General features: G+C 66.5%; 48 protein-coding genes, 3 tRNA genes, 1 pseudogene and 1 riboswitch (1 of these 53 running past the window's edge). Of the genes and pseudogenes, 24 read left to right on the forward strand and 28 right to left on the reverse strand.

The features are described from left to right. From AC1D02_RS07660 to AC1D02_RS07675, 4 genes are all read right to left on the reverse strand, one after another. On the reverse strand, positions 1 to 675 hold a 675-nt coding region (locus AC1D02_RS07660; RefSeq protein ID WP_477315376.1), incomplete at its 3' end, for a GTP-binding protein. Positions 676 to 764: 89 nt separating this feature from the next. Continuing rightward, positions 765 to 839, reverse strand: a tRNA-Thr gene (locus AC1D02_RS07665). A 38-nt stretch (positions 840 to 877) separates the two neighbouring features. Next, positions 878 to 951 (reverse strand) — tRNA-Gly (locus AC1D02_RS07670). Between the two features lie 54 nt (positions 952 to 1005). Further along, positions 1006 to 1090 (reverse strand) — tRNA-Tyr (locus AC1D02_RS07675). 237 nt (positions 1091 to 1327) lie between these two features. On the opposite strand from AC1D02_RS07675, the gene AC1D02_RS07680 reads away from it, so the two are divergent. Then, positions 1328 to 4579: a bifunctional diguanylate cyclase/phosphodiesterase gene (locus AC1D02_RS07680; protein WP_477315378.1), complete on the forward strand. Its 3252-nt coding sequence runs from the start codon at positions 1328 to 1330 to the stop codon at positions 4577 to 4579. Between the two features lie 80 nt (positions 4580 to 4659). Here the strand turns inward: AC1D02_RS07680 and AC1D02_RS07685 are convergent, their stop codons facing one another. From AC1D02_RS07685 to AC1D02_RS07705, 5 genes are all read right to left on the reverse strand, one after another. Continuing rightward, positions 4660 to 6204 (reverse strand): HDOD domain-containing protein, encoded by a 1545-nt coding sequence (locus AC1D02_RS07685; protein ID WP_477315380.1) that lies wholly within the window; start codon positions 6202 to 6204, stop codon positions 4660 to 4662. Between the two features lie 30 nt (positions 6205 to 6234). Beyond that, positions 6235 to 7863: a tetratricopeptide repeat protein gene (locus AC1D02_RS07690; RefSeq protein WP_477315382.1), complete on the reverse strand. Its 1629-nt coding sequence runs from the start codon at positions 7861 to 7863 to the stop codon at positions 6235 to 6237. Between the two features lie 91 nt (positions 7864 to 7954). After that, on the reverse strand, positions 7955 to 9517 hold the full coding sequence (locus AC1D02_RS07695) for a DUF3369 domain-containing protein (protein ID WP_477315384.1): 1563 nt from the start codon (positions 9515 to 9517) through the stop codon (positions 7955 to 7957). Positions 9518 to 9599: 82 nt separating this feature from the next. Then, complete coding sequence (locus tag AC1D02_RS07700) at positions 9600 to 10472, reverse strand: J domain-containing protein (protein WP_477315386.1); 873 nt, start codon at positions 10470 to 10472, stop codon at positions 9600 to 9602. 6 nt (positions 10473 to 10478) lie between these two features. Then, a complete protein-coding gene (locus tag AC1D02_RS07705; protein ID WP_477315388.1) occupies positions 10479 to 11621 on the reverse strand; it encodes a class I SAM-dependent methyltransferase in 1143 nt (380 codons plus the stop codon). Positions 11622 to 11708: 87 nt separating this feature from the next. Here AC1D02_RS07705 and AC1D02_RS07710 point away from each other — a divergent pair, with 87 nt between their 5' ends. The 5 genes from AC1D02_RS07710 to AC1D02_RS07730 all read left to right on the forward strand — a co-directional run bounded on the left by AC1D02_RS07710 (position 11709) and on the right by AC1D02_RS07730 (position 16524). Further along, a complete protein-coding gene (locus AC1D02_RS07710; protein WP_477315390.1) occupies positions 11709 to 12488 on the forward strand; it encodes an SDR family oxidoreductase in 780 nt (259 codons plus the stop codon). Between the two features lie 8 nt (positions 12489 to 12496). Further along, positions 12497 to 12895: a dihydroneopterin aldolase gene (locus tag AC1D02_RS07715; RefSeq protein ID WP_477315392.1), complete on the forward strand. Its 399-nt coding sequence runs from the start codon at positions 12497 to 12499 to the stop codon at positions 12893 to 12895. Then, positions 12892 to 13806 carry a tRNA 2-thiocytidine(32) synthetase TtcA gene (ttcA, locus tag AC1D02_RS07720; protein WP_477315394.1) on the forward strand — a complete coding sequence of 305 codons (915 nt, stop codon included), beginning with the start codon at positions 12892 to 12894 and terminating at the stop codon, positions 13804 to 13806. Before AC1D02_RS07715 ends, ttcA begins: the two co-directional genes overlap by 4 nt. 142 nt (positions 13807 to 13948) lie before the next feature. Continuing rightward, positions 13949 to 15937 carry a TIR domain-containing protein gene (locus AC1D02_RS07725; RefSeq protein WP_477315396.1) on the forward strand — a complete coding sequence of 663 codons (1989 nt, stop codon included), beginning with the start codon at positions 13949 to 13951 and terminating at the stop codon, positions 15935 to 15937. Between the two features lie 56 nt (positions 15938 to 15993). Then, a complete protein-coding gene (locus tag AC1D02_RS07730) occupies positions 15994 to 16524 on the forward strand; it encodes a phosphoglycerate mutase family protein (RefSeq protein WP_477315398.1) in 531 nt (176 codons plus the stop codon). 56 nt (positions 16525 to 16580) lie between these two features. On the opposite strand, the gene AC1D02_RS07735 is transcribed toward AC1D02_RS07730, so the two are convergent. Next, a complete protein-coding gene (locus tag AC1D02_RS07735) occupies positions 16581 to 18338 on the reverse strand; it encodes a M14 family metallopeptidase (protein ID WP_477315400.1) in 1758 nt (585 codons plus the stop codon). Positions 18339 to 18433: 95 nt separating this feature from the next. On the opposite strand from AC1D02_RS07735, the gene AC1D02_RS07740 reads away from it, so the two are divergent. Further along, positions 18434 to 18829 carry an MAPEG family protein gene (locus tag AC1D02_RS07740; protein WP_477315402.1) on the forward strand — a complete coding sequence of 132 codons (396 nt, stop codon included), beginning with the start codon at positions 18434 to 18436 and terminating at the stop codon, positions 18827 to 18829. Positions 18830 to 18910: 81 nt separating this feature from the next. After that, positions 18911 to 19354, forward strand: coding sequence for a nuclear transport factor 2 family protein (locus AC1D02_RS07745; RefSeq protein WP_477315404.1), 444 nt, complete (start codon positions 18911 to 18913; stop codon positions 19352 to 19354). Positions 19355 to 19508: 154 nt separating this feature from the next. Here AC1D02_RS07745 and AC1D02_RS07750 read toward each other — a convergent pair whose 3' ends face one another. Both AC1D02_RS07750 and hppD read right to left on the reverse strand, forming a co-directional pair. Next, positions 19509 to 23057 (reverse strand): indolepyruvate ferredoxin oxidoreductase family protein, encoded by a 3549-nt coding sequence (locus AC1D02_RS07750; RefSeq protein WP_477315406.1) that lies wholly within the window; start codon positions 23055 to 23057, stop codon positions 19509 to 19511. A 33-nt stretch (positions 23058 to 23090) separates the two neighbouring features. Next, positions 23091 to 24215, reverse strand: a complete 1125-nt coding sequence (gene hppD, locus AC1D02_RS07755) for a 4-hydroxyphenylpyruvate dioxygenase (RefSeq protein WP_477315408.1) — start codon at positions 24213 to 24215, stop codon at positions 23091 to 23093. A 127-nt stretch (positions 24216 to 24342) separates the two neighbouring features. On the opposite strand from hppD, the gene AC1D02_RS07760 reads away from it, so the two are divergent. Beyond that, on the forward strand, positions 24343 to 24849 hold the full coding sequence (locus tag AC1D02_RS07760) for an Lrp/AsnC family transcriptional regulator (protein ID WP_477315410.1): 507 nt from the start codon (positions 24343 to 24345) through the stop codon (positions 24847 to 24849). Positions 24850 to 24984: 135 nt separating this feature from the next. On the opposite strand, the gene AC1D02_RS07765 is transcribed toward AC1D02_RS07760, so the two are convergent. The 6 genes from AC1D02_RS07765 to AC1D02_RS07790 form a co-directional block, all read right to left on the reverse strand. After that, entirely contained in the window at positions 24985 to 25653 is a 669-nt protein-coding gene (locus AC1D02_RS07765) for an N-acetyltransferase family protein (RefSeq protein WP_477315412.1), read from the reverse strand. 65 nt (positions 25654 to 25718) lie between these two features. Next, entirely contained in the window at positions 25719 to 27230 is a 1512-nt protein-coding gene (locus AC1D02_RS07770; RefSeq protein ID WP_477315414.1) for a DAHL domain-containing protein, read from the reverse strand. Positions 27231 to 27375: 145 nt separating this feature from the next. Continuing rightward, positions 27376 to 28638, reverse strand: a complete 1263-nt coding sequence (locus AC1D02_RS07775) for a multifunctional CCA addition/repair protein (protein ID WP_477315416.1) — start codon at positions 28636 to 28638, stop codon at positions 27376 to 27378. Next, on the reverse strand, positions 28639 to 29355 hold the full coding sequence (locus AC1D02_RS07780; RefSeq protein WP_477315418.1) for a glutathione S-transferase family protein: 717 nt from the start codon (positions 29353 to 29355) through the stop codon (positions 28639 to 28641). Between the two features lie 16 nt (positions 29356 to 29371). After that, a complete protein-coding gene (locus AC1D02_RS07785; RefSeq protein ID WP_477315420.1) occupies positions 29372 to 30331 on the reverse strand; it encodes a complex I NDUFA9 subunit family protein in 960 nt (319 codons plus the stop codon). A gap of 25 nt (positions 30332 to 30356) precedes the next feature. Further along, the gene (locus tag AC1D02_RS07790; RefSeq protein ID WP_477315422.1) at positions 30357 to 32318 is read right to left on the reverse strand and encodes a lytic transglycosylase domain-containing protein; all 1962 of its coding nucleotides are present in this window, start codon (positions 32316 to 32318) and stop codon (positions 30357 to 30359) included. A gap of 37 nt (positions 32319 to 32355) precedes the next feature. Between AC1D02_RS07790 and AC1D02_RS07795 the strand changes: the two genes are divergently transcribed. Beyond that, positions 32356 to 32961, forward strand: coding sequence for a 5-formyltetrahydrofolate cyclo-ligase (locus AC1D02_RS07795; protein ID WP_477315424.1), 606 nt, complete (start codon positions 32356 to 32358; stop codon positions 32959 to 32961). A gap of 55 nt (positions 32962 to 33016) precedes the next feature. On the opposite strand, the gene metF is transcribed toward AC1D02_RS07795, so the two are convergent. From metF to metK, 4 genes are all read right to left on the reverse strand, one after another. Next, the gene (gene metF, locus AC1D02_RS07800) at positions 33017 to 33847 is read right to left on the reverse strand and encodes a methylenetetrahydrofolate reductase [NAD(P)H] (RefSeq protein ID WP_477315426.1); all 831 of its coding nucleotides are present in this window, start codon (positions 33845 to 33847) and stop codon (positions 33017 to 33019) included. Next, the gene (locus tag AC1D02_RS07805; protein ID WP_477315428.1) at positions 33837 to 34187 is read right to left on the reverse strand and encodes a phage holin family protein; all 351 of its coding nucleotides are present in this window, start codon (positions 34185 to 34187) and stop codon (positions 33837 to 33839) included. The genes metF and AC1D02_RS07805 overlap by 11 nt, the downstream gene beginning before the upstream one ends. A gap of 77 nt (positions 34188 to 34264) precedes the next feature. Beyond that, positions 34265 to 35680 (reverse strand): adenosylhomocysteinase, encoded by a 1416-nt coding sequence (ahcY, locus tag AC1D02_RS07810; RefSeq protein ID WP_477315430.1) that lies wholly within the window; start codon positions 35678 to 35680, stop codon positions 34265 to 34267. Positions 35681 to 35706: 26 nt separating this feature from the next. Continuing rightward, positions 35707 to 35775, reverse strand: a riboswitch (S-adenosyl-L-homocysteine riboswitch). Positions 35776 to 35841: 66 nt separating this feature from the next. After that, complete coding sequence (gene metK / locus AC1D02_RS07815; RefSeq protein WP_477315432.1) at positions 35842 to 37008, reverse strand: methionine adenosyltransferase; 1167 nt, start codon at positions 37006 to 37008, stop codon at positions 35842 to 35844. 183 nt (positions 37009 to 37191) lie between these two features. On the opposite strand from metK, the gene AC1D02_RS07820 reads away from it, so the two are divergent. From AC1D02_RS07820 to AC1D02_RS07880, 13 genes are all read left to right on the forward strand, one after another. Then, on the forward strand, positions 37192 to 38043 hold the full coding sequence (locus AC1D02_RS07820) for a lysophospholipid acyltransferase family protein (RefSeq protein ID WP_477315434.1): 852 nt from the start codon (positions 37192 to 37194) through the stop codon (positions 38041 to 38043). Continuing rightward, positions 38040 to 38909 (forward strand): LpxL/LpxP family acyltransferase, encoded by an 870-nt coding sequence (locus AC1D02_RS07825; RefSeq protein WP_477315436.1) that lies wholly within the window; start codon positions 38040 to 38042, stop codon positions 38907 to 38909. Before AC1D02_RS07820 ends, AC1D02_RS07825 begins: the two co-directional genes overlap by 4 nt. An 18-nt stretch (positions 38910 to 38927) precedes the next feature. Further along, positions 38928 to 39779 carry a diaminopimelate epimerase gene (dapF, locus tag AC1D02_RS07830; protein WP_477315438.1) on the forward strand — a complete coding sequence of 284 codons (852 nt, stop codon included), beginning with the start codon at positions 38928 to 38930 and terminating at the stop codon, positions 39777 to 39779. Positions 39780 to 40126: 347 nt separating this feature from the next. Then, a complete protein-coding gene (locus AC1D02_RS07835; RefSeq protein WP_477315440.1) occupies positions 40127 to 41164 on the forward strand; it encodes a porin in 1038 nt (345 codons plus the stop codon). A gap of 233 nt (positions 41165 to 41397) precedes the next feature. After that, positions 41398 to 42738, forward strand: coding sequence for a porin (locus AC1D02_RS07840; protein WP_477315442.1), 1341 nt, complete (start codon positions 41398 to 41400; stop codon positions 42736 to 42738). A gap of 109 nt (positions 42739 to 42847) precedes the next feature. Next, positions 42848 to 43510, forward strand: a complete 663-nt coding sequence (locus tag AC1D02_RS07845) for a DUF484 family protein (RefSeq protein ID WP_477315444.1) — start codon at positions 42848 to 42850, stop codon at positions 43508 to 43510. A 2-nt stretch (positions 43511 to 43512) separates the two neighbouring features. Then, the gene (locus tag AC1D02_RS07850) at positions 43513 to 44442 is read left to right on the forward strand and encodes a tyrosine recombinase XerC (RefSeq protein WP_477315446.1); all 930 of its coding nucleotides are present in this window, start codon (positions 43513 to 43515) and stop codon (positions 44440 to 44442) included. 121 nt (positions 44443 to 44563) lie between these two features. Then, positions 44564 to 45601, forward strand: a complete 1038-nt coding sequence (locus AC1D02_RS07855; RefSeq protein ID WP_477315448.1) for a CobW family GTP-binding protein — start codon at positions 44564 to 44566, stop codon at positions 45599 to 45601. 84 nt (positions 45602 to 45685) lie between these two features. Next, on the forward strand, positions 45686 to 46339 hold the full coding sequence (dksA, locus tag AC1D02_RS07860) for an RNA polymerase-binding protein DksA (protein ID WP_477315450.1): 654 nt from the start codon (positions 45686 to 45688) through the stop codon (positions 46337 to 46339). A 195-nt stretch (positions 46340 to 46534) separates the two neighbouring features. Then, on the forward strand, positions 46535 to 47863 hold the full coding sequence (locus tag AC1D02_RS07865; protein WP_477315452.1) for an STAS domain-containing protein: 1329 nt from the start codon (positions 46535 to 46537) through the stop codon (positions 47861 to 47863). 117 nt (positions 47864 to 47980) lie between these two features. Then, positions 47981 to 48517: an ATP-dependent protease subunit HslV gene (gene hslV, locus AC1D02_RS07870; protein ID WP_477315454.1), complete on the forward strand. Its 537-nt coding sequence runs from the start codon at positions 47981 to 47983 to the stop codon at positions 48515 to 48517. 14 nt (positions 48518 to 48531) lie between these two features. Next, entirely contained in the window at positions 48532 to 49872 is a 1341-nt protein-coding gene (gene hslU, locus AC1D02_RS07875; protein WP_477315456.1) for an ATP-dependent protease ATPase subunit HslU, read from the forward strand. 11 nt (positions 49873 to 49883) lie between these two features. Next, entirely contained in the window at positions 49884 to 50081 is a 198-nt protein-coding gene (locus tag AC1D02_RS07880) for a hypothetical protein (protein WP_477315458.1), read from the forward strand. A 9-nt stretch (positions 50082 to 50090) separates the two neighbouring features. Here the strand turns inward: AC1D02_RS07880 and AC1D02_RS07885 are convergent, their stop codons facing one another. Further along, a complete protein-coding gene (locus AC1D02_RS07885; protein WP_477315460.1) occupies positions 50091 to 50537 on the reverse strand; it encodes a hypothetical protein in 447 nt (148 codons plus the stop codon). A 251-nt stretch (positions 50538 to 50788) separates the two neighbouring features. Between AC1D02_RS07885 and AC1D02_RS07890 the strand changes: the two genes are divergently transcribed. After that, complete coding sequence (locus tag AC1D02_RS07890; RefSeq protein WP_477315462.1) at positions 50789 to 51526, forward strand: helix-turn-helix domain-containing protein; 738 nt, start codon at positions 50789 to 50791, stop codon at positions 51524 to 51526. Between the two features lie 250 nt (positions 51527 to 51776). On the opposite strand, the pseudogene AC1D02_RS07895 reads toward AC1D02_RS07890, so the two are convergent. The 5 genes and pseudogenes from AC1D02_RS07895 to gspE form a co-directional block, all read right to left on the reverse strand. Continuing rightward, positions 51777 to 52042 (reverse strand): annotated as a pseudogene (locus tag AC1D02_RS07895) (hypothetical protein). Positions 52043 to 52221: 179 nt separating this feature from the next. Next, complete coding sequence (locus AC1D02_RS07900) at positions 52222 to 54441, reverse strand: patatin-like phospholipase family protein (protein WP_477315464.1); 2220 nt, start codon at positions 54439 to 54441, stop codon at positions 52222 to 52224. Positions 54442 to 54445: 4 nt separating this feature from the next. Further along, positions 54446 to 55078: a type II secretion system protein N gene (locus AC1D02_RS07905; protein ID WP_477315466.1), complete on the reverse strand. Its 633-nt coding sequence runs from the start codon at positions 55076 to 55078 to the stop codon at positions 54446 to 54448. Positions 55079 to 55090: 12 nt separating this feature from the next. After that, positions 55091 to 56311 carry a type II secretion system inner membrane protein GspF gene (gspF, locus tag AC1D02_RS07910; RefSeq protein WP_477315468.1) on the reverse strand — a complete coding sequence of 407 codons (1221 nt, stop codon included), beginning with the start codon at positions 56309 to 56311 and terminating at the stop codon, positions 55091 to 55093. 2 nt (positions 56312 to 56313) lie between these two features. Then, positions 56314 to 57311, reverse strand: the 3' portion of a protein-coding gene (gspE, locus tag AC1D02_RS07915) for a type II secretion system ATPase GspE (RefSeq protein ID WP_477315470.1). It continues 430 nt past the right edge of the window; only the last 998 of its 1428 coding nucleotides appear in the window; its start codon lies beyond the right edge, outside the window; it ends in the stop codon at positions 56314 to 56316.

Consider the following 57311-nt stretch of genomic DNA (forward strand, 5'->3'; position numbering starts at 1 on the left):
ACCCGAGATCGAGAACACGTCTTCCACCGGCATCAGGAAGGCGCCGTCAACAGCGCGCTCTGGCGTAGGGATGTAGCTGTCCAGCGCGTCGGCCAGTTGCATGATCGCCTGCTCGCCCATTGGGCCGGTGTCGCCGTCCAGCGCCATACGTGCCGAACCTTTGACGATCGGCAGGTCGTCGCCTGGGAACTCGTACTTCGACAGCAACTCGCGCACTTCCATTTCGACCAGCTCGAGCAGCTCGGCGTCGTCGACCAGGTCGCACTTGTTCAGGAACACGATGATGTAAGGAACGCCGACCTGGCGCGCCAGCAGGATGTGCTCGCGGGTCTGTGGCATTGGGCCGTCAGCTGCCGAGCAAACCAGGATCGCGCCGTCCATCTGGGCAGCACCGGTGATCATGTTCTTGATGTAGTCGGCGTGGCCTGGGCAGTCGACGTGCGCGTAGTGACGGGTTGCGGTCTCGTACTCGACGTGCGCGGTGTTGATGGTGATGCCGCGTGCTTTTTCTTCTGGTGCCGCATCGATCTGGTCGTAAGCTTTAGCTTCGCCGCCGAATTTCTTCGACAGAACGGTCGCGATCGCAGCCGTCAGGGTCGTCTTGCCGTGATCAACGTGACCGATGGTACCGACGTTGACGTGCGGCTTGGTCCGTTCGAATTTACCTTTTGCCATTTTAGACTCCTAACGATTTTGAGAAATGCCCAGGCAATCGCCTGCTGAACTTTTTTTGAATTTACTGCGACTTGCGTACTGCTGAATTCTGGTGCCCTTTACGTGGATTGAACACGTGGCCTCTCCCTTACCAAGGGAGTGCTCTACCACTGAGCTAAAAGGGCTAATGTATTGCGATGTACTGCATGCATTGCAAACTACCTGGAGCGGGTGAAGGGAATCGAACCCTCGTCGTAAGCTTGGAAGGCTTCTGCTCTACCATTGAGCTACACCCGCGAGGTACAACATCATCTCTTCTTCACTTTACCGCTACAAATCCTTGCAACATCTTGGTGGAGGGGGCTGGATTCGAACCAGCGTACTCATAGAGAACAGATTTACAGTCTGTCGCCTTTAACCACTCGGCCACCCCTCCGCGAGGAACCGCAGAGTATGAAGCAAGCACCACTCACTGTCAACACTTTTCCCGGCTGATTTTCCGCCGATTCGACAATGATCTTGCTTCGGGGCGTGATTGTAACGGCCCGCTGCCGATAGTGCAAGGGTCCGCGAACGGTTCGCGTTTTGGACTAGAATTCAGTGGAGCGCCCGACATTTCCGGCAAGCGAAAAATTGTGGCGGCCTCGCCACATCGGCACATGAGGGTTTCATATTGCACACCCCGAAGTCACAGCGGCGCCGGCGCCTGGCTGCAAATCTGTGGCTGGTGGCGGCGTGCCTGGCGGCCGGCGCGATCGGCCAGTTCCTGACGGCGCGTCCGGGCGAGCCGCCGCCGCTGTCGCTGGCGGCCGGCATCGGCGTGGCCGCGCTCTACAGCGGCGGCTGGCGCCTGCTGCCCGGCCTGGTGGTGGCCACCTTCCTCCCGGTCGCCTTCCCCGCCCTGCCCGGCGCGCCGGCTCCCGGCCCGGCCGGCCTGCTGCTGGCAACGACCGCGCTGGCCCAGGCCATGGTCGGCGCCGCGCTGTTCCGGCGCTGGGTCGACCCGGCCATCGCCTCGGGCCGCGCGGTGCTCAGCTTCCTGCTGCTCACGCCGCTGATCTGCTCGATCCGCGCCAGCCTGTCGCTGGGCATCCTGGGCGCGATCGGCGCGGCGCCCGGCGAGTTGCCGATCAGCTGGCTCAACTGGTGGATCGGCGACGCCATCGGTATCCTGCTGGCGGCGCCATTGACCTGGGTGGCGATCGGCCAGCCGCGCGCGCTGTGGCGGCCGCGCCGCCTGCTGGTCGCCGTGCCGCTGATCGTCGCGGCCGGCGCATTCGTGGCGATCTACCAGCAGGCCCGCATCTGGGAGCGCGAGCAGCAGATGCAGACCTTCCGCCTGAAGGCGCAGGAAGTGGGCCAGATGATGCAGGCCGCGCTGTCCGAGCACGAGCGTTTCCTGGCCGGCGTAGCGCGCGCGATGGACGATCCCGGCGCGGCGCGCCTGCGCAGCGGTCCCGGCAACGTCATCTCCGCGGATAATTTTTTCGACGTCGCCCGCCCCTACCTGCGCGAGCGCCCGGAGCTGCTGGCGATGGCCTGGCTGCCGCACGTGACCGACGCCCAGCGCGCGCAATTCGAGGCCTGGGGCAGTGCCTATTACGGGCGCCGCTTCGAGGTGCTCGACATCACCGCCGGCGGCGCCGCAAGGCCGGCCGCGCAGCGCCCCGACTACTTCCCGATCCTGCTGATCGAACCGGCCAGCGGCGAACTGCTGCTGGGGCGCGATTTCATGACGGAGACTGGGCGCGGCCACGCGCTGACCGAAGCGCTGCGCAGCGGGCGGCCTTCCGCCAGCGCGCCGGTGCGGCTGCGCCAGACCGGCACGCTGGGCATCCACCTGATGCAGCGGGTCGCCGGGCCCGAACGCGGCGGGCCGGCGGCCGGCGCGCTCGACCTGGCGCTGCGGGTCGACACCTACCTGGCGCGGGCCGTCGCCCAGGCCGACTTTCATCACTTCCTGGTGGGCTTCGCCGACGTCAGCGCGGGCGGTTCGCCGCTCAAGGTGATCGACGCGCCGGCGCCGGCGCAGCGGATGGCGGCCTACCGCAAGGTGCTCGATTTCGGCGGGCGCCGGTTCGAACTGCAGCTGGCGCCCGACGCGGCCTACCTGCGCGCGCACACCAGCTGGCAAAGCTGGAGCGTGCTGTCGGGCGGGCTGCTGCTGACCGCGCTGATGGGCGCGCTGATGCTGGTGATCTCCGGCGAGCGCACGCAGATCCAGGCCCAGGTCGACGACGCCACCGCGCGATTGCGCGAACGCGAGGCGCGGCTGCAGGCGATCCTCGACAACGCCGCCGATGCGATCATCACGGTGGACCATCGCGGCGCCGTGCTGTCGGCGAATGCGGCGGCCGGCGCGCTGTTCGTGTACGACGCCGACGGCCTGCGCGGGGTGCGCGTCGAGCGGCTGCTCGAGCTGCCCGAGGGCGACGGCACCATCGCGCTGCCGCGCCTGGCGCAATCGGGCGCGGCAGCGTGCGAACTGGTGGGCACCACCAGCGCCGGCGCCACCTTCCCGCTGTCGATCGCGGCTAGCCAGGTCAAGCTGCGCGAGGAGAGCATCTTCGTCTGCATCATCCACGACCTGACCGAGCAACGCCGCTCGCAGCAGCACATCTACGAGCTGGCCCACCACGATCCGCTGACCGGGCTGGAAAACCGCTTCTCTCTCAACCTGCACCTCGACCAGCTGCTGGCGCAGGCGCGCCGCGCCGGCCAGAACGTGGCGCTGCTGTTCCTCGACCTCGACCACTTCAAGAAGATCAACGACTCGCACGGCCACCAGGTCGGCGACCTGCTGCTGGTCGAAGTGGCGCAGCGGCTGCGCGAACTGCTGCGCGACGTCGACATCATCGCGCGCCTGGGCGGCGACGAATTCATCGTCGTGATGGCGGGCGACCTGACGCCGGAGCTGGTGAGCGCGGTGGCGATGCGCATCGTGCAGTCGCTGTCGGCGCCCTACCGCTTCGAGAACCAGACCATGTACAGCGGCTCCTCGGTGGGCATCGCAATGTTCCCCAACGACGCCGCCAACGCCGCCGTCCTGATGCGACACGCCGACACCGCGATGTACGCGGCCAAGAGCGAGGGCCGCGGCAATTTCCAGTTCTATTCGCCGGCGATGAACGCCGCCACCCACGAGCGCCTGATGATGGAGAACCGCATCTGGACCGCGCTCGGACAGAAGCAGTTCGAGCTGCACCTGCAGCCGCAGATCGCCCTCGATTCGGGCCGCGTGGTCGGCGCCGAGGCGCTGCTGCGCTGGGAGCATCCGGAGCTGGGCATGATCGAGCCGAACCGGGTGATCCCGATCGCCGAGGAGTCGAACCTGATCCTGGCGCTGGGCGACTGGGTGCTGGTGCGGGCGATCGAGCTGATGGCCGAATGGAAGCGCGACGGCATGGAGCGCATGCGCATGGCGGTGAACCTGTCGGCGCGCCAGTGCCACGGGCGCGACCTGCTGCCGCGCCTGGACCTGCTGCTGGCCGAGGCCGGGGTCGATCCGACCATGCTGGAGCTGGAGATCACCGAGTCGGCCGCGATGCACGATCCGGAGCACACGCGCTACCTGCTGCGCTCACTGCGCGAGCGCGGCATCAACGTGGCGATCGACGACTTCGGCACCGGCTATTCGTCGCTGTCGTACCTGAAGCTGTTCGCGATCGACCGCATCAAGATCGACCGCGGCTTCGTCACCGACATCGAGAACGATCCGAACGACGCGGCGATCGTCACGGCCACCATCAGCATGGCGCATGCGATGGGGCTGACGGTGCTGGCCGAAGGCGTGGAGACGGCGGCGCAGCGCAACTTCCTGCGCATGCACCAGTGCGACGAGGCGCAGGGTTACCTGTTCGCGCGGCCGATGGTGGCGAGCGAGTTCAGGGAGTTTGTGGCGAATGAGGCGGCGTTCGCGCCGTAGCCAAGCACGCGGCGGCGTCAAAACATGGGGTCAGGTCCGGCGGACCTGACCCCGGACTTCGGGCCGCGGCTCAAGAAATCCTAGGGAGTGAGCGCCAGCAGGACCTGGGCCTTCAGCGCCTTGATCAATTGGGTCTCGTCGGGCGGCACGCCTTCCGGCGCAGGATGCACGCGGTCGGCGTAGAACAGCCCGAGCTGCACCTTGCCCACCACCAGCGGCAGCACGATGAAGCTGCGCGCGTCCGGCAGCAGCGCGCGGTGCCAGGCCGGCAGCAGGTCGCGGATCTTGGCGCTGCCCGCGTCGGCGATCATCAGGTCGGCGTCGTTTTCCATCGACAGGTGGAACAGGTCGCGCGAGGACGCCATCGGGAAGGTGAATCCCATCTGGCGGCGCTGGTGGTCTTCGCCGAACGCGACGCGCGCGCGGAACTGGCCGCTGCGCGGGTCCTTCAGGCACACCGTCGCGAAGCGGAAGCCCATGCTGCGGTACAGCGTCTCGAGGACCGCCAGCACCACGTCGTTGAGCTGGGCGCCGCCGGCGGCGCGCATCTGGGTGACGTCCTGCACGCCCGACAGCAGCAGCTCGCGCGCGTTGTACGGCTTGCCGCTCGGGTAGAACATCTCTTCGGCGCTCTCGCCCGCGTCCATCGTCGCCAGCAGCAGCACGTTGGGCAGGCCGTCGGTTTCCACCGGCTCCTCGATGCGCGGGCGCGGCTGCATGTTCATGCTCTGCAACAGGCCGGTCATGTTGTCCTGCACCGTCGTGAACAGGTCTTCCATCTGGTCGGCGTCGATGCCCAGCGCGGCGCCGTAGCGCTTGAGCAGCTGGCGCGCGTCGGGCGTGGCGGCCGGATTGGCGGTGCGCGCCAGCAGCTGCGACACTTCCATGCTGAACGCGGCCACCTGGCGCATCCATTCGTTGCGGCTGGCCGCCTGCTTCTGGATGCCGGCCGGCGGCGCGGCCAGCGCGCGCACGATCACTTCGGGGATCTTCCACTCGGCCATGACCGCTTCGGTCAGCGCGTCGTAGCTGCAGCCGAGGATCATCTGCGAAGCCTGGCCGAGGGTGTGCTTGCCGGTGGCGGTCAGCGCCGCGATTTCGCGGTAGCGCGCATGCTCGTGGGTGGCCACCAGCAGCGGGCCGAGATTCTTGAACAGCGCCGCGATCGAGGCCTCTTCGGCGCCCTGGTAGGCGCTGCTGCGCGCCATCTCGCGCCCGACCAGGCTGGCGCACAGGGCGTTTTCCAGCTCGACCCGCACGCTCTGCGCGTGGGCGCTGTTCGACAGCGCGTCCACCAACAGCATCGCCAGCGCGGTGGTCTTGACGTTGTCGAAGCCGAGCAGCGAGATCGCGCGCGAGATGGTCGTCACCGAGGTGCCCGACGAGGTGCGGTAGGTGGCGGTGTTCGACAGGCGCAGGATGCGCTGGGTCAGCGCGACGTCCGACAGCACGTAGTACGCCAGGTCGTGCGTGCCCTGGTCGTCCGAGGACGCCATCTGCACCACGCGCGCCACCGAGGTGCCGAGCGCGAACATGTCCTCGTCGCCGCATACCTTGTTCATCAGCGCGGCGCGCACCTTGCGCGTCTCGTTGCTGTAGCCTTGCGGGGTTTGATCGGCTGCCATTATTAATTCCGTGTTCTTCGTGTGGCCGCGTCAGGCCTTCCTGACGACAGCCTTGTCGTATTTTTTCAAAATCTGCTGGTGCAGGCCGGCCAGCGCGGGCAGTTTCGGATTGACCGGATCGAGCCGGCGCACGTTGTCGATCAGGTTCAGCGCGTACTGACCCAGGCGCTGTTCCCAGCCGACGTTTTCCAGGCACTTGAGCACCGCGACGGCGGCGTTGAACGCCACCTGCGGATTGTCCGGCAGCTTGTTGACCGCCTCGGTCATCAAGACCACCGCGCCCTTGAAATCGCCTTCCTTGGCCTTGGAGGCGCCGGCGGCGACCAGGTCGACCACCTGCTGGCGGCTCTCCTGGGCGACGCTGGCGGCCAGGTCGCCGCGCCCGGCTTTCTGGAACACGTCCATCGCCTTGGCCATCGCCGCGTTGTTCGGCGCGTTGCGCATCACGTCGCGCATCACTTCGGCGGCGCCTTCTTCCATGTTGTTCTGCAGGCAGTTGCGCGCCAGTTCCATCTTGGCGTCGGCCGACAGGCCGGTGGCCTCGCGCGCGCCGGCCAGCGCGGCCGTCAGCGATTCGGCCAGGCGCACTTCGTTGCCGGTGTATTCATGCACCATGGCCGACGAGATCGCGCTGCACACGGCGCTGTTCTTCTGGTTGCCCATCGACTTGTCGAGGTCGCGGATCACCGCCGCGGCCTGCACCGGGTCGCCCTTGCGCACCAGCGTCTGCACCAGCTTGACGTGGTCTTCCGGGTCGCGGAATTCGGAGTACTTGGCCTTGCTGACGACCTGCTTGAGGACCTTCTCGGCGGTGTCGGTGTCGCCCGTCTCGAGCGCGACCTCGCCCAGCTTGCGCAGGCGCCGCACCGCATGCGGCGACACCGCCACCGCTTCGGCCAGCACCGCCTGGGTCTTTTCCAGCGCGCCGGCGGCGGCGTGGGTTTTGGCCAGCCAGTCGTAGGCGTCGACGAATTTCTTGTTGGTCTGGACCAGGTCTTCGAGCATCTCGCGCGCTTCGTCGTAACGCTCGCGCATGAACAGCGTCTTGGCCAGTCCCAGCCTGGCCCAGGCGATCGCCTTGGCTTCGAACAGCTGCCGGTAAATCGGCTCCGCTTCGGCGGGCTCGCCGAGGAACATGTGCAGCTCGGCGCGCAGGCGCATGAAGTCGATCGCGTAGCGCGGGTGCGCCTTCATGCCGTCGATGCAGGCGGCGATGGCGTCGCGCTGGTTGCCGGCCTCCATGAACAGGTACACCGGCATGAACACATTGCGCTTTTCCAGCGCGCGGCCGATGCGCTCGAGCAGGCGGTCGGCGGTGAACGGCTTGAGGATGTAGTCGGTCGGCGCCAGTTCGGCGGCGCTGACCACCTTGCCGTAGTTGCCCTCGGCCGTCACCATGAAGAACATGGTCGACAGCGTGATCAGCTTGTGGTGGCGCAGGTCCTCGAGCAGCTGCTGGCCGTCCTGGCCGCCATCGAGGTCGTACTCGCACAGAATCAGGTCGAAGCTTTTCAGGCCCAGGTGCTTGATCGCGTTGTTGGAGCTGCCGGCGTGGTCGATCTTGGTCAGGCCGCACAGGTTCAGCATGTTGTGGATGCTCGCGCGCATGCCGGCATGCGGTTCGATGATCAGCGCCGAGAGTCCGTTTAATTCATTCATCTGTTGTCTTTCCTGTCATACCCTGGCGCACCGGCTTGCCGGGCCAGCCGATTTCCCGCAAAGAGTATATAACGGCAGGGGCGGAAAATAGTTAAATCGGCGTGTCGGCCGTTGCCACTTCGATCAGGGCGGCCGCCACCTGCGGGTCGAAGTGGCGCCCGCTCTGCTCGCGGAAGTAGGCCAGCGCGTCGGCCGCGGTCCAGGCCTGCCTGTAGCTGCGATCGTTGATCACGGCGTCGTAGACGTCGGCGGCGGCCACGATCCGCGCGCACAGGGGGATCTCGCCGCCCTTCAGGCCGCGCGGATAGCCGCCGCCGTCCCAGCGTTCGTGGTGCGAGCCGGCCACCAGCGCGCCGTAGGCCAGGTAGCTGGCGCCGCCGACCCGGGCCGCGGCGCGTTCGAGCATCGCGCGGCCGATCTCGGTGTGGCGCTGCATCGCGCTGCGCTGCTCGGGCGTGAGCTGCTCCGGCTCCTCGGGCGGGTCGAAGGCGGCCATCATGCCGACGTCGTGCAGCATGCTGGCCAGGCCGATCAGGGCCACCAGCTCGGACGTCAGCTCGGGGTCCTCGGCGCCGCCTTCGAGCATGCGCTCGGCGATGCGCGCCGACAGGCCGCTGACCCGGCCCACGTGCTCCAGCGCGCCCGGATGGCGGAATTCGGCCACTTCGGCAAGCACCGCGACGGTCGCCTCCTGGGTCTTGCGCACCTGGCCGAACAGGTACTGGTTGTCGAAGGCGGAGCCGATGCGCTGGCAGAACAGCTCGAGCAGGTCGCTCTGGACCGGCGCCAGCGGCAACGGCGGGCTGACCGCGATGCACAGGCGCTGCTGCTGGCGGGTGTGGATCGGCAGCACCGTGGCGGTCGCGCCGTGCTCGCCCGCTTCCCCGCGCAGCGCGCGATCGATGGCGGGACGCAGCGGATGATCCGGCGGCAGATGCGGCGCGCCGGCCAGCGCGGCCCAGGCGCCGGTGGCGGCCAGCACGGCAGGATCGGCGTCGGACGCGCCGGCCATCACGCACAGCATGCCTTCGGCGCCGATGTCGAGCACCGCGCTGACCTGGCCCAGCACGCCGGAGGCGAATTCGCGCAGCGAGCCGGCCTGGTACAGGTTGTTGGCGCCGGCCAGTATTCTGGCCAGGCCGGCGCGGCTGCGCTCGAGCATGGTCAGGGTTTCGTAGGCGCGCAGCGCGGAGATGACGGCGGTGAACAGGCGCTGGGTGGTCAGCTCGGTCTTGGCCTTGTAGTCGTTGATGTCGTAGTCGATGATCACGCGCTGCTCGGGCGCCTGGCCCGGCTGGCCGGTGCGCAGCACCACGCGCACGGTGTGGTTGCCGAGGTCTTCGCGGATGCGGCGCGCCAGCACCAGGCCGGCGTCCTCGGTTTCCATCACCACGTCGAGCAGCACCAGCGCGATGTCGGGCGTGTCGCGCAGCACGCGCAGGCCGTCGGCGCCGCTGTAGGCGGAGAACAGTTCGAGCTCGCGTTCCTTGAAGCTGACGTTGCGCAGCGCCAGCCGGGTGACCGCGTGGACGTCGGCGTCGTCGTCGACGATCAGCACGCGCCAGGGGCGCTGGACGGCCGGGGCCAGGCCCGCGGCCGGGCCGGCGTCGATGTCGTCGATCAGCCAGTCTTCGTCGTCGTGCTCATCGTCCATGCTTCGCTCCGCGGCATCGTTTTGATGTCCAAACTATCACTAAACGGCGGGGGCCGTCCAGCGATTCGGTAGCGTGTGCGGCTCAGGGCGCGGCGGCGGCCTGTTTCAGCTGCGCGGCGCAGGCGGTCTGCGCGCCGGGTTCGACGACGTCCTGGTAGCGCACCTCGTAGCGGCCGGCGGCCAGCTTGTCGATCGACAGCGACTCGTGCGGCAGCACATAGGCGTAGCGCGCGTTGGCGCGCCGATCGAGGTCGTACAGCTTGACGAACACCGCCGCCGCATTGGCCGAATTGTCGATCGCGACCTGCATTTCCTCGCCGGGATTGGCGACCGGGTAGCCGTCGACGTAGCCGGAAGACGTCGGCCAGGCTTCGCCGTTCGGCGCCGCCTGCGCGCGCAGTTCGGAATCGCAGTCGGGCGCGTGGGCCGGCACGACCAGCTGGGTGACTGCGAGCGCCTTGACGCCGGGCGGGCGCGGGGCGTCGGCAACCCGCGCCGGCAAGGGCTGCACAGGCGCCGGGGCGTTATTCAGCACCGACGCCAGCGCCACCGGCAGCACCTTCGGCTGTTCGATCAGCAGCGACGTCGCGGCGCAGCCGGCGCCGAAGCAGGCCAGCAGCGCCAGCCACAGTTTCGGGTCGCGCATGACGCGGTACGGCGCCGGCGCCTCCAGCGCGCGCGGCTCCCAGGCGCCGTCGCCGTGGGCGCTCTCGATCCAGGCGATCTCCATCTCCTCGGCCGCGATCCAGTCGTCGTGCTCCTTGCGCCGCACCGGGTCGGACAGGATGCCGTAGGCTGTATTGACGATGGCCATGATGCGAGCGGCCTTCTCGTCGCCCGGGTTCTTGTCGGGATGGTACTTCTGGCTCAGCACCTTGTAGGCGGCGCGAATGACTTCCTGCGGCGCCATGCGCGCCACTTTCAGGTTGTCGTAGTGGGTATGGATCTTGGCCATGAAGGCTTACAGGCGGTGGCTGCGGTCGGTCTCGGCGATCCGCTCGGGCAGCGCGACGCCCTTGCCGACCACCAGCACCTTGAACAATTCGCCCATTTCGGCCGGCGACACCAGCTTCTGCACCGCGTTCGCCTGCGGCAGGTAGTTCATCGCGTCGGCCGGGTCGGTGCGCAGCAGCAGTTCGCTGATGCCGGCGCCGAGCAGGAAGGCGGCCTGGCTCATGTAGCCCAGCACCTCCATGCCGGCGTCCTGCGCCGCCACCGCCATCGCGGTGAAGTCGACGTGCGCGGTGATGTCCTGCAGGCCGGGCAGGTAGAACGGATCGGGATGGGCGTGATGGCGGTAGTGGCACATCAGGGTGCCGCCGCTGCGGTCGTCCACATAGTATTCGTGGCCCGGGAAGCCGTAGTCGAACAGGATCGCCGCGCCGGTCTGCATCATGTGCGCCAAGGTGGCCATGAAGCCGGCGGCGACCGGGTGCACCTCGGTCAGGTAGCCGATGTCGAGGTGTTCGGCGTCGGGGATCTGGCGCGCGATGTGGGCGGCCAGCGCGGCGTCGGGCGCGCGGTCGGCGAACACGAAGCGGCCGTTGTCGATCGTGACCATCACCTGGCGCCAGCCGTCCGGCGTCTTTGTCACCAGTTCGACCGGCATCGCGTCGAGCACCTCGTTGCCCAGCACGACCCCGCTGAACGACGCCGGGAAGCCATCGAGCCAGCGCACCTGCGGGAAGTCCTTGAGCGCCTCCTGCTGGCGCGCGCGCAGTTCGCCGGACAGTTCGACGATGGCGTAGCTGTCGACGCGGACGCCATCGAGCGCAAGCGCGGTGAGCACGTCGCGCGCCAGTTTGCCGGTGCCGGCGCCGAATTCGAGGATATTCGGCGCGCTTTGGGCGATAATAGAGGCTGCGGCGCGTGCCACGGTCGCGCCGAACAGGGCGCTGATCTCGGGCGCCGTTGTAAAATCGCCGTCCCTGCCCAATTTTGCGGCGCCGCCGCTGTAATAGCCAAGCCGCGGCGCGTACAGCGCCAGTTCCATGAATCGGGCAAACGTGATGGCGCCGGATTGCTGCGCAATCTCGCCGGCGATCACTAGCTGCAAGGCGTGGGACGCGGCCAGCGCGTCGCTATCGGGTTCTGGTAGGGACATGACGGCATTGTAGCGATAACGGCACTCACTAACAATTTATGCAGGTTTCTGCATGATTTATGCAGTTTTCTGCATACTTTTATCGACATGACAAATTCACCGGCAAACGGACAGCACAAGGCGGCCCTGGTCACGGGCGCGGGCAGGCGCATCGGGCGCGCGATCGCGCTCGGGCTGGCGCAGGCCGGCTGGGACGTCGCGGTGCACTTCCGCAGTTCGCGCGCCGACGCCGAAGAAACCGCGGCGGCGATCCGCGCGCTGGGCCGGCGCGCCGCGCTGCTCGATTGCGACCTGGCCGACGAAGGCGCGGTGCGCGGCCTGCTGGCGCGCGCGATCGACGCGCTGGGTCCGATCGGCTGCGTGGTGAATAACGCATCGTTGTTCGAATACGACAGCGCGGCCGATTTTTCGCCGGCGCTGCTGGCGGCGCACATGCAGTCCAACGTCGCCGCGCCGATCCTGCTGGCGCGGGCGCTGCATGCGGCCACGCCGGCCGGCGAGCAGGCGGTCGTCATCAACCTGCTGGACCAGAAGCTGGCCAATTTGAATCCCGACTTTTTGTCGTACACGCTGTCGAAGGCCGCGCTGCAGACGGCCACCACGATGCTGGCGCAGGCGCTGGCGCCGGCGGTGCGCGTGGTCGGCGTCGCGCCCGGCATCACCATGGTCTCGGGCGACCAGACCGACGCCGGCTTCGCCAGCGCGCACCAGGCCACGCCGCTGGGCCGATCGAGCCTGCCGCAGGACGTGGCCGACGCGGTCTGCTACCTGGCGCAGGCGCGCGCGATCACCGGCACCACCCTCCTCGTCGACGGCGGCCAGCATTTGATGCCGCTGCCGCGCGACGTGATGTTCCTCACCAAATAAGGCTTACCATGCTGTCCGCACTGACCCACCCGAAACTGGCCGACTGCCGCCGCCTGTTCCTGCGCAATTACGAAGTGATGATCAACATCGGCGTGCACGACTTCGAAAAGCGCGGCGAGCAGCGCGTGCTGATCAACGTCGACCTGTACATTCCGCTGGCGCAGTCGACGCCGAAGGACGACCAGCTGGAAGAAGTGGTCGACTACGATTTCATGCGCGAGACCGTCGCGCGGCGCATGGCGCAGGGCCACGTGCACCTGCAGGAGACGCTGGTCGACGACGTCGCGCGGGCGATGCTGGCGCACCCGCGCGTGCGCGCCGTGCGCGTGTCGTCGATGAAGCCGGATGTGTATCCCGACTGCGAAGGCGTCGGCGTTGAAGTATTTCAGATCAAGGATGAAGCATGAGCAGCACCGCAGCACTGATGGAGCCGAAATCGGCGAGCGACAAGCAGGCGTACGAGAACAACAAGCTGCACAAGCGCCTGTGCCGCCTGGTCGGCCAGGCGATCGGCGACTTCAACATGATCGAAGACGGCGACAAGGTGATGGTGTGCCTGTCGGGCGGCAAGGACAGCTACGCGCTGCTCGACATCCTGATGACGCTGCGCGAGCGCGCGCCGATCAACTTCGAGATCATCGCCGTCAACCTGGACCAGAAGCAGCCGAACTTCCCGGCCGATATCCTGCCGGCCTACCTGACCAGGCTGGGCGTGCCGTTCCACATCGAGAACCAGGACACCTACAGCATCGTCAAGCGCCTGATCCCCGAAGGGAAGACCACCTGCTCGCTGTGTTCGCGCCTGCGCCGCGGCATCCTGTACCGCGTGGCCGATGAACTGGGCTGCAACAAGATCGCGCTGGGCCACCACCGCGACGACATCCTCGAGACCTTCTTCCTGAATATGTTCTTCGGCGGGAAGCTGAAGGGCATGCCGGCCAAGCTGGTGTCCGACGACGGCAAGCACATGGTGATTCGTCCGATGGCGTACGTGAAGGAAGAGGACTCGACGCGCTACGCCGAGGTGAAGCAGTTCCCGATCATCCCGTGCGACCTGTGCGGCTCGCAGGAGAACCTGCAGCGCAAGCAGATCAAGGGCCTGATGCGCGAATGGGAGAAGAAGTATCCGGGCCGCGTCGAGAGCATCTTCTCGTCGCTGTCGACGGTGGTGCCGTCGCACCTGATGGACCGCGACCTGTTTGGGTTCACCGACCTGAAGACCGACGGCGTGGCCAATCCGCTGGGCGACATCGCGTTCGACGAGGAGCCGTGTTCGACGCCGGCGCCTGGCGTGTTCTCGATTCAGCCGGCGGACTGACACCGGGGTTGCCGAAAGCCTGAGCCTCCTGCGTCCTTCTGCCTGGCCAGGAACTTCGGGCGGAGTTTGCCAGCAGTCCGGCCGCGCTGACCGATAGTTGCCAAGATTGACATGCTCGGGAGCAGCAGGGATACTGTCCCCGATGTCCAATCCCGCTCCCCCATTCGTATTCCTGAGCTACGCCTCACAAGACGCCGGGGCGGCGCAGCGCCTCGCCGACTCGATGCGCGCCGCGGGTATCGACGTCTGGTTCGACCAGAGCGAACTGCGCGGCGGCGATGCGTGGGACGCCAAGATCCGCCACCAGATCCAGCATGCGGCGCTGTTCGTGCCCGTGATCTCGCGCACGACCCAATCGCGGCCAGAGGGCTACTTCCGCCTCGAGTGGAAGCTGGCCGTCGATCGCTCGCACCTGATGTCGGACGACCATCCGTTCCTGATGCCGGTGGTGATCGACGACACTGCCGACGCCGAGGCGCGCGTGCCGGCGCGCTTTCGCGAGCGCCAGTGGACGCGGCTGCCGGACGGCGCCGGGGCCGATGCATTCGCCCGGCGCGCCATGCAGCTGCTCGGCGGCGAAGCCGCGCCGCGTCCGGCGGTCGGCGCCTCCCCTTCCGCCCCCGCCCGCAAGCCGCGCTGGATGATGGCAGCCGCAATTGCCGCCGTCGCGCTGCTCGGCGGCGGCGGCTATTTCGCCAGCCAGGCGATGCGTACCCCGGCCGCCGCGGCCATCGCCGCCGATCCTTCGATCGCGGTGCTCCCGTTCACGAACCTAAGTGCCGACAAGGGCAACGAGTATTTTTCCGATGGCATCGCCGAGGAGTTACTGAACCTGCTGGCCAAGGTCCCCGGCCTGCGCGTCATCTCGCGCACCTCGAGCTTCGCTTTTCGCGGCAATGAAAGCGACGTTGCCGACATCGCCCGCAAGCTGAATGTCGGCGCGGTACTCGAAGGCAGCGTGCAGAAGGCCGGTAACCGGGTGCGGATCAGCGTGCAGCTGATTCGCGCGGCGGACCGCACGCACCTGTGGTCGGAGACGTACGACCGCACGATCGAGGACATCTTCACCGTGCAGGATGAAATCGCCGCCACCGTCGTCGGCCAGCTGAAAGTCAGGCTGCTCGGCGCCGCGCCGAAAGCGGTGGCGATCGATCCGCAGGCTTACGCGCTTCTGCTCAAGGCGAAGTTCCTGGCGGACCAAGGCTCGCAGCAGAGCCGCGTCAACGCGCTGGAGTTTTACAAGCAGGCCGCGGAGGCCGCCCCCAGCTTGGCGCGCGCGTGGGTGGGCCAGGCCGACGTCTACACGGCGCAATCGAATTTCGGCGAACGCCTTCCCGAAGAGGGTTTCCGCCTGAGCCGGGAAGCGGCCACCATGGCGCTCAAGGTCGAGGCCAACAATGCGCCGGCCCTGTCGCTGCTGGGCAGCCGGGCGGCCAACTACGACAACGACCTGGCAGGCGCCGCCGGCTATTTCTCGCGTGCGCTGGAGCTGGAGCCCGCCAACCTCGAAATCCTCAATAACGCCGCTTCCCTGCTGCTGCTGCTCGACCGCACCGATGAAGCGCTGCAGGTCTACAACTACCTGGCGACCCACGATCCGATCAATCCGGTCGTCCACTACTACTCGTGCTGGGCACATTACGGCGCGCGGCGCTGGGACAAGGCCGTCTCGTCCTGCCGCACCGCCATCACGCTCAGCCCGCAATTCAGCGGCGCGCACTTCATGGCCGGCGAAGCCTTGCTGCTGAAAGGCGACGCCGCCGCGGCGCGGCCCGAGATGTTGGCGGAAAAGGGCGGCGCGTGGCGCTGGGCCGGCATTGCGCTGGCCGAGCATGCGCTGGGCAATCACGCCGCTTCCGACGCGGCGCTCCAGCACATGATCACCAAGTATCCCACCGTCGCGCCGTGGAACATCGCCTACGTGTATGCCTATCGCGGCGAACCGGACCAGGCGTTCGCATGGCTCGAAAAGGCGGAAAATCTGCATGATGTCGGCGTCGCGTATGTCAACAGCGAGCCTATGTTCTCGAATCTGTATGGCGATCCGCGCTGGAAGGCCCTGATGCGCAAGCTCGGCAAGCTGCCGGCGCAGAAGGCCGCGATCAAATTCCGGGTGCCGTTGCCCAAGTGAGGGGGCGCCGCATCGCAAAACGACATCTTCAAGGAGCGAGTTTGAAACAAGACCGAATGATGAAACAACCGACAGCCCGCTTGGTCAGCGCCGCAGCGCTGTTGCTGGCGATGCTGGCGCCCTCCTATGCGCATGCCGAACCCGCGGCGATCTACCTGGTGCGGCATGGAGAGAAGCAGACCACCGGCAAGGATCCCGAGCTGACCGTGCAAGGCAAGGCGCGCGCGCAGAACGTTGCGGCGATGCTGCGCAAAGCGGGCATCGAGGCGGTGTTCAGTTCGCAGACCACGCGCACGGTGCAGACCGCCCAACCGATGGCGCACGTCGCCGGCGTCGAGGTGCAGACTTACGATCCCTCGAAGCCTGAGGCGATGGTCTCCAAGCTGAAGGCGCTGAAAGGCGGCGCGGTTCTGGTGGTCGGCCATTCGAATACCTTGCCGGCGCTGGTGCGCATGTTCGGCGGCGCGCCGGGAACCGATATCGCGGACGAAGAGTTCGACAGGGTGTACCAGCTTCATATCGGCGCCGACGGCAAGGTCACCACGGTGCTGCTGTCGTCGCTGGCGACGCCTACGTCAGCGCAATAACGACGCCGCGCCCCAACGGCTGGGGTCGGGTCCGGCGGACCTGACCCCGTCCTTGCTTATTTCGGCACGAAGTTCGTGCGCATTACCGGATAGAGGTTGAAGCGCTCGTCCCACGAACCGTGGCGGCGGGCGAAGAACTCAAGGCGCGCACGGGGGTTTTTGGCGAACACCGGGTCGGTCTCCACCATCTTCCTGAACTGTGCTGCCAGCGCCGGATCGGCCGCCATCTGTTCGCGCGCCACGTCCTCGGCGACGTATTCCTCCATGTATTCCTTGCGCTCGAACGCGTTGTTGAACGCGCCCCAGGCCAGCAGCGAATCCGGCGCCTGCGGCTCGAGCAGCGCCATCACCAGGCGTGCCTTCGGCTGGCCCACCGGAACGAACAAGGCGCCCTTGCCAACCGCGCGCGATTCCGGCTTCCACGCGCCCTGCACCGCCAGGCGCTGGTGCGACTCGAACGAGCCCGGCGTGAAGGTCGCCTTGTCGGCGCGGAAGGTCTCGACATCGAGCTTGCCGTCGCCGCCGAGCGTGCTATACGCAATGGCGTGCTGCGCCAGCTTGGCGGCGACCATCTTCGCCTGCGCCGCCGGCACGATGTAGCCGGCGCCAGGCGCCGTCACCGAGAAGTCGGGCAGCACTTCGTCGCGCAGCGGCACGGTCCAGATTTGCGGCTTGGTTTCGTCATAGCGCGTCATCAGGATGCCCGACACGTCCGACGGCGTGCGCGTGTAGGCATAGCCCTTGAAGTCGACCATGTGCGACGTGTCGGTGGTCTTCCACGTCAGCGGGACCGCGGTGCCGGCGATCTTCAGCGCGCGCGCGTCGGCGTCGGCCGCGGCCTTCTGCCATTCGGCGCCGTGCCTTGCGACCTGGTCGAGCACCGAAACGATCGCGTTATGGGTGATGCGCACGCGGGTCGGGTAATCTTTCCACGCGTGGGTTTCAACCAGCATCGCCATGCGGTTGCGCAGCTGGAAGTAGCCGGTCGAGAAGCGCGGATCGGATACGCCGTCGGCAAAGCCCGAGGCCGGGTTGTCGTTTTCGACAAACGACATGTAATACGACTGCGGCATCGAGCCCTGCTTCGTGATGTCGGCGATCACGTTGGAGCGCACCGCCAGGCCGGCCTTGCGGAATTCGGGATCGCCCGAATACACCGGCTCGACCTGGATCGACACGTCGTGCTCGAACTTGGCGCCGTCGGTCACGTGCAGGTCGACGTAGACCAGCGGATCCCACGCGTTCACCAGCGCCAGCATCGCCTGCATCTCGGGCGCGTCGGCCTTGACGTAATCGCGATTGAGGTTGAAGTTCTGCGCGGTGGTGCGCCAGCCCATCTCGACGGGCCCGCGCTGGTTCGGGCGGTTGTTCGGCGTGAAGCGCTCGTGGCCGTCGACGTTGAAGACGGGGACGAACAGCAGCACCTGCTTGTCGAGCGCGCCCGGCGCCACCCGGCCCTCCAGCATCTCGCGCAGCGCCAGGAAGCCGGCGTCCTTGCCGTCGATCTCGCCGGCGTGGATGCCACCCTGGATCAGCACCACCGGCAGGCCGCGCTGCTTCGCCGCCTGCGGCGTCATCGCGCCGGTACGGGTGACGATCAGCGCCTTCATCGGCCGCCCTTCCGGCGTCACGCCGAAGTCGATGCACCTGACCTGCTTCGGCCAGGCCGACTGGAATGCGGTGCACAGCTTGATGACCTCGTCGTAGCGGCCGGTGCGCTGGAAGCCGGATTGCTCGGACACGGTGGTGAGGTTGGCCGCGTGCGACAGGGGCATAGCGGCGGACAGGGCGAGCAGCAACGCGGAACGGATCATCGGTGGAACTCCGGCAGGTGAGTGATGGGCGAAGATTATAGCCGGGTCGGAACTTTGTTATTCTGGTCCGCAATTTCAACCAATAAGGAACGACGATGACGACCGAACTGACGCTGCTGGCTTGGGTCCTGGTGCTGGCCATGGTGCAGATCGCACTTGCGGCGACGTTGCGCACGATCGAAACCGGAATCTGGTACAACGCCAGCGCGCGCGATGGCGACGTGGCGCCGCCCGGCAAGGTCACAGCGCGCCTGCAGCGCGCGCAGAAGAATCTGTTCGAGACGCTGCCGCTGTTCGCCATCGCCGTGCTGATCGCGCACGTCGCCGGCCGCCACAGCGCGGACACCGTGCTGGCCTGCCAGCTCTACCTGGGCGCGCGCGTGCTGTACGTGCCCATGTATGCGGCCGGCGTGCCGGTAGTGCGCACACTGGTGTGGGCGGTGTCGGTGGTAGGCCTGGTCATGCTCGTCAAGGCCATCCTCGCCGCTTGACCCAATGTTTCATCGCGCCATTGCAAACCTGTCAGAGCGACCTACTATGAATGTAGGTTGGAGTTTGAATAGGAGTTGGTCATGGAAACCAAAGACACCAAACAGCTGATCATGTCGGCCTACCAGCTGTACAAACAAAAAGACATCAAGGGCATTCTTGGGATGTGCAAGGATGATGTCGAATGGGTCGGTCCCGAAGTGGATACCCTCCCGTTTGCCGGCAGCTACAGCGGCCGCGCCGCCGTGGGCGAGTTCTTCACCAAACTCGACCAGTCGATGGAGCCGCTCAAGTTCGAACCGCAGACTTTCATTGCCGAAGGCGACAAGGTGGTCGTCACTGGCGTGTCGCGCTGGCACGTGAAATCGACCGGCGCGGATTACGATAGCCCGTGGGTGCACATCTTCACCGTCCGCGACGGCAAGATCGCACGCTTCGAACAACACACCAACACCGCCGCAGCCGAAGCGGCGTTCAGGCCGATACAGGGTGCGGCAGCCTCGAAAGGCGCGCCTCTGCGTCACTGAGTAAACGCTGCAGCGCAAATTCGCGCGGCAGCGAAAAACCCGGGGACTAGGCGTCCCCGTCGCTCGGCCGGACCTGACCCCGGACTTTGGGCTGCGGCCCATGAAAAAAGGGGTCTGATTCGCGGAACCAGACCCCTTCTTTATTTTTACGTCGTTACGCCGCGTTCACCACCGGCGCATCGAAAGCCGCGATCAGCGCCGCTTCCTTCGATTTGGCCGCGCGCAGGTGGCGCTCCTTGACGTGGCCGTAGCCGCGAATGTCTTCCGGGATGCTGGCGATCGCCACTGCCTGCGACAGGTTGTCCGCATTGAGCTTGCCCAGCAGGCCGCCCACGGTCTGGCGATAATCGCCAATCAGCGCGCGCTCCATGCGACGCTCGGCGGTGTAGCCGAAGATGTCGAGCGGACCGCCGCGCAAGCCCTTCAGCTTCGCCATCAGGCCGAACGCCTTCATCATCCACGGACCGAATTCCTGCTTGACCAGGTGGCCCTGCTTGTCGTGCTTGGCGAACAGCGGCGGCGCGAGGTGGAACTTGAGCTTGATGTCGCCTTCGAACATGCCGGCGATTTTCGCCTTGAACGCGCCATCGGTGTACAGGCGCGCGACTTCATACTCGTCCTTGTACGCCATCAGCTTGTAGAAGTAGCGCGCGACCGCTTCGGCCAGGCGCGTGCCCTTGCCCAGCTTCGCCTCTGCCGCGCGCACCTGGTCGACGAACGCCTTGTACTGGCCGGCGTAGGCGCTGTCCTGGTAGGCGGTCAGCAGCTCGACGCGACGCTTGATGATGTCGTCCAGCGATTGCGTGCGCTTGAACTCGATGACCTGGGCCGGCGTCGTCATCTTGACCAGTGACGGCAGGTCGTGCGCGGCCGTGCGGCCCCACGTGAACGCCGACTTGTTGAAGCCGACTGCCACGCCATTGAGTTCGATCGCCTTCATGATCGACGCTTCGGTCAACGGCACATGGCCCTTCTGCCACGCGTAGCCGAGCATGAACATGTTGGTGGCGATCGAGTCGCCCATCAGCGCGGTGGCGATCTTGCCGGCGTCGACGAAATCGACCTGCTCGCTGCCGCAGGCCTTGACGATTTCGGCCTGCGAGCTCGCGCCCGGGAACTGCCAGTCCGGGTTCTTGACGAACGCCGCGGTCGAGGAGCCGGTCGAATTGATCGCGGCCCAGGTGCGGCCTTCGCCCATGCGCGACAGCGCGTCGCGGCTGGCGGTGACGATCAGGTCGCAGCCGATCACCAGGTCGGCGCTGCCGGTGCCGACGCGGGTCGAGTGCAGGTCGGACTGCTTGTCGGCCAGCCGCACGTGCGACATCACCGGGCCGCCCTTCTGGGCCAGACCGCTCATGTCGAGCACGATCGCGCCCTTGCCTTCGACGTGCGCCGCCATCGCCAGGATCTGGCCGACGGTGACGACGCCGGTGCCGCCGATACCGGTAATCAGGATGCCGTACGGCTCCGAGGTGCCAGGCAGCGCAGGCGCCGGCAATGCGGGCGGCGCGGCTTCAGCAGTGGCGGCCTTCTTCGGCTTTTTCAGTGCGCCGCCTTCGACGGTCACGAAGCTCGGGCAGAAGCCGGTGGTGCACGAGAAGTCCTTGTTGCACGACGACTGGTTGATCTGGCGCTTGCGACCCAGTTCGGTCTCGAGCGGCTCGACCGACAGGCAGTTCGACTGCACCGAGCAGTCGCCGCAGCCTTCGCAGACCGCTTCGTTGATCACGGCGCGCTTGGCCGGATCGGGGTACTCGCCCTTCTTCCGGCGGCGACGCTTCTCGGAAGCGCAGGTCTGGTCGTAGATCATTGCCGACACGCCCGGGCAGTCGCGCAGTTCGCGCTGCACGTCCATCAACTCGCTGCGATGGCGCACGGTGACGCCTTCGGCCCACTTGTAATCGGCCGGGTACTTTTCCGGTTCGTCGGTGACGACAATGATCGGGCCAACGCCTTCGGCCGCGATCTGGCGGCTGATCATGCCCGGATCGAGCGGACCGTCGAACTCCTGGCCGCCGGTCATCGCGACCGCGTCGTTGAACAGGATCTTGTAGGTGATGTTGACCTTGGCCGCCACCGCCGCGCGGATCGCCAGGATCCCCGAGTGGAAGTAGGTGCCGTCGCCCAGGTTGGTGAAGACGTGCTTCTCGTTGGTGAACGGCGCCTGGCCGACCCAGGTGACGCCTTCGGCGCCCATATGGGTGAAGGTCGAAGTCTCGCGATCCATCCACAGCACCATGTAGTGGCAGCCGATGCCGGCCAGCGCGCGCGAGCCTTCCGGCACTTTGGTCGACGAATTGTGCGGACAGCCCGAGCAGAAGAACGGGGTGCGGTCGGTTTCGGGATTCGGCTTGACGTTGACGTTCTTGAGCACCAGCTCTTTCGCTTCGAGGAAGGCGATGCGTTCCTTGACGCGCTGCTCGACCGGATGGCCGGCGCAGTAGTGCGAGATGCGGCTGGCGATGGCGCGCGCGATCAGCGCCGGGTTCAGCTCATAGGTCGCCGGCAGCAGCCAGTCGCCGTGGCCGGTGTTGCCATGGTTGTTCCACTCGCCGGTGTCGTCGAACTTGCCGACCACGCGCGGACGCTGGCCGTCCGGCAGGTTGTACAGCGCTTCCTTCAGCGCGTACTCGAGGATCTGGCGCTTCTCTTCGACCACCAGGATCTCGTCGAGGCCCTTGGCGAATTCGTGCACGCCGTCCGCTTCGAGCGGCCAGGTCATGCCGATCTTGTACAGGCGGATGCCGATGTCGGCCGCGGCCTGCTCGTCGATGCCCAGGTCGGCCAGCGCCTGGCGCGTGTCCAGGTAGGATTTGCCGGCGGTGATGATGCCGATCTTCGGCTTTGGGCTGTCCCAGATGATCTTGTTAAGCTTGTTGGCGCGCGCATAGGCCAGCGCGGCGTACCACTTGTAGTTGTTCATCCGGACTTCCTGGTCCAGGATGGCGTCCGGCCAGCGGATATTCAGGCCGCCGGCAGGCAGCTCGACGTCGGTCGGCGTGACGATCTGCACGCGGTCCGGATCGAAGTCGACCACGGCGCCCGATTCGATGATGTCGGTGACGCACTTCATCGACACCCACAGGCCGCTGTAGCGGCTCATCGCCCACGCGTGCAGGCCGTAGTCGATGTACTCCTGCACCGACGACGGATACAGCACCGGGATGCCGCAGGCATTGAGGATGTGGTCCGACTGGTGCGCGGTGGACGACGACTTGGCTGCATGGTCGTCGCCCGCCAGCACCACGACGCCGCCAAACTTCGAGCTGCCGGCCGCGTTGGCGTGCTTGAACACGTCGCCGCAGCGGTCGACGCCCGGGCCCTTGCCGTACCACATCGAGAACACGCCGTCGTACTTGGCGTCCTTGAACAGGTTGGTCTGCTGGGTGCCCCACACCGCGGTGGCGGCCAGGTCCTCGTTCATGCCAGGGTGAAAATGGACATGGTGCGCTTCGAGGTGCTTCCTGGCCTTCATCGCGGTCATGTCGACCGAAGTGACGGGCGAGCCGCGGTAGCCGGTGATATAGCCGGCGGTGTTCAGGCCCGCTGCCACGTCGCGCTCGCGCTGCATCATCGGCAGGCGGATCAGCGCCTGGGTGCCGGTCATGAAGGCGCGGCCGCGTTCGAGCGTCCATTTGTCGTCGAGCGAAATTTCGTGCGACGGCTGGGGCTCGAGCTGCGATCGGTCTAGTGGTGCGTTCATACAGGTGTCTCCGTGTTCTCTATGCTGTGGTGCTTATGCTTCTTGCGGCTTGACTTGCAGGACGCCGCGCTTGATCTGGTCGAGTTCGATCGACTCGAACAGCGCGCGGAAATTGCCTTCGCCGAAACCCTGGTCGCCCTTGCGCTGGATGATTTCGAAAAAGATCGGGCCGATCACGTTTTGCGTGAAGATCTGCAGCAGCAGTTCGCGCTCGGTCTCGTTGCTCTGGCCGTCGATCAGGATGCGCAAGCGGCGCAGCTCGTCGAGGTTCTCGCCGTGCGACGGCAGGCGGCGGTTCACCAGCTCGTAGTAGGTCTCGATGGTGTCCTGGAAGGCGATGCCGCTGTCGCGCATCTTCTGGATCGACGAATAGATGTCGTCGGTGCCCAGCGCGATGTGCTGGATGCCTTCGCCGTGGTACTGGTCGAGGTATTCGGCAATCTGCGACTTGTCGTCGGACGACTCATTGATCGGGATGCGGATTTTCCCGCACGGCGAAGTCATCGCCTTCGACTTCAGGCCGGTGTGCTTGCCGGCGATGTCGAAGTAGCGGATCTCGCGGAAGTTGAACAGGTTCTCGTAGAACGCCGCCCATTCCTTCATGCGGCCGCGGTGCACGTTGTGGGTCAGGTGGTCGATGTAGGTCAGGCCGCTGCCGACCGGGTTGGCGTTGGCGCCCGGGATGGCGACGAAGTCGACGTCGTAGATGCTGATGTCGCCGATGGCGCCTGGCTGCGCCCCCGCGGCGGCGCTCTTGCCGCGCCAGCGGTCGACGAAGTACAGCAGCGAGTCGCCCACGCCCTTGATGGCCGGGATGTTCAGTTCCATCGGGCCGTTCTTGTTGTCGAAGCCCCAGGCGCCCAGTTCGAGCGCGCGGCGGTAAGCCATCGCGGCGTCGTTCACGCGGATGGCGATCGCGCACACCGACGGTCCGTGCTGGCGCGCGAAGCGCTGCGCGAACGAATCCGGCTCGGCGTTGATGATGAAGTTGATCTCGCCCTGGCGATACAGGGTCACGTCCTTGTGGCGGTGGCGCGCGATGGCGGCGAAGCCCATCTGCTCGAACAGTGCGCCCATCGCTTTCGGATCCGGCGCCGCGTATTCGACGAACTCGAAACCGTCGGTGCCCATCGGGTTGTCCCAAGGCTGGAATTGCATGGCTGTCTCCTGGATTTTTGTAGCGCACAGTATAGTGCGGAGGCCTGGGCATTTAATTCCAATCAATGCCCCTCACCGCCCCACAGGCGCAATAAAATTGCGTAAAATGGCGCGAATCGGAGAAAATATGTCAAAAATCGAGCTGGATAAAACAGATCGCAAAATTCTTGCAATTTTGCAATCGGATGGGCGGGCATCGAACCAGGATATCGCGGATGCCGTCAGCCTGTCGCCCTCTCCGTGCCTGCGGCGCATCAAGCGGCTGGAGGAAGCGGGCGTGATCCGGCAGTACGTGGCGCTGCTCGACCCGGGGCAGATCGGGCTCGGGCTGCTCGCTTACGTCAACGTGCGGCTGGAAAAGCACAGCGAAGGGTCGAATGCGGCCGGCGCCAAGCGCACATCGAGTTCGCCCCACGCGGACTTCGCCGAGTCGGTCGAAGACTGGCCGGAGGTGGTGGCGTGCTACGCGATGACGGGAGAAATGGATTACCTGCTGCGGGTGCACGTCGAGGACATGGAGCACTTTTCGCGGTTCATGATGAAGACACTGCTGATCCACCCCGCGGTGGCGGACGTGAAGTCGAGCTTTGCGCTGCAGCGGATCAAGGACACGACGGCGCTGCCGCTGGTTTAGTTTGTCGTTCCCGCCATTGGCGGAAACGACTTCCAGCGCAGGCTGGAACCTATACCGAGCTAGCGCTTATGGCGCCACAGATCATCCTCAGTATAGATTCCAGCCTTCGCTGGAACGACAATCAACAACGACAAGCTAACTCTCGAACCACTTCACCGCGGCGCGCCGGTTAGCCTTGAAAATGTAGTCGATCGTCGCGGACTGCTCTTCCAGCGCCTCCTGCAGCACGGTGCCCGGACTGGGCGGCGGCAGTTGCAGGTAGGCGTCGGCCTCGCCGTACTCGCGCTTGATCTGCATGCCGGCCTTCTTCGCGATGTGCATCATGGTCTGGTTCGACGACAGGCACTGCATATATAAAGTGTCGACGTCGTTGTTGCGGCAGTGGATGGCGGCGCGCTGGAACAGCTTTGAGCCGATGCCCAGGCCGCGCGCGCTGGCCGACACCGAGACGCCGAATTCGGCCACCTTGTCCTTGGTCGTCACCGCGCTGGCCGACGTCAGCTGCTCGTTCGGCGCGAACGCCAGATGCCCGACCGCGACCAGTTTGAACACCCGGTTGTAGACGCCGTAGACCTTGTCGCGCGCGAAATCGATCTTGTTCACATAGGCGGCCACCTGCTCGTCCGGCAGCACCGTGCCGAACCGGAGTAAGCGATCACTATCGTCAAGTGCCATGAAATGCTTGAGCATCCGGTGCCGGTCGCGCTCCTCCAGCTCCTTCACCCGCACCGTCGGACGCGACGGTTTGCCCTGGCGCGACTGCAGCCATTCGCTGAGCGGGTTCTCGAAAATTCGCGTGACCATCAGGCTCTCCGACAATATTGTGCAACGCAGCAATATACCATTATCGGGCGATGCGAGGCGCACCCTTAGCCGGCTTCGGCCGCCTGCTGTTCGGGCCATTGCGCCTGCGGACTGAAGCTGAATCCCGATTTGCCGGCCTGCTTGGTGCGGTACATCGCCTGGTCGGCCTCGGCCACCAGCGCCTGCGCGCCGCGGTCCGCGCCGGCCTGGCCGTGCGCGCTGCTGATGCCGATGCTGGCCGAGATGGCGATCCGGTGGCCGCCCGCCTCGGTGATGCCGCGGATCTCGTCGAGCGCCAGCTGGGCCACCCGCATCGCGCCGTCGCGCGACACCACTTCTTCGAGCAGGATGACGAATTCGTCGCCGCCCAGGCGCGCCAGCACGTCTTCCTTGCGCAACCTGGCCTGTACCCGTTGCGCCACTTCGCGCAGCACCAGGTCGCCGGTGCCGTGGCCATAAGTGTCGTTGACAGCCTTGAAGCCATCGAGGTCGAAGAACATCACGCACACCGTGGTGCCGCGCCGGCCCGCGCGGATCAGCGCGTGCTCCAGCAGGCGAGTCAGGTAAGCGTAGTTCACCAGGCCGGTCAGGCCGTCGTGGTGCGCCAGCTCCTCCAGCCGGGCCGACTGCGCTTCGAGTTCGGCAGTGCGCTGGGCCACGCGCGCTTCCAGCGTTTCGTTGGCCGAGCGCAGGCGGCGGTTGGCCACGCCGAGCAGGCGCCAGGTGCCCACCAGCCGGCGCGCCGCGACCACCAGCAGCACCAGCAGCAGGCCGGAGTAGGCGAACAGCCAGGTGCGGTAGCGCTGTTTCTGGGTCAGCACATCGTCGAAGGCCTTGTCGAACTGCTGCGACAGCCGTTCGATCGCCTCGCCGGTGCCGGTCTTGCCGATCGCCGCTTCGATGGCGTTTTCCTGCGGCCGGTAGCGCAGCACGGCGCGCGCATCGCGCAGCAGCCGGTCGATGCGTTCGCCGACGGCCGGCGAAAACGCCGCCTTCTGAACCAGCATGGTTCCCAGCGTGGTTTCGATGCGCTGGGACAGCGCGACCTCGGGCGCCAGGTTGAAGCGCAGGATATCGGTGAGCAGCAGGTTCAGGGCGACGTCCAGCGCCAGCACGGTGCGCGACGGCACCAGTGCGCCTTCGATGCCGGTCAGCTCGGTCTTGAGGTCGGTGATTTGCGCCGGCAGCGCGGTCATCGCTTCGCGCAGCACGGCGTTGCCGGTTTTGAACTGCGCGACCAGGCGCTCCTTCTCCTCCAGCGAAGAAACCAGCTGCGCGTAAGCCTCGGGCGCGGCGGCGCCGCGCGTCATCGTCAGCGCGTTGGCCAGGCTGCGTTCGATCTGGCGGATGCGCGGCAACGGCGCGGCCAGCGCGTCGTAGTTGGTGTCGATGCCGATGCGCGCGCGCAGGATGCTGGCGTTCCACTGCGCGTCGATCTTCTCGAGCTCGCGCAGGTTCAGCATCACGCGGTTCTGCGCGCCGAGGTCGACGGCGGTGGTGCGATTGAACAGGAAACCGAGCAACAGCGCCAGCGCGATCAGCAGCAGGATGACCGAAGTGCGGCGGCGCGGCGTCATCGGTATGAGGATTGAGAGAAGATCATGATCGGGTGAAGCGTACAGGCGAATCATGAGAATAGCAGCTAAGGACAGCGGCGGCGGGGACGCTTACGTGTGCTTACGAATGGGGTCAGGCGGCGCAGGACCTGCCCCCCCGCCCGCCTCACGCGTCGTCGGTGTCGTCGGGGCCCGGTCCGGCGGGCCTGATTTCATTTTTGACTGCGCTGACGCGCGCCTTGTGCACCGCTTCCTTGATGCGCTCCGGCTTGTCGGCATATTTGGCCGCCACCGCGCCGGCGTCCACAGCGCGCGCCGCCGTCAGCGCCGCAAGCAGATATGGCGCCTGGGGATACGGCCGGGTCGCGAAGTCATCGCCTTCGCCGCCCCTTCCGCGGAAATCGCACTCCGACGCCAGCAGCATCTGTTCGAAACGTTGCGGCTTGCGGAACGCGTCGCAGCGCTCGAACAACGTGACGATGGTATTGGCCCGCAAAATCCCGGCGCGGCTGACGTTGCCGTGCTCGCGCGCCGTCATCAAGGCCAATTCACGGCATTCGCTGGGCACCTTCAGGCGCTTGCACAGCGCTTCGATCAGCTTGAGTCCCAGTCCCTCATGGCCATGGTGCGCCGGCCAGTTCTCGGGCGGCGTAGCGCCCTTGCCCAGGTCGTGCATCAGCGCGGCGAAGCGCACGCACAGGTCGAAGCCGCGCGACGCGGCATGGTCGACCACCAGCATCATGTGCAAGCCTGTGTCGATCTCGGGATGGTGCAGCGCCGGCTGCGGCACGCCCCACAAGGCGTCGAGCTCCGGCATGATGCGCGCAAGGGCGCCGCAGTCGCGCAGCACCGCGAGCATGCGCGACGGCGTCGCCTCCATCAGCCCGCGCGCCACTTCCTGCCACACGCGCTCGGCGACCAGCGCATCGACTTCGCCATGCTCGACCATCCGGCGCATCAGCGCCAGCGTCTCCGGTGCGACGGTAAATTCGGGGAAGCGCGCGGCGAAGCGGGCGATGCGCAGGATGCGCACCGGGTCTTCGGCAAACGCGTCGGACACGTGGCGGAATACTTTGGCGCGTATGTCGGCCTGGCCGTTGAACGGATCGGTCAGCGTGCCGTCCTCGGCGCGCGCAATCGCGTTGATGGTCAGGTCGCGCCGCACCAGGTCGTCTTCCAGCGTGACGTCGGGCGCGGTGTGGAACACGAAGCCGTGGTAGCCCGGCGCGGTCTTGCGCTCGGTGCGCGCCAGCGCATACTCCTCCTGCGTTTTGGGGTGCAGGAATACGGGAAAGTCCTTGCCGACCGGCCGAAAGCCCTGCGCGACCATCTGCTCCGGCGTGGCGCCGACGACCACCCAGTCGTGATCCTTGACCGGCAAGCCGAGCAGTTCGTCGCGCACCGCGCCGCCGACTACATAAGTTTTCATTTATTCCGGCAGTTCGTCGTCGTGGAAGGCGGCGACTTCGGTTTCGGCCAGCGCCTCGCGCACCCAGCGCGCCACCGCGGGATGGGCCTGCACGCGGTCGCAGTAGGCCTGCAGCGCCGGCGCCAGCGACACGCCGTAGGTCTTGAAGCGCATCACGACGGGTGCGTAGAACGCGTCGGCGATCGAGAAGGAGCCGAACAGGAACTGGTGGTGGCCGAAGCGCGACAGGCATTCCTCCCAGATTTCGCAGACGCGGCCGATGTCGCCCAGCGCTTCGGGCGTGCGGCCGCGGCCCGGCAGGCTGGCGCGGATGCTCATCGACATCGCGTTGCGCAGGCCGGCGAAGCCCGAGTGCATCTCGGCGGTGATCGAACGCGCCATCGCGCGCGCGGCGACGTCCTGCGGCCACAGGTGCAGGTCGGGAAACTGCTCGGCGACGTATTCGCAGATCGCCAGGCTGTCCCAGATCGTCATGTCGCCCGCAACCAGCACCGGCACGCGCCCGGCGCCGGAATACTCGGCGATGCGGGCGGAGGTGTCGGGCTGGTCGAGCAGCACGCGCACTTCGTTGAACGGGATGCCGAACGCGGTCAGCGCCACCCAGGGCCGCATCGACCACGACGAATAGTTCTTGTTGCCGATGACGAGCGTCAGGCCGGGGTTCTTCGCGCTGCCCAGCGCTTGCGACAAGGCCGGATCGAGTTCTGTGGTCTGCATAGGTCCGTTACGTGGATTAGCGCCCTGCGCGGGCGCGGAATTCGTCGAAGCGTTCGTGCGGCGACAGGTAATTCGGCGCCACCGCCTCCAGCGCCGTCAGCTTGATTCCGAGCGTGGACGCTGTCAAGGCCTGGATCGCCGGATCGAGCACGTTATCGCATTTCATCGAGTCGAGATTGTCGCGGCTCATCAGGGGCGTGCCGGGCATCAGCTCGAAGATCATCGCCTGCAGGCGCGCCAGCGCGTTGGGCAGTTCGATGATCGGGCGCTCGTGATGCGACCAGCGCCCGGCGAGGCGCACCAGCTCCGTCAGCGTGTACATCGACGGGCCGCCCAGGCCGAACACCAGGTGGCGCGTCTTGGGATCCTTCAGCGCGTGGATGTAGGCCTGCGCCACGTCGCCCACGTACACCGGCTGGAATTCGGCGCCGCCGCAGGCCAGCGGAATCACCGGCAGCCAGCGCTGCAAGGACGCGAACATGTTGAGGAAATGGTCGCCCGGCCCGAACACCACCGACGGCCGGAAGATGGTCGCGGCGACCGATTCCTCGGTGCGCGCCTGCACTTCGCCCTCGGCCTTCGAGCGCTGATACATCGACGGGCCGTCCCGATCGGCGCCCAGCGCGCTCTGGTGCAGGTAGCGCGGCACGCCGGCGGCGGCGCAGGCGGCGACGATGCGGCGCGGGATCTCGACGTGCGCATGGGCGAACTGCGGCCCCCACGGCGTGCCCGGTTTCGAGTACAGCACGCCGACCATGTTGATGGCGGCGTCGGCGCCTTCGAGCAGCGGCGCCAGCGAGTCCTTGCCGATGTCGGTCTCGACCAGTTCGACGCCGGGCAGGAAGGTCAGGTGGCGCGCGCGGTCCAGGCGCCGGGTCGGCACCACCACGCGCGCGCCTTCCGCGGCCAGCTGCGCGACCAGATGGCTGCCGATGAAGCCGGAGCCCCCGAACACTACTACCTTCATTTCTCTCATGTGAGTTTCGCCTCGGGTGGAAATGTCAGGGAAGCTGATTGGCGCGCGCTCCGTTCGGCGTGACGACGCCAAGGCGGGCCTTCAGCGATTGCGGCTTGCGCTCGAACAGCGCCGCGTAATTGGTCGCGTTCGACAGCACGTTCTTGACGTAGGTCCGGGTCTCCGGATACGGGATCGACTCGGCGAAGATCGCGCCTTCCATCGGGCCGTTGAGCGTGGAGCGCCAGGTGCGGGCGCGGCCCGGGCCGGCGTTGTAGGCGGCGCTGGCGAGCGGTTGCGAGCCGTCGGCGTTGGCCAGCACCATGTTCATGTAGTTCGCGCCGAGCAGGATGTTGGTGCGCAGGTCCGACAGCATGCTGTGCACGAAGTCGGTCAGGCCTATCTTCCTGGCGACGTACTGGCCGGTCGACGGCATCACCTGCATCAGGCCGGAGGCGCCGACGCCGGAACGCGCGTCGGTGACGAAGCGCGACTCCTGGCGGATCAGGCCATAAACCCAGGCGCGGTCGAGGCCGAGATTCTGGGTGGTCGGCTGCAGGATGTCGTTGTGCGGCGACGGGAAGCGCTGGGTGTAATCGAACTCGGTGCGTGTGCGCTCGGAGGTGTTGACCATGCGGTCGAGGATCTCGTTCTGGCGCGCGAATTCCGCCGCGGCCAGCAGCTCGCGCTCGCCGAACTTGCGCAGCTCCCAGTTCCATTCGCGCGTGCCTTCGAAACGCAGGCGCAGGCTGAAGAACTTGAGCGCGCGGCGCAGGCCCGGATTGGCGCTCATCGGCGCGATTTCGGCGGCGGTCAGCGGCGCGCCGGGCGGTGGAATCGCCACCTGCTGGCCCAGCTCCTCCATCGCCAGCTGGCCGTAGAAACTGTTCTGGTCGGCGATGCGGGTGTACAGCGCCTGCGCGGCCTCGCGCCCCCCTTCCGCCGCCATCGCGCGCGCCATCCAGTAAGTCCAGGTGGGGTCGGCGCGCAGTTGCGGCGGCATCGCGTCGATCGTGGCGCGCACGGTTTTCCAGTCGCCTTCGCGCAGCGCGATGCGGGTTTTCCACTGCAGCTGGTCCTGCGAGAGCGGCGCGCCGGTCGATTTTTTCCAGTAGCCGGACGCCTCAGGCGCCAGCGTCATCGACGCGGCCAGCGCGATGTTGGCCCAGCCGGTCGCAAGCTCGGTCGGGCTCAGTTTCGCGGCATTCTTATTGAGTCCGATGGCCGCCAGCTTGACGCTGGTGCGCGCCATGCGGCCGACTGCGACCAGGTAGATTTCGTGGTCGGCGCGGCTGGCGCCGACGCCGCGCGCCATCGCCAGCGCGGGGAAGTCGACGGCCTGCGCGGCGTGCGTTTCGGAGGCGCCGAGCAGCGCGGCGGTGCGGCGCGCCGGACCGGTGGCGTGCTGCTCGCCGGCCAGGCGCAGCTGCGCCAGAAGGTCGTTGGTGTCGAACTGGCCGGCCTGCGCCAGCGTGGCCACCAGCGAAGCGCAGGCCTCGCCGTAGCCGGGCGGGTTCTGCAGCAGCGCGCGCGCATCGGCGGCGACGCGCTCGCCTTTGACGGCGCGCGACATCAGCGCGTAGCACTTGACCTGGGTGTCGTCGTTGAGGACGAACAGCGGCAACTGCTGGTCGAAATTGACCCAGTCGCGGTTGCGCCCGAGTTCGAGCAGCCAGTCGTTGCGCATGCGGTCGGCGATCGCGCTGCCCTGCCACTTGGTCAGGAAAGCGCGAATTTCATCGGCCTGAGCGTCGCGGATGCGCGGTTTCAGCCGATAATAGTCGACGTAGGAAGGGATCGCGTAGTTGGGAAGGCGGGCCGCGTAGGTGGCCGCTGCCACTGCGTCATCCTGGCGCGCCGCTTCGCGCAGCAGCAGGAAGGCGTCGTCTTCGGCGCGGGTATCGGCAGCAGCCGGTGCTGGCGCGGGCGCAGGTTCCTGCGCGGCGGCGAACGACAAGGTGCAGGATCCGGCAAGAACAGCGACGGCGAATATTTTCGACGAAAACATCAATCTCCAAACTCTCTTATTACTTACATTCGAGCCCATGACCGGCCAAACTAGAATACCACGCGGCCCCGCCGCGCAGCCAGCATCCGGCGCAAGCGATGCGCAATCGGCCAAGGCCGCTTTGCGCCGCTCGCTCGCCGCGGCGCGCGCGGCCATCGAACCTGCGCAAAAACGCGCCTGGGACAGCGCCATCGGCGAGCATCTGCTGGCGTGGTGGCGCGCGCAGCCGGTGCCGGCGCTGGCCGTGTACTGGCCCTTGCGCGGTGAAGCGGACTTAGCAATAGCATATGCCGAACTGGCGAAAAACGGCGTACGCCTGGCCCTGCCGGTGGTGGTGGCGCGCGATGCCGCGCTCGCGTTTGCCGAATGGGCGCCGGGCGAGGCGATGCATCGGGACGAGATGGGGATCGCGGTGCCGCAGGCGTTGAGGATGGTGGCGCGGCCGCCGGCGATGCTGGTGCCGTGCCTGGGGTTCAATGCGGAAGGCTACCGGCTCGGATATGGCGGCGGGTTTTACGATCGGACGCTGGAGGCGCATCCGCGGCCGATCACGCTGGGGATTGCGTATTCGTGCCTGGCGGCGGAGTTTGCGATTGCGCCGCATGACATCGCGATGGATCGGGTCATTACGGAACTAGGGTGATTCACGCGGCGGCTTGCAAAAACGGGGTCAGGTCCGGCGGACCTGACCCCAGATCTTAATCCGCCAGGCGCTGCCAGACCGCGCTGGTGGCGCCGGCCTGGTTCATGCTGTAGAAGTGCAGGCCGGGCGCGCCGCCCTGCAACAGGCGTTCGCACAGGCTGGTGACCACATCCACGCCGAAGGCCTTGATCGACACGCTGTCATCGCCGAAGCTGGCCAGCTTCAGGCGAATCCAGCGCGGGATCTCGGCGCCGCACATGTCGGAAAAGCGCATCAGCTGCGAGTAGTTCGTGATCGGCATGATGCCCGGCACGATCGGCACGTCGATGCCCAGCGCGCGGGTCTGCTCGACGAACTGGAAGTAGGCGTCGGCGTTATAAAAATACTGGGTGATCGCGGCATTCGCGCCGGCCTTCACCTTGCGCGCGAAGTTCTGCAAATCGTCCTGCGGCGAACGCGCCTGCGGATGCATTTCCGGATAGCCGGCCACTTCGATGTGGAACCAGTCGCCCGTCTCGGCGCGGATGAATTCGACCAGGTCGCTGGCGTAGCGCAGTTCGCTGCCGCCGCCATAGCCGCTCGGCAGGTCGCCGCGCAGCGCCACCAGCCGGCGGATGCCGTGCGACTTGAACTCGGCCAGGATGGCGCGGATCTGCTCGCGCGAGCCGCCGACGCAGGACAGGTGCGGCGCGGCGGCATGACCCTCGCGGATGATCTCGAGCACGGTGTCGAGCGTGCCCTGCTGGGTGCTGCCGCCGGCGCCGAAAGTGACCGAGAAATACTTCGGGTTCAGCGCGGCCAGTTTGGCGCGCGCGATGCGCAGCTTGTCGGCGCCTTCCGGCGTCTTCGGCGGATAAAATTCGATGCTGAAATTATTAGTTTCCATCTTTGCGTAGTAGTAAGGTCGAGAGCGCCCACGAAATCACGCTGTACAGGATCGCGGCGAGCATCGCCGACAGGAATCCAGCGACATGGAAACCACTTACCATCTGCGCCACTGCCCAGAACAGGAATCCGTTGATCACCAGGATGAACAGGCCGAGCGACAGGAAGGTCACGGGCAAGGTCAGCAGGACCAGCACGGGCCGGATCAGGGTATTCACCAATCCCAGCACCAACGCCGCAATGAAGGCGGTGCCGATACTGTCGAAGGAGACGGAATGCATCAGGTAAGGCAGCGCCATCAGGGCGGCGGCGTTGATAATCCAGGTCAGTAACAGGCGCATGGGATCCCTTCGATTGGTGGTGGGGGGAAGTACGCCCGGGCACGGGATCGCCGCGCCCGGGGGATGCTGCTACTAAATTAGTAGCGGTAGTGGTCCGGCTTGTAAGGGCCTTCCTTGTTGACGGTGATGTAAGCGGCTTGCTCGTCGGTCAGGACGGTCAGCTGGGCGTTGAGCTTTTTCAGCTGCAGGCGCGCCACTTTCTCGTCGAGGTGCTTGGGCAGCACGTACACGCCGACCGGGTAGTTGCCGATGTTGGCGAACAGCTCGATCTGGGCGATGGTCTGGTTGGCGAACGACGAGCTCATCACGTAGGACGGATGGCCGGTGCCGCAACCCAGGTTGACCAGGCGGCCTTCGGCCAGCAGGATGATGCGCTTGCCCGACGGGAAGATCACGTGGTCGACCTGCGGCTTGATGTTGTCCCACTCATATTTCTTGAGCGAGGCGACATCGATCTCGTTGTCGAAGTGGCCGATGTTGCAGACGATCGCCTGGTCCTTCATCGCCAGCATGTGCTGCTCGGTAAGGATGTGATAGTTGCCGGTGCAGGTGACGAAGATGTCGCCGTGCTCGGCCGCGTAATCCATGGTCACGACGCGGAAGCCTTCCATCGCCGCCTGCAGCGCGCAGATCGGATCTATTTCGGTGACCCACACCTGGGCCGACAGCGCGCGCATGGCCTGGGCCGAGCCCTTGCCGACGTCGCCGTAGCCGGCGATGACGGCGACCTTGCCTGCGATCATGACGTCGGTGGCGCGCTTGATGCCGTCGACCAGCGACTCGCGGCAGCCATACAGGTTGTCGAACTTCGACTTGGTGACCGAGTCGTTGACGTTAATCGCCGGGAACGCCAGCTTGCCTTCCTTGTGCATCTGGTACAGGCGGTGCACGCCGGTGGTGGTCTCTTCGGTCACGCCCATGATGTGCGGCAGGCGCTTGGAGTACCAGGTCGGATCCTTCTGCAGGTGGGCCTTGATCGAGTTGAACAGGCAGATCTCTTCTTCCGAGCCCGGCTTGTCCAGCACCGAGCTGTCGGTCTCGGCGCGCGCGCCCAGGTGCAGCAGCAGGGTGGCGTCGCCGCCGTCGTCGAGGATCATGTTCGAGTACACGCCTTCGCCCGGCCACTCGAAGATGCGGTGGGTGTAGTCCCAGTATTCGTCCAGCGTTTCGCCCTTGACGGCGAACACCGGGGTGCCGGCGGCGGCGATCGCGGCGGCGGCGTGGTCCTGGGTCGAGTAGATGTTGCACGAGGCCCAGCGCACTTGCGCGCCCAGCGCTTCGAGCGTCTGGATCAGCACGGCGGTCTGGATCGTCATGTGCAGCGAACCGGTGATGCGCGCGCCCTTGAGCGGCTGGCTGGCGGCGAATTCTTCGCGGATCGCCATCAGGCCCGGCATTTCGGTTTCGGCGATCTTGATTTCTTTGTTACCCCATGCGGCCAAGCTGATGTCGGCGATGTGGTAGTCGTGCAGGTCTTTGAGTACGGCGTTCATCACGCCCTCCTTTCAATTGAGAAAAAGGTACGTGAGCGCGGTTGCAGATGTCCGAGCCTGGCGAAATTGAATTCGTCGCAACGCTCCTCGGAACGGGGAAGTTTATCACAGATAAGGGTTAACCCCAGGGTCCGACCCACGGGGTCAGACCCTTCAAGGCCTTACTTCAAACCGGCGGCGTCGCGCAGGATCGCGGCCTTGTCGGTGCGCTCCCAGTGGAACTCCGGCTCTTCGCGGCCGAAGTGGCCGTAGGCCGCGCTCTTCTGATAAATAGGGCGCAACAGGTCGAGCATCTGGACGATGCCCTTCGGACGCAGGTCGAAGTGTTCCATCACCAGCGCGGCGATCTTCTCGTCCGGGATTACGCCGGTGCCTTCCGTATACACCGTGATGTTGATCGGCCTGGCGACGCCGATCGCGTACGACACCTGCACCTGGCACTGGCGCGCCAGGCCGGCGGCGACGACGTTCTTGGCGACATAGCGCGCCGCGTAGGCCGCCGAGCGGTCGACCTTGGTCGGGTCCTTGCCGGAGAAGGCGCCGCCGCCATGCGGGGCCGCGCCGCCGTAGGTGTCGACGATGATCTTGCGGCCGGTCAGGCCGCAGTCGCCCTGCGGGCCGCCGATGACGAAACGGCCGGTCGGGTTGACCAGGTACTTGGTGCCCACCAGCCATTCGTTCGGCAGCACCTTCTTGATGATCTCTTCGATCACCGCTTCCTGGATCTGGCTGTGCGAGACGTCCGGCGCGTGCTGGGTCGACAGCACCACGGTGTCGACCGCGACCGGGCGGCCGTTGACGTAGCGCAGCGTGACCTGCGACTTGGCGTCCGGACGCAGCCACGGCAGGCGGCCGTCCTTGCGCAGTTGCGACTGGCGCTCGACCAGGCGGTGCGCGTAGTGGATCGCGGCCGGCATCAGCTCGGCCGTCTCGTCGCAGGCGTAGCCGAACATCAGGCCCTGGTCGCCGGCGCCCTGGTCGAGGTCGATGCCGGCGCCCTCGTCGACGCCCTGGGCGATGTCGGGCGACTGCTTGTCGTAGCAGACCATCACGGCGCAACCCTTGTAGTCGATGCCGTAGTCGGTGTTGTCGTAGCCGATGCGCTTGATGGTTTCGCGCGCGACCTGGATGTAGTCGACGTTGGCGTGGGTGGTGATTTCACCGGCCAGCACCACCAGGCCGGTGTTGCACAGCGTTTCGGCTGCCACGCGCGCGCGCGGGTCCTGGGCCAGGATGGCGTCGAGGATGGCGTCGGAAATTTGGTCGGCAACCTTGTCCGGATGTCCTTCGGACACGGATTCGGAGGTGAAGAGATAGTCGTTGGACATTGAAGCTCCCGTTACTGTTGTGAACATGTCGCAGTAAGGGCTCTTGCCTGCGACGCTTTAGCGACATTTATATACCGCTTCGCAAGTTGTCTATTAACTCGGCGGTTACTACACGTGGTATTTTACGCTCCTTGCGAATTTTTGGTACGGCAACGCACCATTTTTTAACACCGATCATAAGTCATGCTGGTTCAACTATTCCGTTTGTTATCGTTTCTGCCCCTGTCGGCCCTGCACCGGCTGGGCGCCGCGCTGGGCTGGGTGGTCTACCTCGTTTCGCCTTCCTACCGCCGGCGCCTGCGCGCCAATCTCGAGGGCGCCGGCTTCGGCGCCGAGCTGGGTCGCGCTATCGCCGAGTCGGGCAAGGCGATGTTCGAGCTGCCCTTCATCTGGTGCGCGAAGCCCGAGCGCGTGGCGCGCCACATGTTTCAGGAAGGTGACGATCTGGTCCAGTCCGCCCTCGCCGCCGGCCGCGGCATTGTCTTTTTGACGCCACACCTGGGCTGTTTCGAAATTACCGCGCAGCAAGTGGCGCGACACACGCCGCTGACCGTGATGTACCGCCCGCCGCGCAAAAGCGCGCTCAAGCCGCTGGTGGAAGGAGCGCGCGCGCGCGCCGACCTGCGCCTGGCGCCGGCCAACCTGGCCGGCGTGCGCATCCTCGCGCGCTGCCTGAAGAAAGGCGAGCCGATCGGCGTGCTGCCCGACCAGGTGCCGCAGGAAGGCGAAGGCGTCTGGGCGCCCTTCTTCGGCCGCCCCGCCTACACCATGACCCTGCCGGCCAAGCTGGCGCACATGTCGGGCGCGACCATCCTGCTGACCTATGCCGAGCGCCTGCCGCACGGACGCGGCTTCATCGTGCGCTTCGTGCCGTTCGCCGGTTCGCTCGATGGCAGCCCGGCCGAGCAGGCCGCGGCGATCAACGGCGCGATGGAGCAGTTGATCGCGCGCTGCCCGGCGCAGTATTTCTGGAGCTATAACCGCTACAAGCAGCCGGCCGGCGTCGCCGCGCCCGCGCCACAGGCGGCGCCATGAGGATCGTGATCGCCTTCATGTGGCTGCTGCACTGGCTGCCGCTGCCGCTGCTGGGCCGTTTCGGCGAAACGGTCGGCAGCCTGCTGTTCATGCTGCTCAAGTCGCGCCGCCACATCGCCCTGACCAACCTGCGCCTGTGCATGCCGGAACTGTCCGAGGCCGAGCGCGTCGCGCTGGCGCGGCGCCACTTCCAGGCGTATTCGCGCAGCGTGTGGGAACGCGCGATCCTGTGGTGGGCGCCGGAGCCGCGCCTGCGCCGGCTGATCAAGGTCGAGCCGGCGATGCCGATGCATGAATTCGAAGCGGGACCGGTGATCGTGCTGTGCCCGCACTTCGTCTGCCTCGACGTGGCCGGCGCGGCGTGCGCGATGGCCGCGACCATGAGCTCGATGTATGTCGCGCAGAGCAACAAGGCGTTCGACGACGTGCTGCGGCGCGGGCGCGAGCGCTTCCGGCCGGTGCGGATCTTCTCGCGCCAGGAAGGCATCAAGCCGATCCTGCGCGCGCTGCGCGAGCGCATGCCCTACTTCATGCTGCCGGACATGGATTTCGGCGACAAGGACGCGCCCTTCGTGCCCTTCTTCGGCGTACCGGCGGCGACCCTGACGGCCACCGCGCGCATCGCCGCCAGCACCGGCGCCAAGGTGATTCCGGTGGTGGCGACCTACCTGCCCAACTACCAGGGCTGGCAAGTGAAGTTCTATCCGGCCTGGGAAGACTATCCGGGCGACGACATGGTCGAGGCGACGCGCCGCATGAACGCCTTCATCGAGGAGCGCGTGCGCGAGGCGCCGGCCGAGTACTTCTGGACCCACAAGCGCTTCAAGACGCGCCCCGCCGGCGAGCCTTCGCCGTACGCGAAATAAGCCGCTATACTCGTTTGCATGAAACTTAAATTTACCAAAATGCACGGCGCCGGCAACGACTTCATCGTGGTCGACGCCATCAATCAGCAGGTCGACCTGACGGCAAGCCAATGGGCCGCGCTGGCCGATCGCCGCTTCGGCATCGGCGCCGACCAGATCCTCGTGGTGCAAAAGAGCGACAGCGACGGCGTCGACTTCCGCTACCGCATCTTCAACAACGACGGCGGCGAAGTCGAGCAATGCGGCAACGGCGCGCGCGCCTTCGTCAAGTTCGTCACCGACAAGGGCTTGTCGACCCAGCGCGCGATCCGCGTGCAGACCATGAACGGCATCATCGCGCCGCGCCTGGAAGACGACGGCTCGGTGACGGTCGAGATGGGCGCGCCGGTGCTCGACCCGGCGCTGGTGCCGTTCGACGGCGCCGGCCTGGAAGGCGTGGCGCAGGGCCGCGACACCGTGTGGCCGCTGTCGATCGACGGCAAGGAGCTGCTGTTTTCCGTGGTTTCGATGGGCAATCCGCACGCGGTGCAGGTGGTCGACGACGCCGCGACCGCGCCGGTACTGGAAACCGGGCCGCTGATCGAGCATCACCCGCGCTTTCCGAAGCGGGTCAACGCCGGCTTCATGCAGGTGGTCGACCGCCGCCACATCCGGCTGCGCGTGTTCGAACGCGGCTCGGGCGAAACGCTGGCCTGCGGCACCGGGGCCTGCGCCGCGGTGGTGGCCGGCATCCGGCGCGGCCTGCTCGACTCGCCGGTGCGGGTGTCGGCGCGCGGCGGCGAACTGTCGGTGGCGTGGGCCGGCGACGGCGCGCCGGTTTTCCTGACCGGGCCGGCGGTGACGGTGTTCGAGGGCGAAGTCACGCTGTAATTCAACGCTGGGGTGGCACTGCAGCCGCGCGGACCCGACCCCATGCTTCGGCTCGCCGATCACTTGTATATATATGTGCCGGGCGAAACGCCGGCGTGCCGCCGCGCGCCCCTCGAATTGTCAAAATGCATAAATCGTTGATGTTTGATTTATGTTGCCCCGTTTCAAAAATACAACAGCGCAATTCGAATTATTGGCTTTCTTCCAAGGGAAGCCCTCATAATTGCCCAATCCGGCATTCTTGAGGCAGCAAGCATTTATAGTTCACCGCATCCGAGTGTCCAGGAAAACAGGCACTTCATGATGCATCAAACGGATTCTCGAATTAACTTTTAAGGAATGGATACATGAAAAAATCACTTTTGGCTCTGACACTTCTGGGCGCGTTCGCCGGTGTTGCACAAGCACAAACAGCGGTTCAGATCTACGGTACGGTCGATGCTGGCTTCGTCAAGCGCAGCGACCAGACCCTGGCCATTGGCAAGCGCGCCAACAACACCCTGGGCTTCAAAGGCACCGAAGAACTGGGCAATGGCCTGAAGGCACTGTTCCAACTGGAAATTCGTTACGAGCCGGACACCGGCACGCTGGAAAGCGTCACCCGTCCGCTGTTCCAGGGCCAGAGCCGCGTCGGCCTGCAAGGTGATTTCGGTATGGTCCGCCTGGGCCGCGGCCTGACCGCGTTCCAGGAGTCGAGCACCGCCTTCGAGCCGTTCCACGGCCTGCCGACCCCAGCCGGTTTCCAGACCGACCTGCAAGTGGCCGGTTACACCTCGGATCCGCTGTCGCCTGCTGGCAACTCGACCAACCGTTTCTCGAACGCGCTGTTCTACAACTCGCCTGAGTTCGCCGGTTTCCAGATCAACACCACGATCGGCACCAAGGAAGCCAATTCGGGCCCGGCTTACGTCGGCAAAGGCACCACCGCACTGCCACAGTACCCAGCAAACGCCGAAGGTTCGGTCAATCCGTACTCGATCGCCGCTACCTACAAGAACGGCCCAGTGGCCTTCATGCTGGCCAACGAGCGCAATGCCGTCGAAACCCGCCTGTGGTCGATCGCCGGCTCGGTCTGGGCAACGCCTGAGCTGAAGCTGATGGCTTCGTACCAGCGCCAGAACCAGGATCACAACAAGCTGACCAACCCAACGACCAAAGCATGGATCCTGGGTGCGAACTACACCATGGGCCCAGGCAAGGTGCTGGCTGGTTACGGCCAGAAGAGCCCGGACGGCGTCGCCAAGACCCGCCAGATGTCGGTCGGCTACGAGTACAGCCTGTCGAAGCGTACCTACCTGTACGCGGACGCATCGAAGAAGAAGGGTGGCGTGCAGGTTCCGCAAACCATCAACACCTACGCACTGGGCATCAACCACGCGTTCTAATCCGACGCAGGGGTTTTCCCCTGCTTTGGAACAGACCTGACAAGGGCGGGGATGGGCAACCATCCTCGCCCTTGCTGCATTTTCAGCCCCTGTCAACCGTGTGTCTTTTCCGCAACCTTGCGTGCCGGGAAGGCTACTGTTTCTGTACAAGCAATACGAAGAATGGCATATTGGTTAATGGCGAATTAGTACGCGCGTTCGTTTTATACAAAAAATACCCTCTTGGAGATCCAATGAAAGCAAAATTCCTCGCCGCTGCAGTCGCAACCTGTTTCGCAGCGCCTGTCCTGGCCCAGTCCAGCGTGACGATGTATGGTATCGCCGACGCCGGCCTGATGAAGGCCAGCGGCACGACCCTGCGCGTGGTCAGCGGCATCGCCGACGGCTCCCGTCTCGGTTTCAAGGGCACCGAAGACCTCGGCGGCGGAATGAAGGCGATCTTCAACCTCGAAGCGCGCGTGGAACTGGACAACGGCGGCCAGAAGCCGACCCTGCTGTCGGACGAGCAAGGCCTGTTCCTGACCCGCGGCATGGGCCCGGGCTTCAACACCGTGCTGGGCCCGCTGGGCGCTTCCGGCTCGGCACTGTCGGCCGGCGTGCTGCAGAACATCCGCAGCGGTTTCCAGGTCAAGGGCGCAGCCGCAGTCAACCCTGAAGGCGCGCTGTTCGACCGCACCTCGATGGTCGGCCTGATCACCCCAGGCGGCGCGATCCTGATCGGCCGCATGTACACCCCTGGCTACGAAGTGTTCGCCGCGGCCGACGCGTTCGAAAGCGGCACCGCCGGCACCTGGGGCGGCATCACCGGCGGCACCGCCGGCTTCACCGTGCTGGGCGCGGACATCCGCTCGTCGAAATCGATCCAGTACCGCGTCGCCACCCCGGCCGGCTTCGGCGGCTCGCTGATGTACGGCGTCAAGGGCTCGGGCTACCTGAACCGCTACAACAAGTTCTTCGGCGGTATGGCGACCTACAAGGCCAACGGCTTCGACGTCGGCATCGGCCACAACCGCGGCTACGACCAGGGCGACAAAGTCAGCCTGGTCACCAGCACCATCGGCGGCTCGTACACCATCGGCGACAGCAAGTTCTTCCTCGGCTACCACGACCAGCGCAACCACAATTCGGTGCTGCTGGCCGACTACGTCGCCGGCTACAACGCGCAGATCGCGCCGGGCATCGCCGCCCAGCTGGCCGCGCTGCCGGCAGCGACCCAGACCGCATTGAACAACGGCATGCGCAGCGTGTTCATGAGCAACATCACCGCCAACACCCAGGTCGACGCGGCGAGCTGGCAAATCGGCGCGCACCAGCGCTTCGGCGCCGGCCGCTTCATGGTCTCGGTGGCCAAGCAGAACGACCGCACCTCGTCGAACAGCGACGCCTGGCTGTCGGCCTTCGGCTACGATTACAACCTGTCCAAGCGTACCGACGTGTACGTGGTCGCGGCGATCATCGACAACCAGAACGACGGCCAGTACATCCCTGGCGCGGCCGGTTCCCCGGGCGGCTTCGCCAAGGTGCCTGGCGAGAAAACCCGCGCTTACCAGGTCGGCATCCGCCATCGTTTCTGATCGGCCCCTGCCCTCATGAAAAAGACGCCCCCGGGCGTCTTTTTTTATTCCGGCAAGAGGGCGGCAGTCGGTTAAAATTGCACTCAAATTAACCCCCCAAAAGAAATCAATGACCGACACCATGGATCCCGTCGCCGTCGCCCAGTTCCTGGTCGACAATCCGCAGTTCTTCGAGCACAACGCCGCCCTGCTGGGACAAGTCAAGCTGTCGAGCCCGCTTACCGGAAAGACCGTGTCGCTGCAGGAACGCCAGATGGAAGTGATGCGCGACAAGTACAAGGCGCTCGAACTCCAGATGAGCGAGCTGATCCGCCTGGCCCAGGACAACGCGGCCATCGCCAACAAATTCCACGGCTGGACCCAGGCGCTGCTGCAAAGCCGCCACGGCGCCGACCTGCCGCGCGCGCTGGTCGACGGCCTGTGCGCCCAGTTCGCCGTGCCGCAGGCCACCCTGCGCCTGTGGGACCTGGCCCCCGGCCACGCCGACCAGTGGTACGCGCAGGGCGTGTCGGAAGACGCGCGCCTGTTCGCCAACAGCCTGATGGCGCCCTACTGCGGCAGCAACCACGACTTCGAAGCGGTGCGCTGGCTCGACGATCCGGCCGCGGTGCAGTCGACCGTGATCCTGCCGCTCAGGAGCGGCGGCGCCGCCTTTGGCCTCTTGATCCTCGGCTCGCCCGACCCGCAGCGCTTCGCCGCCGAGATGGCGACCGACTTCCTGACCCACATCGGCGCCACCGCCAGCGCCGCGCTGGCCGGGCTGCGCGCCTGACCATGGACGAGCGGCTGGAGCGCTACCTGGCGCAACTGGCCACCCAGCGCCAGCTGTCGCCGCTGACGGTCGACGCCTACCGGCGCGACCTGCTCGAACTGGGCGTGCTGGCCGGCGCCCGTCCCTGGGACGCGGTCTCCCACGCCGACGTGCGCCGTTTCGCCGCGCAGCTGCATGCGCGCGAACTCAATCCACGCTCGATCGCCCGCAAGCTGTCGTCCTGGCGCCGCTTCTACGACTGGCTGTCGCAGCAGGCGCCGCTGGCGGCCAACCCGGTCGACGGCGTGCGCGCGCCGCGCCGCGCCAAGACCTTGCCTAAGGCGCTGTCGGTGGATGCCGCGGTGCAGCTGGTGGCCGGCGGCGCCGTCATGCGCGAGCATCCCGAGCCGGACGAGCTGTGCAACCGCGCGATGTTCGAGCTGATGTATTCGAGCGGGCTGCGGGTGTCCGAGCTGGCCGGCCTCGACATCGCCTGGGCCAAGCCGGCCGCCGGCGCGGCGGGCCCGCTCGGCTGGCTCGACCTCGACGCCGGCGAGGTGCTGGTCACCGGCAAGGGCAACAAGATGCGCCGCGTGCCGGTCGGCAGCCACGCCGCGGCCGCGCTGCGGGCCTGGCTGGCGGTGCGCCCGCCGGCGCGCGACGGCGGCAACGCGCTGTTCCTGTCGAACCGCGCGACCCGGGTGTCGCCGCGCGTGATCCAGCAGCGCCTTGCGCGCCACGCGGTGCGGGCCGGCGCCGCCGTGCGCGTCCATCCGCACGTGCTGCGCCACTCGTTCGCCTCGCACGTGCTGCAGTCGTCGGGCGACCTGCGCGCGGTGCAGGAAATGCTCGGCCACGCCAGCATCGCCTCGACCCAGGTCTACACCGCGCTCGACTTCCAGCACCTGGCAGCCGCCTACGACAAGGCCCATCCGCGCGCGAAGTCCAAATAGCCGGGTCGCACCGGCATTGACGTGGATCAAGCCGTTGCGCGGCAGTTGGAAGCAAATGGGGAAATCCGGCATAATCGCTCGATTCTGATAACCGCCTCGCAACAGGCACACGGCAACGACCATGGCTCTCATCCCCAGCACCATCCTGACCGGCTTTCTCGGCGCCGGCAAAACCACGCTGCTCAACCGCATCCTGCAGGAACAGCACGGGCTGAAGATTGCCGTCATCGAAAACGAGTTCGGCCAGGAAAACATCGACAATGAAATCCTGATGCACAACAGCAACGAACAGATCGTCGAGATGAACAACGGCTGCATCTGCTGCACCGTGCGCGGCGACCTGATCGAGGCGCTGTCGACGCTGGCGCGCAAGCGCGACGCCGGCGAGATCGCCTTCGACCGCGTGGTGATCGAGACCACCGGCCTGGCCAATCCCGGCCCGGTGGCCCAGACCTTCTTCGTCGACGAGGAAGTCGGCGCCCACTACCTGCTCGACGCGGTGGTGACGGTGGTCGACGCGCGCCACGCGATGACCCAGCTCGACGAGCACGAAGAAGCGCAGCGCCAGGTCGGGTTCGCCGACAAGATCCTGCTGTCGAAGACCGACCTGGTCGACGCCGCCGCACTGGACGCGCTGACCGCGCGCATCAAGCGCATCAACCCGCGCGCGCCGATCGGCACTTCCGACTTCGGCCGGGCGCCGCTGGCCGACGTGCTCGACCTGCGCGGCTTCAACCTGAACGACAAGCTCGAACTCGACCCGCAGTTCCTGGCCGGAGCGGACGCGCACGAGCACGAACACGACCATGTGCACACCGAGCACTGCGACCACAGCCACGACCATCACCACCCGCACCACAGCGACGAGATCGCCGCCTTCGTGTTCAAGAGCGCGCGCGCTTTCGACCCGGCCATGCTCGACGAGTTCCTCGGCAACATCGTCCAGGTGTTCGGCCCGCGCATGCTGCGCTACAAGGGCGTACTCTTGATGAAAGGCGCCGACCGCAAGGTGGTGTTCCAGGGCGTGCACCAGATCATGGGCAGCGACCTGGGCGCAAAGTGGGGGGAAACCGAGGAACGTGGCAGCAAAATGGTTTTTATTGGCAAAAATTTACCAAAAGATGTCTTTATCCGGGGTTTGGAGCAATGTTTGGTATAAACTATCCCGGTTTTACGGCGCCGGCCCACCAGGCCAGGCGTCGCCTTTGTGTCACGACTGAACGTAAAATATCGGGATGGCAATATGAAGGAAACCGTGAGCAAGACGGCCGCGAAAACGGCCGCAGCGGCAGTCAAGGCGGCGCCGGTGACGACGGCGCCGGCGGCCAGGAAAAAGACGGCGCCACAGCAGGCCGTCAAGGTAGTGAGCTCGCCCGCAGAACCCGCAGTGGCGGCCGAGTTAGCTGATAAAATGAAAACCTCTGTCGTATCGAAGGTAAGTGAAGTCATGACTAAAACAACGAAATCCGCCCCCGCCGCGACCGAAACCCGTCTCTTGTCCGAAGATGAAATCCGGGCGATGAGCGAGAAGGACTACATGAATCCGGCCCAGCTGGCTTTTTTCAAGGCGCGCCTGCAGCAGCTTGAAAAAGACCTCCTCAAGAACGCCGGCGAGACCACCGAGCACCTGCGCGAAACCGTGCTGGTGCCCGACCCGGCCGACCGCGCCACCATCGAGGAAGAGCATGCGCTGGAACTGCGCACGCGCGACCGCGAGCGCAAGCTGCTCAAGAAAGTGCAGCAGTCGATCGCCGCGATCGATGCCGGCGACTATGGCTGGTGCGAAGAGACCGGCGAGCCGATCGGCATCCCGCGCCTGATCGCCCGCCCGACCGCGACCCTGTCGCTCGAAGCGCAGCAGCGCCGCGAACTGAAGCAGAAGCTGTACGGCGACTGACCGGCCACCGCGCCGTCCCCGAAAAAGCATGCGCCGGCCGCATGCTTTTTTGTTTTCAGGGCCAGCGGTGCGCACAAAAAGCTTGCCGTTGGGCTACACTATCCCGCTCGACGGGCGTCGCCGCGACAGTCCCGGGCGCGGCCGCCGCAACCGTGCTAACGTCATGGCTGGCAGCGCAATCTCATAGGAACCGACTTGGGTATTTTTTCTTTATTTAAGAAAAAGGATGGACCGCTGGCCGACGGCGCCGGCCCGACCACCCGCATGCGCACCGGCGAGCCGTCGCGCTTCGGGCTGGACGAGGCCGAGCGCGCGCGCCAGCGCGAGGTCGCCCGCGCCACCGCCGCCAAGATCGACGCGATCGAGTCGGCCATGGCCTTCGACATCTTCAACGAGCCCGAGCCGGCCTGGGGCAGCGGCGCGCGGCGCCCGGCCCGCACCAACGCCCAGATCGCCGCCGACGCGCGCGGCCCCGACACCCTGCCGCCGCTGGAACTGGCGACCACCGAACTGCTGCGCGACGACACCGTGCCCGAAAGCGCCGTTGCGCCCCAGACCGCGCCGGTGATCGAGGAAATCGCCATCCTGTACGCCAACGACCAGGCGCCGGTGGCCGAGGCGATGCTGGTCGACAGCCTGGCCGAGGTCGGCCGCACCGAGCGCAGCGTCTGGTGGATGCTGTTCGACCTGTACCAGAGCAGCGGCCGCCAGGCGGCGTTCGACGACCTGGCGATCGACTACGCCAGCCATTTCGAAACCTCGCCGCCGGCCTGGAACCCGGTGCTGCCGGCGGCCGCCGAAAAGCCCGCCAGCGGTGTCACGCCGACCGAATCGTTCGGTCCGCTGCTCGACGACAGCATCGCCCCGCAGCTGGAGCGCCTGCTCGAGCGCTCCGGCGCCAGCGCGGCGACCCGGCTCGAATTCGGCCGGGTGCAGGCGGTCACGCCCGAAGGCTGCGCGCGCCTGTTGACCGCGCTTACCGTGCTGCGCGCCGGCAAGCGCGAGCTGATCGTGGCCGGCGCCGCCGAACTGGCCGAAATCGTGCGCTCGACCGTGGAAATCGGCCAGCGCGACGCGCCCGAGGCGCCTTGGCTGCTGCTGCTCGAACTGCTGCAGCTGATGAACCGCGAAAAGGACTTCGAGGAGACGGCGATGGACTACTGCGTCACCTACGAGCTGTCGCCGCCCTCGTTCGAGGCGCCGGCCAACGTCGCCACCGCGGCCGCCGCGCGCGCGCCGTCGCCCTCGGACCGCTTCATGTTGCCGGTGGTGGTCGATGGCGGCGCCGACAAACTGTTCGACGCGATCGACGCCTACGCCGCCCAGTCCGACCCGGTGGTGCTGGACTGCTCGCGCCTGGCGCGGGTCGACTACAACGCCGCCGCCGGCCTGCACAAGCGCCTGCGCGCGCTGGCCGCGGCCGGCAAGACGGTCGAGTTGCGCGACATCAACCATCTGGTCGCAGCCCTGTTCAAACTGATGGGCTTCACGGAAGTGGCGCGGATGTATCCGCACAAATATTAAACTCGACACCTGGGTATGGCGGGACGCCTGGTCCCGCGGGGTCAAGACCCCAACCCAGCCTTGCAATATCCGGCGGCACCCCCATTGTTTGGTAGTCAGAACGCTACGAGGCAAAACATGGAACAATTTCACGGCACCACCATCCTGTGCGTGCGGCGCGGCAAACAGGTCGCGCTCGGCGGGGATGGCCAGGTCACCCTCGGCAACATCGTCATGAAGGGCACGGCGCGCAAGGTGCGCAAGCTGTACCAGGGCAAGGTCCTGTGCGGTTTCGCCGGCGGCACCGCCGACGCCTTCACGCTGCTCGACCGTTTCGAAGGCAAGCTGGAAAAGCACCAGGGCCACCTGCTGCGCGCCTCGGTCGAACTGGCCAAGGACTGGCGCACCGACCGCGTGCTGCGCCGCCTCGAGGCGATGCTGCTGGTGGCGAACGAGGAGTCGACGCTGGTCATCACCGGCAACGGCGACGTGCTCGAGCCGGAGGACGGCATCGGCGCGATCGGCTCGGGCGGCGTGTACGCCCAGTCGGCCGCCAAGGCGCTGATCGAGAACACCGAGCTGTCGCCGTTCGACGTGGTCAAGAAGTCGCTGACCATCGCCGGCCAGCTGTGCATCTACACCAACCTGTCCCACATCATCGAAACGCTGGACTGAGCGCGGAAGCCGACATGAACATGACCCCACTGGAAATCGTTTCCGAACTCGACAAGCACGTGGTCGGCCAGGGCAAGGCCAAGCGCGCCGTCGCCATCGCGCTGCGCAACCGCTGGCGCCGCCAGCAGGTCGAGGAGCCGCTGCGCCACGAGATCACGCCGAAGAACATCCTGATGATCGGCCCCACCGGCGTCGGCAAGACCGAGATCGCGCGCCGCCTTGCGCGCCTGGCCGACGCGCCCTTCATCAAGATCGAGGCCACCAAATTCACCGAGGTGGGCTATGTCGGGCGCGACGTCGACACCATCATCCGCGACCTGATCGACATCGGCATCAAGCAGACCCGCGCCAGCGAAGCGAAGAAGGTGCGCCAGCGCGCCGAGGACGCGGCCGAAGACCGCATCATCGACATCCTGGTGCCGCCGGCGCGCGACTTCGGCTTCAACGTCACGCCCGCCGCCAGCGAGGCGAAGGAAGGCGACAACACGCGCCAGACCTTCCGCAAGCGCCTGCGCGAGGGATCGCTGGACGACCGCGAAGTCGAGATCGAAGTGGCCGACGCCGGCCCGCAGATGGAGATCATGGCGCCGCCCGGCATGGAGGAAATGACGGAGCAGATCAAGGGCATGTTCTCGGGCATGGGCGCGGCGCGCAAGAAGCCGCGCAAGCTCAAGGTCAGGGATGCGATGAAGATCCTGATCGACGAAGAGGCCGGAAAGCTGATCAACGAAGACGACATGAAGCAGAAGGCAATCCACAACGTCGAGCAGAACGGCATCGTGTTCCTCGACGAGATCGACAAGATCGCCTCGCGCTCCGAGCACGGGGGCGTGGACGTGTCGCGCGCCGGCGTGCAGCGCGACCTGCTGCCGCTGGTCGAGGGCACAACCGTCAACACCAAGTACGGCATGATCCGCACCGACCATATCCTGTTCATCGCGTCGGGCGCCTTCCACCTGGCGAAGCCGTCGGACCTGATCCCGGAACTGCAGGGACGCTTCCCGATCCGGGTCGAACTCGAGTCGCTGTCGATCGCCGATTTCGAGCGCATCCTCACCTCGACCGACGCCTGCCTGACGGCGCAGTACGAAGCGCTGCTGGCGACCGAAGGCGTAAAGATCGAGTTCGCGCCCGAAGGCATCACGCGGCTGGCGGAGATCGCGTTCTCGGTCAACGAGCGCACCGAGAACATCGGCGCGCGGCGCCTGTACACGGTAATGGAAAAGCTGCTCGAAGAGCTGTCGTTCAACGCCACCGAATCGGGCGGCCAGGTGGTGCGCATCGACGCGGCCTACGTCAACGACCGGCTCGACAAGCTGGCCGAGAACGAAGACCTGTCGCGTTACGTGCTGTAAGGAGAAAGCCGATGGCAAACAAGGCGCTGGCGACCCGCCAGAAGATGACGATCCGGGTCGAACCGTCGCAGCAGTTCGGCAAGCCGCGCAACCCGGTCGCGGTGGCGGCCAAGCAGCGCTCGGCCGGGCCGCACGCCAGGAGCCCGGCGGCGCAGCGCCAGGCCGACAAGCGCGCGCTGGCCAAGGCCAAGCTGGTGGCGGACGACTGATCTAACGGTCTATTTGCGCACCCAGCCCGCGTTCGGCGGCGGGCAAGTCACTTCGCGCGCCTTGCTTTCGTCATGCAGGATGCCCGGAACGTAGTTGACGGTGCTGCTGGTGACGCAGTAGACCTTGCCGCCGTAGGTGATGCGCTCGATGACGACGCCGTCGGCCGAGCGGTACTGGTCGACGATGCGGGTGTTGCTGCGGTCGATGTAGGCGCCGCCGGCGGCCCTTTCGAAGCGCTGCTCCGGCGTGTCGCCGCTGAACGATTGGTCCTTTTGGGGCACCGGCAGCGGCTTGGGCTGCGCGGCGCGCCAGTCGCGGTCGGCCTGCACGGCGTCGCGCTTGGCCTTTTCCAGATCCTCCACGCCTTGTTTGGTGGGCGCCTGCTGGGCGCAGGCGCTGCCGGCTACCGCTAACAAGGCGGCGGCGCAGGAAAGTCGGATCAGGTCGATTGTCATGAACCCATCATAGCAAAGCGGCCGCGCCGGCCGCGCACGCACCGCGGACAAAAAAAATGGAGGCCGGTCCGCTGGGCCAGCCCCCTATGTCAGGTTGGCCGCCAGCGGGCGCCGCCGGGGGCACCCGCTATCAGGCCATGCGAAGCAGTGTGGCCGGTTCCGGCCGCTTCGACCATCTTCTTGTGCAAAGCACCGTTAAACGGTACATTGGGTGCCGCAATCCGATACATTCCACTTTTTCAGGGACATTCATGAGCTCACCGGAGCTGGTACTGCAGGTTTTGCGCGCCGAATTGCGCGCGGCGGCGATCACCTACAAGGCGCTGGCGGAGCGCATCGGCATGAGCGAGTCGAGCGTCAAGCGGATGTTCGGGCAAAAGGACATGACCTTGTCGCGCCTGGCCCAGATCTGCAGCGCCAGCGGCATCGCGCTGGAAGACGTGCTGCGCCGCGCGGCCGACGTGCAGCCCGAAGCCGACACGCTGACGGCGGCGCAGGAGAAGGCGCTGATCGCCAAGCCCAAGCTGCTGCTGGTGGCGATCTGCTGCCTGGGCCACTGGACGATGGAGCAGATCCTCGAGACCTACGAAATCAGCGAGCCCGAATGCATCGGCTTCCTGGCGGAGCTGGACCGGCTCGGCGTGATCGAACTGAAGCCGATGAACCGCTACAGCCTGCGGGTGTCGAACGCCTTCCACTGGCTGGCCGACGGGCCGGTGCAGCAGTACGTGCGCGAGCACGTGGTGGCCGATTACTTCAGCGGCCACTTCGACGGACCGGGCGAGACCTTGATGTGCCTGCCGGCGCGGCTGTCGCTGCCGAGCGCGCGCGAGCTGGTGCAAAAGATCCAGCAATTGGCCGCCGAGCTGGCGCGCCTGCACCAGAGCGACCGGCGCCTGCCTGCGAGCGAGCGCGATGGCTTCACGCTGCTGCTGGGGTTCCGGTCGTGGGAGTTTGCCGCGTTCACCGAGATGCGGCGCTCGGCGTAAGGTAGTCGGGGGTTGCTTCGATCAATTCCGCCGTGGGTATGGCACGAGCGACATCTGCCATGGCGCTGGACATTGCCTCCGCTGGGCTGCAAGCTTCACGCGAAAATTCCAGTGCGATGCGGCCCGGCGCGCCTAATCCCACCAGTGAGTCCGTACATCCCTCCTTGCCCAATCGTTCCACAAGCTGGTCGAGATCGGCGTCGTCTGGGCCGAGAGCGTATGTAAGGGTGAAGAAATATTCCATAACGGATTAACCCGAAGCCTTTTTATCGCGAGCTTTGCGCATGATGCAATTATCGACCACGCGCCTCAACAACTTGGCATGATTTCCCGCATTTTTCGGCGTACTCCAGACACTTGCGATACAAAATTGTCCGTAACGGCAAGACGAGTCGTTGAAGGGGCAATAGAGTCTACCCCAAGCGTGGGCGCCACCGATCTCGATTTTCCAGCCTTGTGCTCAGCATGCCTCAATGCAGCTTCCACTTCCTTTTTCGGGTGTGTCGGGCGCGGCATCGGCGACTTGAGTGTAGGTAGGCGGGCATCGGTCGTCAAGCGCCGTCAGGTTCTCCAATCTGCCAGTATCGATCAATATGGATGTGTTCCGCTTGCGATAACCCAACCCCTCCCAACGCGACCGCGACCAAACCGGGATCAGGTCCGGCGGACCTGATCCCGGATCGTGGGCCGCAGCCCTACCAGATCGGGCCGAGGAACAGGTACAGCGTGCGGTCGCCATTCTGCGTGGCGCCGGCGCCCAGGTAGGCCGGGCCGAAACGCGTGTCGACCGCGAGGAAGCCGCTCGCGGCCTGCTTGCGCGAGGTGCTCTTGAGCGACAGCGGCTGGTCGAAGCCGCCGCCGGTCTCCAGCGAGAAGCCGGCGCGCACGGTGCCGCCCAGCGTGATCGGCAGGGCGCCGACCCTGCGTGCCAAGACGACGCGCGCGAATGCGATGGTGCGGCCCTGGATCGAGTCGGCCGGCGTGCCGGACAGGCGCAGGAAGCCGCCCAGGTTCAGCGGCGCCGCGCCGCTTTGCGCGTGCGCCCATTCGCCGTACACGTGGCCGGCCCAATTATCCGTGTGCAGCGCCGCCATGCCGACCAGCGAGGAGCGCGCCAGCGACTCGCCGACCTGGCCGCTCGCGGGCGAGCGCTCCAGCGAGGCGTCGAGCAGCCCGCCGCGGCTCGGGAAGCCCAGCGAGTCGAGCGTGTCGACCCGGTAGCGCACGAACTGGGTGGTGTCGTACGCGGTCGCGGTGCCGACCTGCTCGGGCACCACGACGCGCGTGCCGGCGCTCTGGCGCGTCACGCCGGCCGAGATCTCGCCCCAGTTGCCCAGTTCGCGCCCCAGCGCGATGCTGGCGCCGCGCACGTTGTAGGCGTAGCGCGCCAGGCGCCGGCCGCCCGAAAAAATATCGCCGGACGACGCGCCGTACTGCAGCGACGGCGCGATGTGCCACGGCGACCCGGCGCCCAGCGGCTGCCAGAACTGCAGGCCGAAGTCGCGCTTGTCGCCGATGCCCATCACGGCGCGCACTTCGGCGCCCCAGCTGTTCAGCGAGGTGCGCACGTACATCAGCTTGAGCGCGAAGCTGTTGGCTTCGTCGAAGTCGCTCGCCAGCTCCAGCCCCACGCGCAGGCGGCTGCTGCCCCACCCCGCTTCGCTGGCGCGAATCAGCACGCTGCGCTTGCCGTCGCTGTCGGTGATCTCGGTTTCGACCCGCGCCAGGTCGCCGCGCCCGTACAGCTTGTCGCCGGCTTCGCGCACCTGCGCCAGCGTGGCCGGCTTGCCGGGCCTGAGGCCCGACTGCGCCACCAGCGCTTCCGGATTGATGCGACCATTGCTGCGCGCCTCGACCTTCGCGAGCGGCAGCGCGGTGTCGGCCAGCGCCGGCGGCGCCAGCCGGCGGTTTTCGAACTGCGCATACTGCTTCGCGTCGAGCGCCAGCGGCGCCAGGCGCGCAGCCAGCGCGCGCGCGGCCTTTTCGCCGGAACTGATGGCGCCGTTCACGTGCGAGAAATCGAGGAAGGTGACCGGGCCCAGGTCGGGCGAAATCAGAATGTCCTGCGGCTGCAATTCCTTCAGCGAGCGCTGGACGTTCTGCTCGGTGAGGATGTTGAGCATCTGCTGCGCCACGCCGATCGCGCTGCCCAGGTCCTTCTCGGGCGACAGCGGGGTGCCGACGTTCACGGCGATGACGATGTCGGCGCCCATCGCGTGCGCCATGTTGACCGGCAGGTTGCGCACCAGGCCGCCGTCGACCACGAGGCGTTTGTCGACCCGCACCGGCGAGAATACGCCCGGCACCGCCAGCGAGGCGCGCATCGCCAGGAACAGCGGCGTGTCGACCAGTTCGACCGGCTCGCCGGTCAGCAGGTCCGAGGCGACGGAACGAAACGGCAAGGCCAACTGGCTGACCGACAGGTCGCGCGTGCCGGCCGGCAGCAGCTTGCCCAGCGCCTGTTCGAGCGCGGCGTTGCCCGCGGCGGAAGGCGGCAAGGTCAGGCCGTCGCGGTGCGCGCCGAATTCGATCCGCGACGGCAGCAGCACGTCTTCCTCGCGGCGCCGGAACGCCAGGTGGTCGCGCGCCGGCCGGTCGGCCACCACCTGGTCCCAGTTGGTCTCGCGCGCCATGCGTTCGAGGTCGTCGACCGAGGCGCCGGCGGCGTAGGCGCCGCCCACCACGCTGCCCATGCTGGTGCCGACCACCATGTCGACCGGCACGTGCAGCTCGCGCAGCACGCGCAGCACGCCGATGTGGGCGAAGCCGCGCGCGCCGCCGCCCGACAGCACCAGCGCGATGCGGGGACGCGCGGCTGCGCTCTCGGCGGCGAACGCGGACGGCGCGCAGGCCGCCGACAGCAGCCACGCGCAGGCGGCCGCGAAGGCGCTCAGTCGGTTGGCGAGCGGCGGCACGCGCTTATTGGAGCTGGGCGGGACCGGCGCCCGGCGCGACCTGGCGCACCGGCGGCGGCATCTGCACCGGCGGCGGCGGCGCGCCCGTCATCGACGGCTGGCCGTTCATCTGCGGGTTCGGCTGCGGCCCGACATTGATCGGCGCGGCCACTGGTTGCTGCTGCGGCGGTTGCTGCGGCTGCTGGACCGGCTGCTGGAACTGCGGCTGGTTCGGCACCGGCGGCGCGCCGGCCGATGACGTTGATTTGGTATCGGCCGGCAGGTCGATGCGCTTCATCACGCCGCCTTCGGACAGCATCACGTAGCGTGGATGCACTTCCTGCACGGTGACGCCGTTCGCGACCTGCTTGCCCAGCCTGAGCGCCTGCGGCTGGCCGTTGTCGGCGACGATGATGGCGACGCTGTCGCGGCCCGCCGCGACCACGCCGGTCAGCTGGTAGTTGCTGGCCACGACCGCCGAGGCCTGGCCGCCGAACAGCGAGGCGGCCGCGTCGATGCCGGGCGGCGGCATGGCCGGCGCGGCGGCCGCGGCGATCGGGCGCTGGGCCGGCGTGTACAGCTGCATCACCCAGTAGGCGATCGACGCCGACAGCACGACCAGGGCAAGAAAACTCAATAACAGGGGCAATCGCTTCATCGTGTCTCTCGGTTACCGCACCAGCTGGTTGATTTCAATGATAGGCATCAGCACCGCCAGCACGATCAGCAGGACCACCACGCCCATCGCCAGGATCAGCGCCGGTTCGAGCAGGCCGGCGATCGTCAGCGCGCGCCGTTCCAGGTCGGCCTGCTGCGACGCGGCCGCGCGCTCGAGCATGGCCGGCAGTTCGCCGGTGATTTCGCCGGCGCGGATCATGTGCACCAGCATCGGCGGGAAGTGCTTCTGCGCCGACAGCGCGCGCGCCAGGCCGACGCCTTCGCGCACGCTGGCGGACGCTTCCTCCACCAGCGACTTCATGGCGACGTTCGACAGCGTGTCGCGGCTGGTGTCGAGCGCGCGCAGGATCGGCACGCCCGAGCCGGTGGTGATCGCCAGCGTGCTGGCGAAGCGCGCGGTGTTCATGCTGCGCTCGAACTTGCCGTACACCGGCGCGGTCAGCAGCCAGGTGTGGAAGCGCAGCTTGAGGTCGGGGTTCTTCAGCGCGCGGCGCCACGCCATGAAGGCGCCGATCAGCAGCAGCGCGACGTAGATGCCGTAGGCGCGCACGAAGTTCGACACGCCCAGCATCATCACGGTCAGGATCGGCAGCTTCTGCTTGGTGTTGGCGAACACCGAGACGATCTGCGGCACCACGTAGGTGAGCAGGAAGATCACGATCGCGAACGCGACCACGGTGACGATGCCCGGATAAATGAAGGCCAGGCGCACTTTCTGGATCAGCGCGTTGCTGCGCTCGATATAGTCGGCCAGGCGCGACAGCACGCGCGCGAGCTGGCCGATCTGCTCGCCGGACGCGACCAGCGCGCGGTAGATGTCGGCGAAGTCGCGCGGATGGCGCGACAGCGCGTCGGAGAACGAGGCGCCGCCCATGACTTCGGAGCGGATCGAGGCGACCAGGTCGCGCACGTAGGCGCGCTCGGCCTGTTCCAGCAAGGCGGTGAAGGCCTGCTCCAGCGGCAGGCCGGCTTCGAGCAGGCTGGCCAGCTGGCGCGTGAACAGCGCCAGCTCGACCTGCGACAGCTTCTCGCCGAAGCCGCGGCTTTTCGACACGCCGGCCGCGTCGACCTGGGCGGCGATGGCGTCGACCGTGAGCGGCGTCAGGCCCTGGCCGCGCAAATCGGCGCGCGCCGAGCGGGCGTTGTCGGCGTTGACGACGCCCTTGCGGGTGGCGCCGCCGACATCGACGGCTTCGTAGCGAAATGCCGGCATCGTCAGTCCTTGGTCACGCGCAGCAGTTCGGCCGGCGTGGTGGTGCCGTCGCGCAGCCAGCGCTCGCCGTCCTCGCGCATGGTCTTCATGCCGGACGCCTGCGCCGCGGTGCGGATCTCGGCCTCGGACGCCTGGTTGTGGATCTGGGCGCGGATATGGTCGGTGGTCTCCAGCAGTTCGTACACGCCGACGCGGCCGTGGAAGCCGGTGTGGCCGCACTTGTCGCAGCCGACCGCTTTCCAGTACGGGCCATCGCCGTCGGGCTGCTTGCAGTGTTCGCACAGCTTGCGCACCAGCCGCTGCGCCATCACGCCGAGCAGCGACGACGACAGCAGGAACGGCTCGATGCCCATGTCGAGCAGGCGCGTCACCGCGGCGGCGGCGTCGTTGGTGTGCAGGGTCGCCAGCACCAGGTGGCCGGTCAGCGAGGCCTGCACCGCGATCTGCGCGGTTTCCAGGTCGCGGATCTCGCCGATCATGATGACGTCCGGGTCCTGGCGCAGGATCGCGCGCAGCGCCTTGGCGAAGCTCATGTCGATGCGCGCGTTGACCTGGGTCTGGCCGACGCCCTGCAGGTCGTACTCGATCGGGTCTTCCACCGTCAGGATGTTGGTGGTGGTCGCGTTCAGGCGCGACAGCGCGGCGTACAGCGTGGTGGTCTTGCCCGAGCCGGTCGGGCCGGTGACCAGCACGATGCCGTGCGGCTGGTTGATCATGTGGTCGAACTGCGGCAGCAGGGCCGGGCTCATGCCAAGGTGCGACAAATCGAGCTTGCCCGCTTCCTTGTCCAGCAGTCGCAGCACCGCGCGCTCGCCGTGGCCGGTCGGCAGCGTCGAGACGCGCACGTCGACCGGCTTGCCGCCGATGCGCAGGGTGATGCGGCCGTCCTGCGGCAGGCGCTTCTCGGCGATGTCGAGCTGGGACATGATCTTGATGCGCGAAATCAGCGAGGCGTGGATCGCCTTGCGCGGGCGCACCACGTCGCGCAGGGTGCCGTCGA

The sequence above is a fragment of the Massilia sp. P1_C10 genome, from assembly GCF_056406475.1.

Excerpts from the sequence above, each read along its gene's own strand:
- hppD (WP_477315408.1), bottom strand. The coding sequence starts at position 24,215 with ATGCAATTCCAGCCTTGGGACAACCCGATGGGCACCGACGGTTTCGAG.
- AC1D02_RS07770 (WP_477315414.1), bottom strand. The coding sequence starts at position 27,230 with ATGACGCCGCGCCGCCGCACTTCGGTCATCCTGCTGCTGATCGCGCTG.
- AC1D02_RS07780 (WP_477315418.1), bottom strand. The coding sequence starts at position 29,355 with ATGCAGACCACAGAACTCGATCCGGCCTTGTCGCAAGCGCTGGGCAGC.
- AC1D02_RS07785 (WP_477315420.1), bottom strand. The coding sequence starts at position 30,331 with ATGAGAGAAATGAAGGTAGTAGTGTTCGGGGGCTCCGGCTTCATCGGC.
- AC1D02_RS07690 (WP_477315382.1), bottom strand. The coding sequence starts at position 7,863 with ATGAATGAATTAAACGGACTCTCGGCGCTGATCATCGAACCGCATGCC.
- AC1D02_RS07790 (WP_477315422.1), bottom strand. The coding sequence starts at position 32,318 with ATGTTTTCGTCGAAAATATTCGCCGTCGCTGTTCTTGCCGGATCCTGC.
- hslV (WP_477315454.1), top strand. The coding sequence starts at position 47,981 with ATGGAACAATTTCACGGCACCACCATCCTGTGCGTGCGGCGCGGCAAA.
- dapF (WP_477315438.1), top strand. The coding sequence starts at position 38,928 with ATGAAACTTAAATTTACCAAAATGCACGGCGCCGGCAACGACTTCATC.
- hslU (WP_477315456.1), top strand. The coding sequence starts at position 48,532 with ATGAACATGACCCCACTGGAAATCGTTTCCGAACTCGACAAGCACGTG.
- AC1D02_RS07795 (WP_477315424.1), top strand. The coding sequence starts at position 32,356 with ATGACCGGCCAAACTAGAATACCACGCGGCCCCGCCGCGCAGCCAGCA.
- gspF (WP_477315468.1), bottom strand. The coding sequence starts at position 56,311 with ATGCCGGCATTTCGCTACGAAGCCGTCGATGTCGGCGGCGCCACCCGC.
- dksA (WP_477315450.1), top strand. The coding sequence starts at position 45,686 with ATGAAGGAAACCGTGAGCAAGACGGCCGCGAAAACGGCCGCAGCGGCA.
- AC1D02_RS07730 (WP_477315398.1), top strand. The coding sequence starts at position 15,994 with ATGATGAAACAACCGACAGCCCGCTTGGTCAGCGCCGCAGCGCTGTTG.
- ahcY (WP_477315430.1), bottom strand. The coding sequence starts at position 35,680 with ATGAACGCCGTACTCAAAGACCTGCACGACTACCACATCGCCGACATC.
- AC1D02_RS07855 (WP_477315448.1), top strand. The coding sequence starts at position 44,564 with ATGGCTCTCATCCCCAGCACCATCCTGACCGGCTTTCTCGGCGCCGGC.
- AC1D02_RS07695 (WP_477315384.1), bottom strand. The coding sequence starts at position 9,517 with ATGGACGATGAGCACGACGACGAAGACTGGCTGATCGACGACATCGAC.
- AC1D02_RS07885 (WP_477315460.1), bottom strand. The coding sequence starts at position 50,537 with ATGACAATCGACCTGATCCGACTTTCCTGCGCCGCCGCCTTGTTAGCG.
- AC1D02_RS07890 (WP_477315462.1), top strand. The coding sequence starts at position 50,789 with ATGAGCTCACCGGAGCTGGTACTGCAGGTTTTGCGCGCCGAATTGCGC.
- AC1D02_RS07840 (WP_477315442.1), top strand. The coding sequence starts at position 41,398 with ATGAAAGCAAAATTCCTCGCCGCTGCAGTCGCAACCTGTTTCGCAGCG.
- AC1D02_RS07745 (WP_477315404.1), top strand. The coding sequence starts at position 18,911 with ATGGAAACCAAAGACACCAAACAGCTGATCATGTCGGCCTACCAGCTG.
- AC1D02_RS07765 (WP_477315412.1), bottom strand. The coding sequence starts at position 25,653 with ATGGTCACGCGAATTTTCGAGAACCCGCTCAGCGAATGGCTGCAGTCG.
- AC1D02_RS07850 (WP_477315446.1), top strand. The coding sequence starts at position 43,513 with ATGGACGAGCGGCTGGAGCGCTACCTGGCGCAACTGGCCACCCAGCGC.
- AC1D02_RS07805 (WP_477315428.1), bottom strand. The coding sequence starts at position 34,187 with ATGCGCCTGTTACTGACCTGGATTATCAACGCCGCCGCCCTGATGGCG.
- AC1D02_RS07725 (WP_477315396.1), top strand. The coding sequence starts at position 13,949 with ATGTCCAATCCCGCTCCCCCATTCGTATTCCTGAGCTACGCCTCACAA.
- AC1D02_RS07760 (WP_477315410.1), top strand. The coding sequence starts at position 24,343 with ATGTCAAAAATCGAGCTGGATAAAACAGATCGCAAAATTCTTGCAATT.
- AC1D02_RS07700 (WP_477315386.1), bottom strand. The coding sequence starts at position 10,472 with ATGGCCAAGATCCATACCCACTACGACAACCTGAAAGTGGCGCGCATG.
- AC1D02_RS07685 (WP_477315380.1), bottom strand. The coding sequence starts at position 6,204 with ATGGCAGCCGATCAAACCCCGCAAGGCTACAGCAACGAGACGCGCAAG.
- AC1D02_RS07880 (WP_477315458.1), top strand. The coding sequence starts at position 49,884 with ATGGCAAACAAGGCGCTGGCGACCCGCCAGAAGATGACGATCCGGGTC.
- AC1D02_RS07750 (WP_477315406.1), bottom strand. The coding sequence starts at position 23,057 with ATGAACGCACCACTAGACCGATCGCAGCTCGAGCCCCAGCCGTCGCAC.
- AC1D02_RS07775 (WP_477315416.1), bottom strand. The coding sequence starts at position 28,638 with ATGAAAACTTATGTAGTCGGCGGCGCGGTGCGCGACGAACTGCTCGGC.
- AC1D02_RS07735 (WP_477315400.1), bottom strand. The coding sequence starts at position 18,338 with ATGATCCGTTCCGCGTTGCTGCTCGCCCTGTCCGCCGCTATGCCCCTG.
- AC1D02_RS07845 (WP_477315444.1), top strand. The coding sequence starts at position 42,848 with ATGACCGACACCATGGATCCCGTCGCCGTCGCCCAGTTCCTGGTCGAC.
- AC1D02_RS07715 (WP_477315392.1), top strand. The coding sequence starts at position 12,497 with ATGCTGTCCGCACTGACCCACCCGAAACTGGCCGACTGCCGCCGCCTG.
- AC1D02_RS07825 (WP_477315436.1), top strand. The coding sequence starts at position 38,040 with ATGAGGATCGTGATCGCCTTCATGTGGCTGCTGCACTGGCTGCCGCTG.
- ttcA (WP_477315394.1), top strand. The coding sequence starts at position 12,892 with ATGAGCAGCACCGCAGCACTGATGGAGCCGAAATCGGCGAGCGACAAG.
- metK (WP_477315432.1), bottom strand. The coding sequence starts at position 37,008 with ATGTCCAACGACTATCTCTTCACCTCCGAATCCGTGTCCGAAGGACAT.
- AC1D02_RS07905 (WP_477315466.1), bottom strand. The coding sequence starts at position 55,078 with ATGAAGCGATTGCCCCTGTTATTGAGTTTTCTTGCCCTGGTCGTGCTG.
- AC1D02_RS07710 (WP_477315390.1), top strand. The coding sequence starts at position 11,709 with ATGACAAATTCACCGGCAAACGGACAGCACAAGGCGGCCCTGGTCACG.
- AC1D02_RS07705 (WP_477315388.1), bottom strand. The coding sequence starts at position 11,621 with ATGTCCCTACCAGAACCCGATAGCGACGCGCTGGCCGCGTCCCACGCC.
- AC1D02_RS07820 (WP_477315434.1), top strand. The coding sequence starts at position 37,192 with ATGCTGGTTCAACTATTCCGTTTGTTATCGTTTCTGCCCCTGTCGGCC.
- AC1D02_RS07835 (WP_477315440.1), top strand. The coding sequence starts at position 40,127 with ATGAAAAAATCACTTTTGGCTCTGACACTTCTGGGCGCGTTCGCCGGT.
- metF (WP_477315426.1), bottom strand. The coding sequence starts at position 33,847 with ATGGAAACTAATAATTTCAGCATCGAATTTTATCCGCCGAAGACGCCG.
- AC1D02_RS07740 (WP_477315402.1), top strand. The coding sequence starts at position 18,434 with ATGACGACCGAACTGACGCTGCTGGCTTGGGTCCTGGTGCTGGCCATG.